The following is a 42,208-nucleotide window of genomic DNA, read 5'->3' on the forward strand; positions in this document are numbered from 1 at the left end:
AGAATAAGGCTGTCAATTGTTTTTTTCTGGATATTGATTGTGCCGGAGCCGCTTATGGAGTCGCGGTCTTTGTTGAGACTGAAGGACTCAAGATTGATCATGCCGGATGACGCCCGGGCCTGAAGATCAAGATTTCCCAGAGCAATCTGTTTATAGGCGAGGTTTTGGCCTTTTGCAGTAAGAGAGCCGGTGAAGTCTGTCAGCAGGCCATTGATCGTCATCCGGCCTTCAGCCGATCCGTAAATGTCGGTTATGGCAAAGGGAGAAAGGAAGGCATGCAGGTCAGAGATCCGCACCGCAAGAGAAGTATTAATCCGGATTGTGGAGGGTTCAATAGGGGTATGCGACAGGTTAATAACCGAATGCTGGACGATTACTGACCCGGTATCTGCAAGGATATTTCCCTCGGAGATATCAACAATACCCTGGTCGACATTACCAGAAAGGGCAATTGAATAAACATCGGAGGTTTTCAACGGGGCGGGAGGGGTGTAATCTACTGATTTCAGTAAAGCGGGGAGATCTTTGACTGAAACACTGAAACTGCCTTTGCTCTGTTGGGTCAGCGCCACCATGTCGGTATTCAGCAGAGCAGGGTAGGGAATCGCCGCATTTTCAACAGACAGGTCATTGTTGCCGACAAACAGGTTCATTCTTCCAAGCTGGATCAGGTCATCTGTTTTTGTCGCGACAAGGGAGAAGCGGTCAACGAAAAGATCTTGGAATCGGCCGTTATGGAGATTCATTGTCAGTTCCGTGCCGAATTCATCAGGTTTTGCAATATCAAGGCTCAAAGAGCCGGAAATATCAAGAACACCTTCAACTTGTTTTAAGGAGGGGCTGATTCCGAGGGCGGCGATATTGTCCAGTTGGAGTTTCTGGCCATCAAACTGGAGATGCAGCAGGTTTTTTTCAATGGAGCCGGTCATCGCCAGTGGGCCGTTTAAAAAATCCGAGGTTAATGTAAAGGAGATGTTGTCTTGGCCAACACCGGTAAGGTCGATTGTTGCTGTCTGAATAATGGATTTTTCTGCAAGAAAAAGATCGGAGACGAGGATGGACTCTCTGGAAAGAGCAAGCTGCCCTCGCAGTGAATCCATACTGAAACCGGTGTCTTTTTTGTTGGAACTGATTTGGTTAATTGACAGGGAAACATTTCTGCTTTTGTCAGTGGGGCCAGATTCAAGGGCCAGATTTATGCCATTGATAGCAATAATTTGCTGGTTGTGAACAAGGGAAACAGTACTGTCATGAACGGCTATTTGCGGGATAAGGGTTGGATACCAGTCATAAGTTGAGGGCTGTCTGGCTTGATTTTCTGCTGCGTTGTCTGCGGTTATGGCATCAAGATTAAGACTGCCCTCTGCCTGCCTGATATCAATGTCCAGCCCACTGATAAATGGTTTCAATCCATGTATAAGGCCTTTGAGGTCGTAACGGAAAGATATCTGCTTGATTCTGATGGCCGATTGCGGGGCGGAATTGTCTGTTTTGATTGCCTCTATTTCTGAAAAGGTGAGATCGGAGAAATAATTACCCGTGGTTTTTTTTATTGTTAATGCGATACCTGCGGAAGAAGCGGTTTGTATAAGGAATTTTTCGAGCTGCGGCGCAATAACTACCCCCCTGAAAAGATAGACCGTGGCGAGGAGAACAAAGGCGCCAGAAGCTGCAGCCAGAAAAATTTTCAGATAACGGTTCATGGGTGTATTGGTTTTCTAATGGGTATCGGTTCAGAAAAAGGAATTGTACTACGCAGACTATTGCGCCAGAATTAATGGAGAAAATTATTTCAAGTTCTTTATAGTCAATTAAAGCTGATATGTACGGTTTATCTGTGTCAGTTTGTAAAGTGTCGACAAAAAACAGTGAAAAGTCAAGGGTCATGGGGGTAAGTCAATCGTTGCGAAACGAGAAAAGGATATTTCCGATAACGGTTTTTGTCTCTCGTGAAAATGAAGTGGCGTTTCAAAAAAATCGCCACCTGTTGATTTTTATCCACAAGCTGAATTTACTGTATCTTCTGATCTCTTAGGGTCAACCATGGAGGAGCCGGGCAGTTGAGGGCATCGGCGATGACGCGGAAGATTTCGGCCTCGCGCACCGTAACCTGATCGTCATAGACAATACATTCCAGGCAGGCGTCCAGGACCTTGCGCTTGATGTCCATGCCGGCGCTTTCCAGTTTCCTGAGTGAGGCATCAAAATATTTAAGCGAACAGAACTTGGTGGGCAGAAAGCTGATGTATTTCATTTCTTTTTCAAAGACCCGCGCAGCCCGCATCAGAGATTTCCTTGCTGTTTCTTCATCGGTACGATCAAGCCGCGCCAGCAGTGAAAGCACACAGGAAATATCATCCCGCAGCCTGGACAGAGAGGTAATGGGGACGATATTTTCCCGGGGTTTGCCGAAATGGGCATCAAGGTGCTTGATCAATACATGCTGCAGGGAATATTCAAACAAGTCGATTTTCTGGTCTGCATCCATCAAATGCTTTATGACCTTGCGAAAGGAGGCATACTGATTTTTCGAAAGATTCTTGAGCGCCGGCATGGAAAGGTCGACAAGGGGCAGCCGGTGTTCGGGCAGCAGGCCGTCGATTTTTGCCAGTAGCCGCTGCAACTCCGCATATACCTTGGGATCTGCATGTTGCTCCAGGGCGACAAACTGCTTCTGCCTGACCGTCGCCTTGTCATCCAGGAGCAGACCATAGATAATCGCCCTGGAGCCAAACCCGTTGCGGACTCCACGGCGTATTGAACCGGGCAGGCTTTCTATCAGTTCCCGGGCCATGCGCATGTGCTCGGCTGAAGGACTGAGCAGGACCTCCCGCATATCCTGGCTGCCAACCATGGAATCGATAAAGATATGTCGGTTTATTGTCGCGGCGTCGGCCTCGGAAGAGGAAACCCCTTTGTGAGCAGGCGCGCCCCTTCCACCCGCAGAAGCATACATCATGGCCTCTTCCTCTGTAGCATCGATATATTTTACTTCCTGTGGAAAATTTCCCCTGAATTCCGGATCAAGACGGCGAATCCGTTCCAGCAGCGGCGGATGGGTGCTGAAGGCGCTGAGCCAGCTCTTCGACAATCCGTTACCGAAATACATGTGGCTGATCTCCGAGGCATGGGGATTCCTGATAAGCGAACCTTCCTGCAGCCCGCCAATTTTTTTGAGCGCCCCGGCAAGGCCTGAAGGATTTCTGGTAAACTGCACGGCAGAAGCATCGGCCAGAAACTCCCGTTGTCGAGATAGAGCACTCTTGATGAGCTTGGCAACAAATACCCCGGTATACCCGCAGCACAGCATGATAAGACCGATTACCGCAAAATAGACGCCGCCGCTGTGACTGGCCTTGGAACGAATGGAAGAATCATCATAAAAAAGAGAGCTCTTGAGCATGAATTCGCCCAGGAGCCCCAGGACAAGAATTCCGTGCAGAATACCCTGAAGGCGGACATTGATCAGCATATCTCCATATAAGATATGCGAAAACTCATGGGCGACAACCCCCTGAAGTTCTTCCCGGGTGAGATATTTGAGCGCACCCCTGGTGACGCCGAGTACCGCATCTTCCTGGGAAAAGCCAGCGGCAAAGGCATTTATCCCATGTTCCCTTTCCATGACATACACCGATGGCACCGTAACCCCGGAGGCTAATGCCATCTCCTCGACAATGTTCAGGATGCGTCTTTCATGAAATTCGTTGGAAGCAGGATAAATGATGCGACCGCCCAGCATTTCGGCAATCATGCTGCCGCCGCCTGATTGCAGGCGCAGATACTTGTAAACCGTGCCGCTGAGGATGAGCAGGGAAACCACCCCGGCGATCTGGGCCATGACCAGCGGATCCCACTGGCTCGGGGTCAGATTGAATGGTGTGGCGGCAGAATTCAGCCGCTGGATACTGAAAGAAAGGAGTACATAGCAGACGATAGTCACCATGGCCACGATAAGACCCACAGCCAGGAGGAAATACACCATGAGCTGCCAGGTTTTCCTCTGCGCTAGACGCTGCCGTTCAAAAAAATCTCTCATAACCGATCAACCGTTAAAATGAGACCTTGGGTGCCTGGCGTTCCTTTTCGTCTTCCAGTTCGAGAAACTGTGCCGGCATAAAACCGAACATCGCGGCGAACATTACTGCCGGGAACAGTTCCCTGGCGGTGTTGTAGACCATTATCGCATCGTTGAAAGCCTGCCTGGCAAAAGAAATGCGATTCTCGGTGTGGCTCATCTCTTCACTGAGCTGCATCATGTTTTCATTGGCCTTCAAGTCGGGATAGGATTCCACCAGGGCAAAGAGACGGCCCAAGGTGCCGGCAAGGGTGCCTTCGGCAGCCATCAGGCCTTGAATGGCAGACGCATCAGCGGGATTGCCCGCCGCCTGCTTAACCGCGCTTGCCGCCTGGTTGCGCGCCGCAATCACCGCTTCCAGTGTTTCACGTTCGTGTTTCATGTAGCCCTTGGCAATCTCCACCATATTAGGTATGAGATCGTAGCGCCGTTTGAGCTGCACATCGATCTGTGCAAAGGCGTTTTTAAAGCGGTTGCGAAGAGTAACCAGCCGGTTGTAGATAACGACAATCAAAAAGATCACCGCAACAATGCTGCCGAGAAGCACAAGACCTGTTACTATTGAAGCGCTCATTCCCCCTCCTTACGTTACGTTTGTGATTATTATGATGCGATAATTTTCGGCATCGTAATAATCATGATGCGGACGCGTATTCCGTCTCTAACATAGCACCCGGCTTTTTGCGAGGCCATTAACAATTGCTATTATACTCATTCCAGCAAGCTGTTCATAGGGTTGATTTATAAACGTTTCCGGATGTTTTGACGAGCGATGCTATTGTCTTTATTCTTGCAGACTATTCCATGAAGTTGGCGATATCCGCCGGGAAGTGATTATTTAATTAGCATGGATTTATATCCCTTTCTCGCATTCATCTTTGGTTGATGAAAAGGACAAGGGAGTTATCAGACCAAAGGCGAAGTTATCGTTTATCTGCCACGGGGAGTGTTAATTATTGACTACTATCGATTTTTTTTGGCTTTGGGTGGTTCTTACTGCTTCAAAAGAAAGGGTGGTAAGGAATTCCAATGATATAAGGATTGAGCGGCAAGAAAAGAAGTGAACTGTGCAGAGAGGTTTTTGGAATTTGGTTTTTTCGTAGGTATTTGTTGGAGCTAACCATGAAACTACACAAAAAAAGGCCGCTCAAGTTGAGCGGCCTTTTTTTATCCACGAAGAATCAAATCTCAGCGACTGTGACTATTCTTTGCCATCATCTTTAGTATGACAGGTGCCGCATTTTTTCAGACCGGGCTTATTCTGAGCGGTACTTTCAGCGGTGTGACAGTCTTTGCAGTTTTTATGTGCGGCTTTTTTGAAATCATTGAGCTTGGCATTGGCCATTTTGTCATTGTGACAGGTAACACATGTTTGTATTGCCATGCCGTCGGTGTATGCGGTTTGTTTTCCATCAGCATCTTGACCATGATGGCAATCAGCACATTTGATTTTGTCCTGATGGGCTTTATGGGGGAAAGTCGCTGGTTTTTTACCTTTGTCGGTGGTCAGTTCCATCTCAGCCGGTCCGGCGTCAACTGCAAAGGAAACACCAAGTCCGAAGCTGAAAAGAAAGGCCAGGGCTGCTACACAAATCAGGGTTTTTTTCGTCATTTTTTTCTCCTTTTAAATTATTTTAGTGACTGAATGACTGTTCATTTTTAGAATCTGCAATGTATACTTGGCATCATAGTGTTGTCAAGAAGGAAAAGCGCATTATATTATTTTTTTCTCGGACCAAAGGGCTGTTAACTGCCGTAGCTATGAAGTCCTGAAAGCAGGTAGTTAACACCGTAATAGGTGAAAACCACTGAAATAAATCCTAATATGGCAAGCCATGCAATGCGTTTTCCGCCCCAGCCTTTAACAAATCGTGCATGGAGCGCCAGGGCATAAATAAACCAGGTAATAAGTGACCAGGTTTCCTTGGGGTCCCAACTCCAGTAAGTCCCCCAGGCGGAATTTGCCCAGATGGCGCCGGTGATGATTCCGGCACTGAGCCAGATAAAGCCGAACACCATGGTTTTATGGGTGATATCGTCAATGATTCTCGGTTCCGGCAGGGTATTAATCAGGCTGTTTTTATTGGACGTGTCACTGCCCTCGCGGATCAGATACATGATCCCAAGTCCGCAGGCCACCGCAAAGGCCGCATAGCCGACAAAGCAGGTGATTACGTGGGCGATGAGCCAGTTGCTTTGTAAGGCTGGAACCAGTGGTCGGATTGCGTCGCTAGTGAGTGAAGCAAGCGCCATGCTCAAAAAAGCGAAAGGCACGGCAAAGGCTCCGATCAGGCGGTTTTTAAACTTCAGTTCAAGCCATAAATAGAAGATGGCAATACACCAGGAAAAGAACACCAGTGATTCATACATATTAGATAAAGGGGCGTGGCCTGCCTCAGGGCCGTATCCCGGCAGGTTGTAGGATTCATACCACCTCAGGCCGATTGCGGTTGTCTGTATAAGAAAAGCGGCGACGGTGACCGATGTTGCGGCCAACCCCAGTTTTTTTGCACGAAAAACAAAGATGGCGATATAGAGCATTGAGGCCAATAAATATGCTAATGTCGTAATTCCAAAGAGCTGGGAACTGTTCATGATTATTCCTTGCTTGAAGTTGTGTTTTCTTTCTTATCCAGGGCTTCGACAATTGTTGTAAAGTCGTTTTCAAAGCCGATCTTGTTCTTATTGCTGAGACCTCCGAGGATCACGAGAGTCTTACTGTCTTCCTTTGTAATATACGCCCAAATTCTGCGATGTGAAAGAAAGAAAGCAACATAGAGTCCGAAGATCATCAGCATGCAGCCGATGTAAACGGGCCAGACTCCAGGATCCCTCGCAACCTGCAATCCTGTTGCATAATGTTCTTTAGTGGTAAAGAGGTAATCTGTGTCCGAACGGGTTATAACCGCATCAGTTTCATTCTCAACCCAGAATATCGAAGGTTCGCCTTTATTGTCGGTAAACCAGATTTTAAAACGATAGGCACCAAGAGCATCAGGACCACTCAGGTTGATAATTCCGAAATTGATATTGGTGCCCGGCCAGCTGACTTGTTGGCCTGGATTGACTATGAAGGACCTGCCTGTATTGGTGGTGTTATTTTTAAGTTTTACCAGGAACCGGCGCTGGCTGTCATAGCTTGATTGATAAAAGGTAAAACCTTTATAATCCAGCGGGTCGTTTACTACAATTGATTTGGAGAGGACTTCTTTGCCGTTATCTATTACTGTCAGATCAGAGCGGTACTCACTGGGAGAGCCGTCCTTGTATCGTGAAAGTCTGAAGTTGTCGCATCGTACTTCAAAGCCCAGAGGGATCGGTCTGTTGGTGCCGAATTCGTATATTTTATTAACAGAGGTAGTTTCCGGTATATAGACACTGCCTTTATAGCCGAAAAAAGAGCCGATAACCGCACCGATGAAGATGATCAGGATGCTGATGTGGACAATATAGGGTCCAAGTCTGGTCCATGCACCTTTCTGGGAAAACAGGATTTTGCCGCCGTCTTCAAGAGTAGCCTGCTCGGTTTTCCAGCCGTGGCCGGACATGGCCTCCTGGACGTTGAGGAGAGCGATCTCTTCTGGGCGGACTGTTTCGATTGTATGTCTCTGGGCCATTTTGGCAATGCGCTGCCGGTCGGTGTTCAGGTTGTCGGTGGTGATCAGGCGGATAACATTGGGGAGTCGATCAATGGTGCAGACAATCAAATTGATGCTGAAAAGAAGCAATAATCCGGTAAACCACCACGAACTGTACATGTCCGTGAAGTCGAGAATTTTAAACATCCGCGTGAGACTGTCGCCGTATTGCCGGATGTAATCGATTTCCGGCTGGTTTTGGGGAATCAGAGTGCCGATGATGCTTGCCAGTGCAAGGCTGATCAGGACAAAAAGAGTGAGTTTAACAGAGGCCAGGGAATCCCAGATTTTTTTAATATTCATTTGGTATGAGAAATTTTATTTGTTGGCTGAAGGATTGATAATAAAATCTTGTTTATATGGAAGAGATAAAGTTCGATCTTTTAATCATGAATGAGTCTATCCGTCAATAAAAAACGGGTTTTAAGGCAGTATCAGCGTCTGCTGGTTTGTGCTGAAACCGGCGTAACTCGGAACCGTTCAGGGTTCATTTCTGAATTGACATGACAGGATGGAATTTGTTCCCCGAAAATCGTAAATGATCAAACGTATCGTCTTGTCGGGTTAAATTGTTAATAAAAACGTATTTTACAGCGGCGATTTGATAAAGAAGCAGGATAAGAAAAATTCCCGTCATGGATTCAGGAAAAAGCTTGCAGTCCTCGGAAAGACGATGTATAAACTTTCTTCTTTATATTCGGTGGTTAGCAAAAATCATAAAAGACAACATCGGACACGATCAATTTACGACGTGGTGTGAAGCATCGCATATATATGTTGCGATGCGGTTAATGATATCAAGGAGTTACGTCATGGCTAAAGTATGTCAAATGTGTGGCAAAGGACCGTCCACAGGAAATAATGTCAGTCACGCACACAATAAAACCCGCAGACGCTGGTTGCCCAATCTGCAACGAGTGCGGATGGCTACGGAAGGTGGAAACAGAAAGCAGATGCGCGTGTGCACAAGGTGCATCCGTTCCGGCGCTGTTGTAAAAGCGGCCTGACCTGGATATTGCATGGATAATCTGAACGAGAGATTATCATGTTTACTATATTGACCTTACGACATGTGCTCGTGAAATAACCAGGACAAGGTTTTTCTCATTTTCTATTGCTGTCTCTTCGCTTTTATCACCCCATCCAATTGTTGAATATGCTGTAATAATTTCGTCAGATGACCCAGGTCCGAGACCTCCAGGACGAAATTAAACGTTGCCAGGTTTGAACTGGAGGTGCGAGCCTCCAGATTCAGGACATTGGCGTTGTCCGCGCTGATTGCCTGGCTGAGATCGGCAAGCAACCCTTTCTTGTCCTGGGCGATAACCATGATTTTTGCCCGGTGCGCGGCATTGGGCGAGGTTGCCCAGTTTACATTGATTTGCCGATCGGGATCCGAGGCCAGGATGTTCGGACAATTGGTTTTGTGTACTGATATACCGCGTCCTGCGGTTATGAACCCCATGATTTCATCACCAGGCACCGGCATGCAGCACTGGCTGATGTTGGTCAATACCCCTTCAGCCCCATCTATTTTTATCGCATCTTTTGGTTCCGGTTTATAAACGCTTTTCTTGCGAAGGGTTTCTTCGAGTTTTTCTTCTTTATTTATTTCTTTGGGTTGGAGTTGGCTGATTATTGTCTGGGTGGATATTTTCCCGGATCCGACTTTGCTTAAGAGATCATCAAGGGAGTTGCACGCCAGGCTTTTGAGTATTTCCCTGAAGTGTCCGGTCTTGATAATCTTTTTGAAGCTGATATCATTTTTTCTGAGTTCGCGATCACAGATTTCCCTGCCGATTTCAAGATGCTTCTGGTGGTTTTCCTGTTTGAGCCAGTGACGTATGTGGTTTTTGGCGCGGCTGGTCTTGACCAGCGAGAGCCAGCCGCGGTTGGGTTTTTGACCTGGGGAGGTGAGGATTTCCACCAGGTCGCCGTTTTGCAGCTGGTATTTCAAGGGGACCATGCGGCTGTTCACCTTGGCGCCGGCACAGTGATTACCGACCTCCGTATGGATGCTGTAAGCAAAATCCAGCGGCGTGCTGCCCTGGGGAAATTCTTTGACTTCGCCGTTCGGGGTCAGGGCATAGACTTCAATCTCATGGAGTTCTCCCTTGACTGCATCAAGGAATTCTTTCGGATCCTGTAATTCCTGCAGGTTATGAATGAGTTGCTTGAGCCATTGGAAGAGCTTGGCGTCTTTGGACGAGATGGCTTTTCCTTCCTTGTATGCCCAATGCGCGGCAATGCCTTCCTTGGCAATTTCGTCCATTTCCTCGGTACGGATCTGGATTTCCATGAATTCACCATGGGGACCGACAACCGATGTATGCAGCGACTGATACATGTTGCTCTTCGGGGTGCTGATGAAATCCTTGAACCGGCCACTGACCGGACGCCATTGTGAGTGCACGACGCCTAAAGCCTCATAGCATTCTTTTACAGTATTAAGGATTATCCTGAAGGCAATCTTGTCATAGATTTTTTCCAGGGGGATTTTCTGGGCGATAATTTTTTTATAGATACTGAAGAGATGCTTGGGCCTGCCGAGGATCCTGCAGTTGCTCAGGCCATATTCCCTGAGTTTTGCATACAGAATTTCTTTTACTTCTTCGACATATATCTGGCGGCCCTTGGTGGATGTTTCCATTCTTCCGGAAAGATCGGCGTATTCTTCCGGATACAGGTAGGCAAAGGCCAGATCTTCAAGTTCCCTCTTCATCCAGTCAATACCCAGACGACTGGCTAAAGGAGCATAGAGATCCATGGTCTCCTGAGGGATGAATTTTTGCCGATCTTCAGTGAAGACCAGGGTCTGCATGTCGTGGAGCCGGTCGGCCAGTTTTACCAGAAGGACTCGAATGTCAGAAGACATCGCAAGCAGCATTTTTCTGACGTTTTCAGCCTGATAAGCAAGTTTGCTGTTGAATTTGACGTCGGTTATGCGGGTGGCGCCACTCACAAGACTTGCAACGTCCTTGCCGAATTTTGCGGCAAGCTCCTTTTCCGTTGCCGGGTTTTTTTCTTCCTTGAGGACGCCGTGCAGGATTCCGGCCAGGACTGTATGGATGTCAAGACGCATGGAGGCAAGAATGTCGGCAACAGCAAGGGGATGCGTAATATACGGTTCACCTGAGTCTCGGAACCGGCCCTCGTGGATCTTTGCTGCAAAATCATATGCCTCGGCAAATTTCGAAAGGTTTTCCTCCGGAAGATAGCCTTGGACTTTCTCTATAACTGTATTGATTGTCAGATCGGACATAATGGCTGTCTTGAATTAATGGAGCTTCCGGTTTATTTGCATGCAGCAAGTTCTTCTTGAATCTTGCTGATGATCATTGCCGCACTGGCTTCATGAGGCACCATCATGGTTTCGCCAGAGGCCCGTTTTCTGATTTCGATGGTGCCATCGGTTGAAAAGTTTTTTCCAACCGTGATTCTAAAGGGGATGCCGGTAAGGTCGGCATCCTTGAATTTAATTCCGGGCCTTTCATCTCGATCATCGATAAGCACTTCGATGCCGCTAGCCGTAAGCGTTGAATAGAGGGACTCCGCCGCTTCGGTGATTTGGAGATCTTTTGGGGAAAGGTTGAGGATTATTGCCTGCATGGGAGCAATGGGCAAGGGGAAGATGATTCCGTCCTTGTCGTGGTTCTGCTCGATTGCCGCGGCAACTGTCCTGCTGACTCCGATGCCGTAACATCCCATGATAAATGTTTGTTCTGTACCGTTGGTGTCGAGGAAAGTTGCCTGCATTGATTTGCTGTAGCTGGTGCCGAGCTTGAATATATGTCCTACTTCAATGCCCTTGGTGAGTTCGATGCCGCCGCCGCAGAGCGGACATTTGTCATCTTCGTTCACCATGCGCAGATCAACAATTTCAGGAAGTGCGAAATCCCGGCCGTGGTTTGCATTGATACAATGATGATTCTTTTCGTTGGCACCGATTGCGAAATTATACATATCAGCAACCGCGGGGTCGGCGACCACCGGAATAGTGAGACCCATGGGGCCAAGGTAGCCGTTGGGGGTGCCGGTTGCATCGAATATGGTCTTGTCATCGGCAAGCTCGACATCGATTGCCTTGAGGTGGTTCTGGAGTTTTACGGTCTGTACTTCATGATCACCGCGCAAGAGCACTGCCACAGGTTTCCCGTCAGCAAGATACACCAGGGTTTTTATGAGATTCCTGGGGGAGATATTCAGGAATTCGGTGACTGCGGCAACCTTTTTCTTGCCCGGTGTTTCAATTTTTTCAAGAGCCAGCAGCTCGGGCTTTTCGGTTTTCGGCTCCGGCATGGCCCGGGCCTTTTCCATATTGGCTGCATAGGAACATGCTTTGCAGATCACCAGGGTATCTTCACCGGTATCGGCAAGTACCATGAATTCATGGGAAAAGCTGCCGCCGATGGTTCCGGTGTCCGCTTCCACGGCCCGGAACGACAGGCCGCAGCGCCGGAAAATATTATGATACGCCTCATGCATTTTTTTGTAGGTCGCTTCTGCGCCATTCTCATCGGCGTCAAAACTGTAGCCGTCCTTCATGATGAATTCCCTGCCGCGCATCAGTCCGAAGCGCGGGCGGATTTCATCCCTGAATTTGGTTTGAATCTGGTAGAGATTCAGGGGCAGGTTCCGGTAAGAGTGGACATTCTTTCTCACCAGGTCGGTGATAACCTCCTCATGCGTCGGCCCAAGGCAGCTTTCCCGGTTATGCCGATCAGTAAAACGCAGCAATTCCGGACCGTATTTCTGCCAGCGGCCGGTTTCCATCCAGAGGTCAGCGGGCTGGACCATGGGAAGCAGAAGTTCCTGGGCGCCGGCGCGATTCATTTCTTCACGGACTATCTGTTCCACCTTCCTGATCGCCTTAAGGCCTAAGGGCAGGTAGGAGTAAATCCCGGAAGTGAGCTTGCGGATAAATCCCGCCCGCATCATCAGTCGGTGGCTGACAACGTCGGCTTCTGCAGGGTTTTCCTTGAGGGTCGGGAGGAGTATCTGGGTATAACGCATTTTTTGTTTCCTTCTTTTTTAGTAAATTGTGACAAGTGAATAGTAAACAGTGAGGGGAAGCTTATTGTTTTTACTCGTCACTATTTACTTGTCACTATTTACGGACTTTTCCATTTTATTCAGCTCAGCAAGAAAAACTTCGAGTAATTGTTTTTCCGGCACTTTTTTGAATAATTTGCCTTTTTTGAAAATAATCCCCACGCCGTCGCCGCCCGCCAGGCCGATATCCGCCTCTTTTGCTTCGCCCGGGCCGTTGACCACGCATCCCATGACCGCAACTTTCAAGGTGGAGGTCATGTTCTGCACGTGTTTTTCGATTTGTTCAGCAAGCCCGAAAAGATTGATCTGGCACCTGCCGCAGGTGGGGCAGGAGATGAGTTCCGGGCCGCGTTCTCGTATGTGCAGAGAGCGCAGAAGTTCATAGGCAACGCGGATTTCTTCCACCGGGTCTCGGGTCAGCGATATCCTGAAGGTGTCGCCGATACCCTCTGAAAGCAGGATTCCCAGAGCCACACTAGATTTTACGGTGCCGGCGATGAGCCCGCCTGCTTCGGTGACTCCGAGATGCAGGGGATAATCACAGCGTTGCGAAAGTTTCCGGTATGCAAGGACGGTGTTCATCGCATCAGAGGACTTAATGGATATTTTGATATCTTCAAAATCGAGTTTTTCAAGGAGGGCGATATTCCGCAAGGCGCTTTCAACTAAGGCCTCGGGAGTTGGGCTGCCGTATTTTTTGAGGATATCTTTTTCAACCGAGCCTGAGTTTACGCCTACCCGGATCGGGATTTTATGGGTTTTTGCTGCAGCGACGACGTTGGCAAGCTTTTTGGCGCCACCGATATTTCCAGGATTGATGCGTATCCCTTGGGCGCCGTTTTCCATGGCGGCGATGGCCAGGCGGCTGTCAAAGTGGATATCGGCAATAAGCGGGATATGGATATTTTCTCTGATCGATTTAATCGCTTTTGCTGCTTCAAGATCAAGTACTGCGACACGAATAATCTCGCATCCTGCCTGTTCGAGCCGATGGGTCTGCTCACAGGTGGATTCAACATCACGGGTGTCGGTGTTGGTCATTGACTGAACCGCAATGGGCGCGTTGCCGCCGATGGGAACGTTCCCGACCCATATCTGTCTGGTTTTTATTCTTTCAATCATTGTTTGTCAGGCTCGCAGATAATCGACAGTATCGAGGCTTCGAGGTAAGTGAGTTCTGCGAGACTCCGAAAGCTCTCGGCGGACGCCTATTCCGCCTTTAATTTATTGAAATTATTGGAGGAGATAAGTTAGTATCGGATTTTTCACGATACTAACTTACTTCGAACCGGGTTCTTTTTATAGAGGCGGAATTATACTCTTTCACCCATGATCTTGCATCCTTCTTTTTCTCCTGTGAAATCATGTTGTCAGTCGTCACGACTATTGTTATGCTGGTGAACATGAAAACACTCGTCTGTCTTTTGGGGCTCGTATTGATAGTTGAAGGCCTGCCTTATGTGGCATTTCCTGAGGCTATGCAGAATTGGCTTCAGCAACTGACCCGGATGAAACCGGGGAGATTACGGATCATGGGGTTGATTGCCATGGCTATCGGGCTATTTCTTTGTTATGTGACGCAGAGGACAGGTTTTTTCAGTTGAGTCGCATTGCTTTAAATCTTCGACCATCCCGGCCCCAGATACCTGCGGATTAAATTAAGAGGTTCCCTCCTGAACATTCGAGAGATTCCCCAATACAATTTTTCTTTTGATATTCATAAATAATTCCTTTTTGACGATAGAAATCAATGAATCCTTTGTTTGACATTGAACAATATAATTATGACCTGCCTGAAGCGCTGATTGCCCAGAAACCTGCCGGTCGCCGGGATGAATCCCGTCTTCTTGTTCTGGATGGAGTCGATGGCGGCATGGAAGACCGCAATTTCAGCGCATTGCCTGATTTGATAGGGTCTGGCGATCTCCTTGTTGTCAATAACACCAAAGTTTTTCCGGCAAGGTTGCTGGGCAGAAAAGAAACCGGCGGCAAGGTGGAACTCCTGATTCTCGACTATCCCCGGTTTGATGCCGAAGCAGGTGACAGCAAGGGGCAAGTACATGTGACCGGGCTTGTAAAAAGCTCTAAAAGACCCAAGAAAGGGAGCCGATTGCTTTTCGGTTCTGGTTTGGAGGGCATAGTCGATACATTGCATGAAGACGGCAAGGTGACGGTGGAGCTTCATTTCCAAGGGGATTTTGAAGAGGCGATTGCCGAATACGGTCAAATGCCGCTTCCTCCCTATATCAATCGTGATCAGGGTGAAGCGCCTTTTGACCGGGAGCGCTATCAGACGGTTTTTGCCAGGCAGACCGGAGCCGTTGCCGCACCAACTGCCGGGCTTCATTTTACCGAGGAGTTGTTAAGTAAGGTAACAAGAAAGGGTGCTGCCGTTGCCAATATCACCTTGCATGTGGGATACGGGACATTTGCCCCGGTCCGGGTGAATGATATCAGGAATCATACAATACACTCGGAATATATTGAGATTTCACCAGAAACTGCGGATCAGGTAAATGAAGTTAAAATGGCTGGCGGCAAGGTCTGGGCGGTTGGCACAACCACGGTTCGCGCCCTTGAGTCTGCTGCAACCGCACAAGGAATGCTGAATGCCTTTCAGGGATTATGTAATCTGTATATATACCCGGGATATCAATTTCGGATTGTGGATAATCTGGTCACCAATTTCCATCTGCCGCGCTCGTCATTGCTGTTCATGGTGAGTGCTCTTGCAGGAAGGAACTTTGTGATGCAGGCTTATAGTCATGCGGTGGGGAAAAAATATCGTTTTTACAGCTACGGCGATGCCATGGCAATTATCATGAAGAAGTGAAATCAGCCTTCCTGGTAATCAGTGCATTTTGTGCAGACCGGCTTTGCGTTGTTTTCCAGCGTATCAACCTGACTCAACAATTCCGTCACCTCGTTATTGTTATTCAGCAGATCGTTTAACTGCTGGAGAGCTTGCTCATCTTTGTGGGTGCATGTGTCAAAAAACCTGCTGCATGTAAGCGGCGAATTCATTGTGCAACCTCTCTGGGTTTTCCTTTTCTGTTTGGTATTATTGGGTGTTTATGTTTGTCGATTGTGTGGCCAGGCATAAAAATTATACACCACTGGAGACCTCGAATGCAAGCAGGCTCTGTGTGGATAATTTAAGGAATCCCTTGCCATGCAAACCTGTTGATACCGGTTTGCTTCAGAAAGATAAAAAAACTATAACCTGCATTTCGTCAGAATATGTATGCATGTCACAATGTGGTATCTGCTTTTTTTTGGGTGATTTTTTGTGGTTGCCTTTCAGTTTTTTTTGTCTTATACAACGTCACTTTTTTTAATTGAAAGCTGAAATAATAGATCCCAGGGATACGACGACATGAAAGAAAATGACATCCAGAATAAAGCTCTGGACGGGTTGATAAATGAACTGCAGGTTTTTGTCGAATTGTCTTTCCAGGGAGATGAAAGTTCCTTAAGAGAATGGATTTCTGAAACCATAAACAAAATAGATGGAAGGTGCTGGGTCAAAAAGGGGTGTTTTGAGGTCAATTGCCCAGCGTATAAAAATGAATGCGGCCGTTGCTGGTTGATCGCCGGCACGATGTGCGGCGGTGCAGTACAAGGTAAATTTGCTGATAAATACGGTTTTTGCACTGAATGTGAGATCTATCAGGATAATATTGACGGAGATCGAATCAAAAGGTTGCGGGAGCTGATTATTGCATTAATTCATAGTTTGCGTTTGCGCCAAATTGAGCTGACTGAGGTTGTCTCCGAACTGAAAGTTTTACGTGGTATTTTACCGATCTGTTCTTTTTGTAAAAAAATCCGTGATGATCAGGGGTATTGGGAGAAAGTTGATAAATATATAAGCGCCCATTCAGATGTTTTGTTCAGCCATGGCGTCTGCCCGGAATGTTTGCAGAAAGAATATCCTGAGTTTTACAGAAATAAAATCGAAAAATAATCATTTTTAGTTACTAATTATTTTCTATGTCGTTTTTTTCTGTGTATGAAAAATTGTGCTTAGGAGAATGCGGCTGAACAAGATTTAAAAGAATCGGCTGAGTAAATAAAAAAGGCGAAAGGATATATATCCTTTCGCCTTTTTTATTACAATTTTTGGAGTGTTTTATTTTAGCAGCCGCAGGTGGAGCCTGCCGCCTTGGGGCATACAGGCTTGGTGTCTTCTTTGCTGCTTGATGAATTTGTTGCACTGCAGGCTTTCTCCGCACAGGGTGTGCGGCCGTTTTTTGGAGCGCTGCTGTAGCCTTCGGAATACCATCCGCCACCTTTCAACTGAAATGAACTCATTGAAATAAGTTTTTTGAGGTCGCCTGAACAGTCGGGGCAGGTTGTTTCCGGTTCATCGGAAATGCTTTGCAAAATTTCAATAACATTTTCACAGGATTGGCATTGATACTCATATAACGGCATTTTTCTTCATCCTCCTTACAGTGCTACAGTTCCATGCAAAAAAGCCCTTTTCGCATGATGGCGGAGTCTCTTAATAAGTGAAATTCGCCAGCTACAAAAGAAAAGGACTTGAGTGGATCAATAGATTAATTATTCTGATAATATAGCAGGTTACGCCTTGAAATAATACTACCGGCAGGCCTGAATGTCAATGTCTCCCCCAAGATTGATTTGATTTTAAATGATGGAACGAAATTGTCGAAATTTGATTAAATCTGCTAATTTATTGAAAAAAAAATGACCTGTGAGTATAGCGATACTATTATTGGTTTTATTGAGGGCGTATTTTTATTTATAATGACCGGACGGTTTGAGTAATTTGTTCATTGACAGGGAGGGCTGATCTTGCAGGAAATAATCACCGCTTTAGCTGCAGAAGGCATGACACTGGCACGTGATGTGTTGACTTCCGATGGGCGTATTCTTTGCGGTAAAGGGACGATATTAAATGAAAATCTCATCGACCGTCTCAAGAAGATGGAGATTGCCCATATTGCTGTTGACGGGCATCCTGTGGAGATCGAAGGCGAGAAGACCCTTGAAGATGAGTTGAAAGATATTGAAAAAAGATTCAGCAAGGTTGAAGATACACCGCCGCTGGTGTTCCTCAAGAAATGTATTATGGAAAAGGTTATAAAGGCCAGAAATTAGGGTGTGTCGGCCCCTGATAAATACGGATTAGACATGGATGAAGAAAAAAGAGATAAATTTAAAAAAACTCTGCGTCAGGTAAGAAATCTGCCAACATTGCCCGGCATTGTTATCAAGCTTTCGCAGATGGCGGAAGACCCTGAGACCACAACCGAGCAGATGGGCAAGGTGATCAGTAAGGATCACATCATGGCGGCAAAACTTCTTAAGCTCGTAAATTCCGCTTTTTACGGCTTTCCCCAAAGAATAAGCTCGTTGAGCAGCGCCATCATCCTTCTGGGTTTCAACGTTATAAAGAGTTTGATAATCAGCGCTTCAATTTTTGAGGTCATGGAAGCTCAGGATGTTGAACTCTGGGAGCATTCTCTGGGTTGCGCTGTGGTAAGCAGTGTACTTGCCAAGCGGTTGGGGGTGAGCGAGCCTGAAGAGATCAGCACCGCAGGACTTATCCACGATATCGGCAAAGTGGCCATAAAGATGGAATTGCCGAATGAATACAAACTTATTAATAAGCTTGTTGAAGAAAATGGCTTAAGCATGATGGAGGCCGAAAGAGAAGTTCTGGGGCTTGAACATTCCGAGGTCGGAGGCTGGCTTGCAAAAAGCTGGAATCTTCCGAATAAGCTGGTGGAGCCGGTTTCATGTCATCATGATCCCAGGCTCGCAAAAGAAGAACAGCTTGCCAGCGCCATTGTCCATTTCAGCGATATCATGATCAGGGGGATGGGGTATGGGCATGGCCATGATATCTGGGTCCCCAGGTTGAGCAAAAGAGCCTGGCGACTTCTTGATTTGTCTCCTGAAGATCTTGCTCAGATTGTTGAAGAGGTGGAAGAAAAATTATGGGATGTAAAGGGATTCAGCCTTGATGTCCAATCTGAGACTGAGGCTGATACGGCCAAGTCATGACACGCGGTAGAGGATTATTCTCCTCGGGCCGAGTTTATTCATCCTTGACGGGAATTTCTCTGCGAAAGCATCAATACATGTTCGGAAAATCTACTTGAACTAATGCCAAGAATTCTGGTCGCGGGACAGGAGACCCTTTTAACGCTGCCTTTCAGGGAACTATTGCAGATTCATGGGTATGAAATTGTAGTATGTTCAAGGCTTACTGACGCTGTGGCGATAATCCTTGACGATCCCCCTGATTTTCTGATAATCGAAAAGGGCTTTGATCTTAACGGTGATGTTGGATTGATCAAAGCCTCAAAGGCATGCCTGCAGAAGGCGAATATGCCCATTCTTCTGATTCTTGACGAAGATCTCGTCTCGACCCTTGATTGGAATCTTTATCTCATCGATGATATTATCATCCGTCCTTATTCTCCCGAACTGCTTCTCGCCCGCGTCCATCTTGCCGAATCACGCATGAATCGGGTTTTTGATAATAATCCCCTGACTCGTCTTCCTGGTAACACTTCAATTCTCAAAGCTATACAGAAAGTACTGGGGCGGGATTCCTGTTTTGCCGTCTGCTATGTGGATATTGATAATTTTAAACCGTATAATGATCGTTATGGATTTTCCCGGGGTGATGAGGTGATTATCATGACGGGTAGAATAATTGTCAATGTCATAGAAGAAATGTCCCGGGACGGCAGTTTTGTTGGTCATATCGGAGGGGATGATTTTGTCTTTATTCTCAGGGAAGAGCATGTCATCTCAGTTTGTGAGAAGATTCTTGTAAATTTTGAACTCGTGAAAAATATGTTTCTGAGTGCCGTTGATATCAAGGCTGGGAGTTTTGTGGGCAAGGATCGAAAAGGGAATGAAAACAATTTTGACCTCCTGAGTCTTTCGATTGGAGTAATAATAACCGAGCCGGGAAAATATTCGCATTACGGCGAAGTAACCGAGGCTGCCTCGCAAATGAAAAGTTATGTGAAAAAGAGGTCCGGGAGTAATTTTTTTATCGACCGGCGGGAGATACTGTGACTTGGAATGTGCAGTTAAATATAATAATATTGATAATTGCGGAAAAAGTCTGTGGTTAATTTTTTTGAAGGAGGGTATTGATGCAACATGGTTCCATTTATATGTTGTAGTAATTTTAATTGTACAAGTGCTGTGTCCTGCAGTTGATGATGATATATTTACTTTAACTGGTTTGCTTCCGTCCTGTTCTGCTATGCCATCCTTATCAGTATAATCCTGTCGTTTCACTGCCGTAAGAATGGGCCACCGATAATTGGTCGTTATTTATTGTTACTGCATAGGTATCATATATGAGTAAAATCTATTGTCTGGAGGATAAATCAATGAATGACTTTAATGGATTGGTGGAAAGCAGGGCTATAAAATCAAAAGATTTTATAGCAGAAAAAACAAATAATTTTAACTTTTGATAATTTTATTAATTCTGCTTTAATATACAATATGTATGTACTTGAAATTTCCCGGCCTACAATATTTGCTATTTTCATGAAAAATTCTTGTGAGTCTCCTGCAATTTTTTGCTAATATACTGGAAGTAGTTATATTTTTTACTTGAAAAAAGATCTTGATATGTGAAAAGATTTAGGATAACACGAAAGAATCTAGAGATATCCAGTCTTTTATTAACAAGGAGGCAAAGTATGAACAAATCACTGGTGGAGATGGCCGCCGAACTTGTCCAGTCTCAATGTGCATCAAAAGGGATGACTACTGAAGAAATCACCTTTGCATTACAAAACACCTTTAAAGCCCTTCAAGGTCTGCAGGCAAACGAAGTCGGGCAACAGGGCACAGAGGGCACAATTTCCATGGAGTCCGGTATTGGAACGACTCTGAGTCCTGAAAAATCAATTCAGAAGAATAAGATAGTCTGTCTTGAATGCGGGCAGGAATTCAGGATGCTTTCACCAAAGCACCTCAAATCACATGGACTGAGCGGCAAAGAATATCGTGTGAAATGGGGTTTTTCTCTCAGGCAGCCATTATGCGCCAAAGCGCTCTCCGAACGCCGGAAAAAAGCCGGGAAGGCAAGAGGGCTTCCGGAGAATCTCAGAAAGGCAATTGCCAAGAGAACCAAAGGGAAAAAGACTTCTGCAAAGAAGTGATAATGATTGAAGCTGAGTTTACATAATTGGGGAACTGTAATTATCACATCGTGCAACAAAAAATGCATTGTTGAAATGTTTAATCTCTTTGTCCGAACATGAAATTGTTACCCTTTATGCATGTTCTTTTCGAGTTGTGGGAGTTTTCAATTCCTTTCCACACCGTATAAGTGTATCCACCAGTTGCTGCGGCTCTGACATATCTCATGCATGATTACGACTGTGCTCTTGCGAATATCGCCTGACTTTGATACAAAGGTATCCTGTACTGTTTCAGGGTGCCTTTTTTATTTTATTGTGAAAAAACTGGTCCTCTCCGAGTCTTGTTTCTCTCTACTTGGCCAAGTCATAGTCAGTTGGCTTTACCTTAAAGTAATGTAATGTGTAAGGCCATGGGTACAAACTAACTGAGTAACCCTAGGATAATTTTAAAATCGTTATAGGGTTTGAAGATTTTGTGAGGTTGTGGTTGTTCTTAAAAACTTCGATGTCGTCGCTTAACTGTGCCTTTGATACGAGTTGTGTGTTTACAAACCCCTGCAATGGGGAAATCAAAGCCGTATCCTCTGAGCCCGGCTCTTTACTAAAAATTTAAATCGAATATTTGTTTATCCGCTATGATTGGTGTGTTTGATTCGGGAGTCGGGGGCATGACAGTCTCCCGGGCCATTGAGAAAATTTTGCCGGCTTATCGGCAGATATATTTCGGTGATCTTGCCAGGTCACCTTATGGCTCTAAAAGTCCTGCAACGATTACCCGGTATGCTTTCGAAAATACCGAATTTCTCTTATCCAAGGGGGCAACACTCATTGTCGTTGCCTGCAATTCCGCCGCAAGCGCCGCAGCTGAGAGTTTGAGCAAGGCATTTGATGTGCCGATTTTTGAAGTAATTACTCCGGCGGTTGAAAGTTCTGTAGAATCCTCCGCTAGGGGCCGCATAGGAGTAATCGGCACCCGGGCGACAATTATGAGCGGGATCTACGAGAAAAAAATCAGGGAAATCGATCCGTCATTTCAGGTGTTTTCAACGGAATGCCCTCTACTCGTTCCTCTGGTCGAAGAAGGTTGGAGCAACAAAAAGGAAACAAAAACGATTCTCAAGAGTTATCTCAATCCTCTCAAGTATAAAGCCATAGATACTCTGGTTCTGGGCTGCACGCATTATCCGCTGCTAAAGGATTTGATTCAGCCGCGGATAGGAAAGGGGGTCAGGATCATCGATTCATCAGAAACAGTGGCGGCGGGCCTTAAGACTTATCTTGAAAATAATCCGGAAATTGCCGCTTCGTTATGTAAATCCGGTGTAAATCAATATTATGTTTCAGATATTACCGAGGCCGCCAAGATAACAGCAAGACGAATTTTCGGGCGTGAAATCCTCCTGGAGCCTGTTTCCAGTTATAAAACAGGCTAAATCCAAGCGTGAATACAAATGAACCACTCATATAAAACAATATTTGTTTTAACATTTGCTGCAATTTTTTTCGGTTTTACTTTTACCATGGCTCAGATTCCAGGACCATTGGAAATCGCCGGTTCTTTGCAGAAAGCATATGAAAAAACCAGGAGCATCTCTGCGGATTTTGACCAGAAGACAACGGTTACCATGACCGGCAGGGACAGGCATGGTGCTGGGAAACTGGTAATTCTCAAGCCCGGACAAATGCGTTGGGATTATCTTACGCCTGATAAACAGGTGATCATCTGTGACGGTGAGACGATTACCATGTATTTTGAAAAGAACCGGCAATTGATCGCAGGCTCTGCCCGTGAGTATATCAGTTCAGATGTGACCTACTCATTTTTTACAGGGACCGGGGACATAATCAGGGATTTCGAGGTTAGTGCACCGGATGAGGATATACTGACCTTGGAGAGTTCCCACGGTATTGATCAGAAAATACTCCCTGCCGATGATACCTATGTCATCAAACTCATCCCCAGAAAGCCGCATCCTCAGGTAGACTATATTCATGCATGGGTGCAGAAAGATTCTTTTTTAATCAGCAGGTTACAGATTGTCGATCTTTTTGGCAGCATCACCGACCTCACCTTTACTCATATCAAAACCAATATCCCAGTTGATGCCGGATATTTCAATTTCGCCCCGCCCCCGGATACGGAGATTATAGTAAATTAAATGACCCGACCCAGGAGGGACCAGTTCAGGATAGCGCTGATTGCCATGCCCTGGCACCTTTTTAACCGGCCATCTTTGCAGCTCGGAACCCTTAAAGCGTATATCGAGAAGGAATGCCCCTGGGTGGAAGTTACGGTTTTTCATCCATACCTTGAAGTTGCGGCAGCAATCGGCACCTCCTTGTACCAAAAAATCTCACTGGATGTCTGGGCGTCTGAAGCCCTCTACGGATCGATCCTCTTCCCGGACCAATTTGATACAAACAAAAAGCTGTTTGATCAGACATTCAATACGGATAAAAAGTCAAAGTCTATTGATTTTAGAGGACTCCGCAGGATTCTGGAAAGACAGCTTGAGGATTTTATTCAGAATAATGACTGGAGCGGTTTTCATCTTGCCGGGTTTTCAGTATGTTTCAGTCAGCTCCTCTCGTCATTGTCCGCAACAGAAAAATTAAAGGAGGTTTGCCCGGATTTGCCCATTGTTTTCGGGGGATCAACCTGTGTCCCGCATGTGTCGGAATCTTTATTGCGGGTATTTCCCCAGGTGGATTATGTTATCAGCGGTGAGGGGGAAAAGCCCCTTGTGAATCTCTGCGGGCACCTTTCGGGCCGTGACCGGGAATTGATTCCTCAGGTTCTTTGCCGTGATAAAGTTTCAAAAGTTTCCCTTGATATTATTGTTGGATCGGGCCAGCTCAAGGATCTTTCATCATTACCGGTTCCTGATTACACCGGCTATTTCAAGGAGATGGCAGTCTGCTTTGCTCATGAACCCTTTATCCCTGAATTACCCGTTGAGTTCTCCAGGGGATGCTGGTGGGGTAAATGTTCGTTTTGCAACCTGAATCTGGAATGGCGAGGGTATAGATCAAAGAAGCCGGAACAGATGCTGCAGGAAGTTGAAATCCTTGCCGACAGATTCAATTGTCTTGATTTTTGCTTTGCTGATAACGCCCTTCCGGTGCTGGATGCCGTTGTTTTTTTTAAAGAAACCGGTAAATCTCAACAGGATTTTCGTTTTTTTGCTGAAGTAAGGGTCAACCAGTGCGGGGAAAACCTTGCCTTTATGAAAAATGGCGGGCTTGCGGTTGTTCAGGTTGGGATTGAGGCATTAAGCGACGGGTTGCTCAAGAAACTTACCAAGGGTGCCACGGTTATCGAAAATATCGCGGTGATGCGGGATGCTCTTTCTCTGGGGATAGAGCTTGAGGGCAATTTGATTGTCGAGTTTCCAGGAAGCACCGAAGATGAAGTGGATGAAACCCTCAAAAATCTCGATTATGTCCTGCCGTTTCGGCCGTTGTCCACAGCCGCTTTTTTTCTTGGGCATGGCAGCCCGGTAGCATGTGACCCGGAGAAATACGGTATCCGGGCAATTGTTCATCATTGGAAGAACAGGGCGATTTTTCCTGCTCATGTATTGAGTAATCTCAAGCTGCTTATCGATGATTATCACGGCGACCGTGTGAAGCAGAGAGCACGCTGGAGTCCGGTAGTCAAAAAGGTGTTGGCGTGGCGTAAATTTCATCAGGAACGCCAGAGTTCAATGTTGGAAAAGCCCATGCTCTCCTATCGTGACGGAGGAAGTTTCCTGATTATCAGGCAGGAAATTCCGGGACAGTCCGTTCTTCATCATCGGCTGAAGGGAGTATCACGGAAGATATATCTGTTTTGCATGGAAATCTCTGATATTGACGCGATGGAAGCCCATTTCGGCATAGACAGGATGAAACTTTCGGCTTTTCTCGGCGATCTTGTCGACAAAAAACTTATGTTTACTGACGGCAAGCGATTTCTGGCCCTGGCTGTCAGGAAGGGAAAATAGCCCGCATTTCTTTACCAAATATTTGGTGAAAAATGGATAATTCATTGAAACATGTGTTTTCTGGATTGATGCATATTTTGTTCGATAGAACACAGTATTATAAGATAATAATTTCTTAAGCATGCCACTTATTGGCCAAGGGCGAGACGAACCAGCCACATCTCCTGTGTCGCAGGGAGTTCAGCATACCAGAAGTAGATCTAAACTCCCTGTTTCTTGTATCTGTAGCTGTCTCGACTCGTGAGAAATACGGGATAAAACTGATGGTTGAAGAAAAGAAGCAATTGTTTGTTCTGGGCGGTTGCAGGAGCGGCAAGAGTCGTTTTGCCGAACAATGGGTGCGGGAGCATTTTGAACGAAGGATTTTTCTTGCCACTCTTGAAGTGCGCGATGAAGCTGAAATGGCGCATCGGGTCGCCCTGCACCGTCAGAGTAGACAGGGGGGCTGGACAACCCTGGAAGAGCCGGTGAACATTGTGGATTCTATTATAAATAATGATACAAAAACCGATGTGTTTCTTGTAGATTGCCTCACGCTCTGGATTACAAATCTGATGCTTGGCGGGCTTACTGATAATGAAATTGAGGGTAAAGTTTCATCATTGGTTGCGGCAATGGGTTTGATAACCAGTTCAATTGTCCTGGTAGCCAATGAAGTCGGCCTGGGAATCGTGCCGGAGTCTCCCATGGGAAGGCGATTCCGTGATCTTGCCGGTTGGACGAATCAGCAGGTTGCGCAAGTCTGCTCACAGGTGATTTTCATGGCAGCAGGTCTCCCCCTGACTCTTAAGGGACCGGATACAGGATTCAGACTCAAGTAGTCAGAAGCTGATAAATTTTCATAAAACGTATATCATTTTTTAAAACCTTAAACTCGACACATATAAACATCTGAAATGAATTCAGCGACTAAAACAATCACCTCCCATGGCGGGGACATAATTGCAACTGCACGGCAACTGGGTTGCAGAATTGATGAATTAATTGATATGAGCAGTAACCTCACACCGTTCGGAATGGCGCCTGGACTCAGAGAGGCGCTTATCGACAGGCTTGATGAAATCGCCTTTCTTCCGGAGATCGGCAGCGAAACGCTGTGCAGGTTTTTTGACGAAAAATATGGACTTAATGGCTGCAGAGTCTTTGCCGGAAGCGGCACCACCGAGTTCATTTTTGCGATTCCCGCGGCATTTCAAAGCAAAAAAGCAGTGATTGTAAATCCTACCTATTCGGATTATCTGCTGGCCTGTAAATGGGCCGGAGTGCAAACAATCCGCTTTGATCTGAAACCGGAAGAGAATTTTGTCCTCGATCTTGGGCGTTTACGTAAAAGTCTTACCGGGGGAGAATTGGTATTTCTCTGCAACCCCAATAATCCCACCGGCGTACTCACCGCCTCGGCACAACTTCATGAATGTATCAGCAGCCATCCCGACACAATGTTTGTGGTGGACGAGTCATATCTGCCCTTCACCAGTGAGCCGTCATTGTTGAAATTTTCAGTGCCGGATAATCTGTTACTGCTTCGTTCATTTTCTAAAATTTATGGAATGCCCGGACTGCGTCTGGGATTTCTCATAACTTCCGAGACCAATGCCCCGGCGATGATGAACCGCCGAAAGCCTTGGGAAGTGAACAGGATGGCGCAGATTGCCGGGGAATTTCTTTTGCAGAAAGCCGATGAGTATATCCAGGATGTGCAGCGATTCATAGCCTCGGAGGTCAAGATTTTTGTTGAAGGGTTATCTGTCCTGCCGGATATTGAGGTGGTTCCCGGGGCGGCAAATTTTATTCTGAGCCGTTTGAACGGCCCGATTTCCGCATCTGTCCTGCGGGAAAGAATGCTGGATAAAAAGATAATGATCAGAAACTGCGATAATTTCACCGGACTTGACCACAGGTATTTTCGCGTCTCGTTAAAAGATCAGGAGAACAATAAGGTCTGCAGGAACGCCCTGCAGGAAATACTGGGAAACAGATAACAGCTGTAACTCGTGAAGTTTGTCGAAAAATAATTAAGGAATTATTAATGAAGATTGCAATACTATCAGACACCCATGATCATATATTGAACCTGCGGGCTGCGGTAACTTTTTGTAATTCATATGGGGTGCGGATGATCATTCACTGCGGAGATCTGATTTCGCCGTTCATGCTCGATGAGCTTGCCCGATTCGGTGGCGCGGTTCATTTGATATACGGTAATAATGCAGGGGATCAGCATCTGATTTCATCCTGGTGTGGAGTACGCTTCCCTTCAGTTACCCATCACGGCGTGCTTGGCGCCGTGGAAGCGGGCGGCAGAAAGATTGCATTTACTCATTATCCGGAAATGGCCAGGGGGCTTGCTTCACAGGGTATGTTTGATGCGGTCTGCTGCGGACATAATCATCGATATCATGTTGAAAAAATCGGCAAGACGCTATTGATCAACCCTGGCGAGCTGCTGGGCAAGGATGGGCAGCCGGGATTCGGAATTCTTGCCTGTTCCTCAATGGAAGTTGAGCGGGTTGATATCGGCTTGCAGATTGAAGGATGTTAAGCGGATTGAATATTTTTTCCAGTTTGAGAAATCATTTTTTACGGGTATATCATGCAGAAAGAAATTGCTTTGGCTTAAAAGATATCTGACAGGGAGTTATTCGATGGGTGCTGAGTCTGTTGATATGACAAATTATCTGCAATTCCATCGGTGGTTGACTAAAGTTTATTGAATGATCAGAGGATTAAATTGATGCAGGACAAAAAATTTGAAAATGGCGAAACATCTCCCACAGATTCCGATTCCGGCATGGAAAGCTTTGCGGATCTGCTCGAAAAAAACCTGGGCGAGGAAAAACCCCTTGAGCCGGGGCAGAAGGTAGAAGCGGAAATTGTCAGGATTGCCAAGGACTGGGTATTTATCGATGTCGGTGGCAAGAGCGAAGGCAGTCTGGCCGTGAGTGAACTTCTTGACAAAGATGGGAATATTTCGATCAAAGAAGGAGATGTAATTGAGGCATATTTTTTATCATCCAGGAAGAATGAAATGCTTTTTACCTCCAAAATGGGCGGGCTTGCAGCCCAGGCCCATCTTGAGGATATATTTCACAATAGAATTCCGGTTGAAGGCTATGTTGAAAAGGAAATCAAAGGTGGTTTTCAGGTGACCATCGCCGGCAGCACCAGAGCTTTTTGTCCATTTTCGCAAATGGATACAAGACGTGTTGAAAAAAGCGATGACTATATCGGCGAAAAGTTTCTGTTCCGGATAAGTGAGTATAAAGAAAAGGGCAGAAATATCATTGTTTCCCGCCGGGTGCTTCTCGAAGAAGAGCGTCGATTGAAAAAAGAAGAGTTGCGGAAGGTTATCAAGCCCGGTGATGTGGTCTCCGGAACTATTACCTCGGTGCGGGATTTCGGTGCTTTTGTGGATATCGGCGGCATAGAGGGGCTTATTCCGGTATCGGAAATCGGCTGGGGCAGGGTTGAGGATATTCATGGCGCGGTGCATGCGGGCCAGGAGGTAAAGGTCACGGTGATGAATCTGGACTGGGAAAACGACAAGTTTTCGTTCAGCCTTAAGGAATCCTTGCCGGACCCCTTTGATGCGGCCTCAGGGAAATATCCTGAAGGGACAACCCATGCCGGTACTGTTGCACGGCTCACAAATTTCGGTGCCTTCGTGACCTTGGAGCCAGGGGTTGACGGGCTGGTGCATATTTCAAAGCTCGGTGGCGGCAGAAAAATCAATCATCCCCGTGAAGTGCTTGAAACCGGGCAGGTGATCGATGTCCGCGTCGAAAGTATTGACCTTGAAAACAGAAGAATTTCCCTGGCGCTTGAAGGTGTGGCCCGGGAAGAAACTGACGAGAAAAAAGCAGAGAAGGAATACGGTAACTATATTAAGCAGTCCACCACAGAACCTCCCAAATCAATGGGAACCCTCGGGGACCTGTTGAAGGCCAAGCTCGACAGCAATAAATAAAGCGCCAGTATAGCTTGCCATAGGCGAACATTTCAGCCGTTTTTCCAGGTGAAACATTGTAATGCTGAAATGTTCGTGAGAAATGCGGGCTTAATCAAAAATCTTCGAATATATCGTCGCTTTCTGCCAGAGGCATGGCTTTTTTGTTGGGAAGCCTGGCCTGAGGCGTATAGGTTTTTAATGAATAATTGTCGGGGTCCGTTGCGGTGATATACACATCGCATTTCCGGCAATTGTCCATTTTTTCTCGGTAGGAACCCTGTTTTTGTCCTCCACAGAAAGTCCCGGTAACCGTCCAGCAACTGTCGCCGTGACTGGGATGTGCCGGGCACTTGTTTCTTCTGTCATCCGGACAATTTTTCATTTCCCAGCAGATGACGCTATTGTCTTTAGTTGCCTGTTGCACCGATGCGTTTCCATAAACGGCTTTGCGAAGCTCAGCAACCATCAGATTCATGTCTTCGGTCTGGGCGGTTAATTCCGCCGCAGTGGCCGCCGATTCCTGGGCGGTTGAGGCGACCATCTGGGTTGCCTGGTCTGTTTCAACCGCGGCTGTTGAAATCTGCTCGATACCCTTGGTAATTTCCAGGCTTGCCTGGGTGATGGCTGCGGTTTTTTCTCCCATCTGGGTTGCCGATTCGACGATTCCATCGAAATCGCTGTTGATGCCCTTGAGGGATTCTGCGCTTTTCTTGACGCGACTGACTGTGCCGTCCAGGAGGTTCTGGGTATCTTTTGCCGCAGCTGAGGTGCGCTTGGCAAGATTTTTCACTTCGTCGGCAACCACGGCAAATCCTGCCCCGGCTTCCCCGGCCCGGGCCGCCTCAACTGCAGCGTTCAGAGCAAGCAGGTTTGTCTGGAAGGCAATGGCGTCGATGGTCTGGATAATTTTCTTTATCTGGTCGCTGTCCTTTTCGATCTGTGACATGGTTCTGGTTAATTCAACGAGTGCCAGCAGGGATTGTGCGGTTTTTTCGATGTTTTCATTCATGAGTTTTTCAGAGCCGAAGGTGAGATCGGAAGTCTGCTTGCTCATGGAAGTCATTTCCTCTAAAGAGGTTGATGTTTCTTCCATGTTAGCTGCCTGTTCCGAAGCCTTATCCGAAAGGGTGTTACTGGCAACGGAGATTTCTCTTGCCGCGAGCGCCACATGGGTTGCGCAATCTTCCAGGCCGTTGGTGATCATCCCGAGCAACTTGGTTATCCCACGAATGATGATAAAAGACAGGAACGCCCCGACTATTACGGCAATTCCACCCATTATGGTGATGTTGATCTTTGTCTTCCTGGCTGAACTTAAGAGTTTCTCATCGGTCATGATCTTACTTCGTGCTTCCGCGCGGATACCCTTGAGTTGCCCCTGAATTTCAGCAAGGGCGGGAATGGTCCGGGTGGAGTAAACGAGATTTGCTTCCTGCATCCCTTTGACTCGTTCCGCCTGCCAGTCAAGGGTCTGGTCGATGACGCTTAATACCCTTGCGGCAAAATTTCTGGTGTTTTTTGCAAAGTATTCCTGGGAACCGTTGCGGTCGTCCATCATGAGGAAATCTGAAATGACTACGGCGCTTTCATGGAGTTTTTGGTGTGGCTCTTCGATTTTACTAATTATATTGGAAAATTCAGGTTCGTGAGATTTCAGTTCGGCCACCTGGGGGGAATAGAGCCATTTGCCCAATCCGCACTTGGTATGGTCAGTTTGTACGGCAGAAAGCTTATCCATGAGTTCCAGCATGTCTGAAGACTGGTCAATGAGAACATCCTTGACACGATTGATCCATTCCAGGTGGTCAATTTTTTTCTCACGGAGAAAATCTCCCAGGGTAAGGTCGACCTGGCGAAATTTTTCGCCGACAGCAATTGCAGATTCATGAAGTTCGCGATGGGGTGTTTCTATTTGCTTGAGGGATCCGGCAAGGGACGGGACCAGGGTTTCTGCATCTTTGCGGCCTTGTCCGTAAAGCCATTTGCCAAAACCGCATTTATGATCATCTACTTCAACTTCAAGGGTGGTGACAGAATCATCGGTGAGCAGGGCATTTACTTTGTTTGCCCAATTGAGATGGTCGACCTCTTTCTGGGCCAGAACGCCATCAAGTTGGTTGCCGTCAATAACCTTGCGGGCATTAGTAATGAGAGAATCAACACCTTGAATGCTCACCAACCCGATCAGCGCCAGAAGAACGAGCACCGCAGTAAAGCCGCCGGCAATTTTTTTACCGATTGTAACCTGATGCAGTTTGCTTAAGAGTTGCATGACTTTCCCCCTGAGAATGTTACCAATTAAAGTCTTTCCCCGTATTTTAACGAAATGCCCAGATACTGAAATCTCAGGCAGTTCAAACCCTCTGGATCGTCAGAATGGAATTCAATTTCAGTTCCTGGAACAGGCTATAAACCGTATCTTGTGTATTCACTATAGTGATGGAGCCGCCGTTAACTGCAATGTTCTTATAAAACAGCAGGAGTTTGCCGATGCCTGAACTGCCGATATAATGCACATTACTGAAGTCGATTATTACGTCCTTGATGGTTGTCAGATTCAGTCTGCCGAATTGCGCTTTGAGCATTTCGGCACCGTTTTCGTCAATGTCGCCGTTTACTTTAATCGTTATTGTTTTACCTTCCTGGTTAACAGTTATATCCATAATTATATCTCCGGTTTTTTGTGGATCTTTAAGCGGGGGGAGCATGATACGTTGAATACGCCCGAAGCTTTTTTGTTTTCTATGAGGCGATAAACAATTACCGCCGTTTTTGTATATAAGTTGCCTTCAGTTTTATAGAAAAGACCCTGTTTGTTTATTTAAGTAATCCATCCCCTGTTTTTATTAAAATGTCCAGAGGTTCATGAGTTTGTTGATAATTTCTCTTTGCTTCCGTTCTTCAGGGGAGACATGTTTTTTAAAGGACAAGAAAACATGCCTGCCATTATCTTTCCAACAGGCAAATGTGCTGTGATTGCGGATCATGTAAACCCCCCGTCCTGATTCTCTGGTGATATTTTTGTAGGATGTGGGGTCCGGAATGGCATGATGGTCAAAACCTTGTCCCTCGTCAATAATTTCAATGACAAAGTGGTTGGCAAATCTCCAACGAACAGTAACGAGCTTGTCTGGATTTTTTTTATTGCCGTGTTTCCAGGCATTCATTACAGCCTCGGTTAAAGAAATGCGGATATTTGCCAGTTGCTGTGAATCAAATCCCTGTTCGTTAAGGTTTTGTCGAATATTATCGAGCAATGTACTGATATGTAGATCTATTTCCGATAAGTCCTTCGGGCGCCAAACTGCCACATTGTAGCATTTTTGATTTTCTACCTCAAGTCCAAGGATGGTAATATCGTCGTCCGAAGTGTTTTTTTTGTATGGAATCAGCTCCTCGTTGCTTTGCTCGGCGATTTTTGTAAGGGTTCGATCAATGATATCAGACACCCTATGCTGTTCATCCGGTGAAAGGTCTTCCGCGATAATCTGTGCAAGATCAGCAGGTTTCAAGGTTTTACGAGATTTTCTGTACGGCATGTCAAGAAGGCCGTCAGTATAGAAAATGAGCTTGTCTTCTTCCTCAAGCTGCAATTCACCCGCAGTGAACAACATACCGCTTTGCACTGCCACCGGCAGGTTTGTTCCTGATTCGCCGGAGGAGGCAATCAGCAGAACTTGATTCCGGCGGATCAGGATAAAAGGCGGATGCCCCGTGGAAACAAAGCGCAGCAGGAGTTTTTCATGATCGATTTCTCCGGTGATGGACGTAAAAAAATCATCTTCGTTGAAACAATTGGAATTGCAGATTGAATCATTCAGCTCGGATACTATTTCCTCAAGGGGGCGTCCCTGGTTTTGTTGAATGAGAGCATTGTGAGTCAAATCGGAGATAATGCTTCGCAGAATACAGTTTACCGCATGTCCGGATTGATCTTTGACCGACAGCATTGTCCTTCCCGCTTGATGATTTGTGGTCGGCGGCAGGTTTCGGACGAAATAATGATCGCCGCCCTCGGAATTGCAGGAAACGGATGTTGCTTCAACATAAAGCGCCAGATCATCATTGATTTCAATAAGGCTGGGAGGCAGGCCATTCACCAGCCCAAGGATTTTTCTGGCAAGGATGATGTTGATTTCCTGCTGTTTGAGCAGACGCTTGATATCCGTTATGTTCAGCAGGCTCTGGACAAGGTATTGGTTTCCCTTGATATCGACGGACGCGACGGAGCGTCTGACATGAATCGGCTTGCCTTTTTTGGGCCGCAGCATGCAGTCGTCCTGTGAAGTCTGATGGATTTTATCGATGCCGTCAAAGGGATTGTTTATGTCGAGATAAGAGTCGAAGCTGCTGCCGATGAGTTCTTCCAGAGGGTTGTCGATCATCTCCGAGGCGCAGGGGTTTGCATCGGTTATCACCCCGGTATTCGAGTCTGTCACCAGAACACCGGTCTGGATGGTAGCCATAATCGCTCGCAGGTATTCTTCATTTTCTTTAAGGGCGTCATCGGCTTTTTTTCTTTCGGTAATATCCTTGAAATTTTCAATTATGCCGATGAACTCGCCATCAGGAGAAAGGAACGGTTTTGCAACCATGATGCAGGGGATGGTGCTGCCGTCAAGACGTTCCTTTACCACCTCGGCCTCAATGAACTTTTCACCATTTTTAATCCGCGTTACCGGGCATTCCGGCGTGCCGCACGCAGAACCCGGGAAGACCTCGTGGCATTTTTTTCCGATAAGATCCTCATCCGAAAGGCCGGTCACCGTCAGAAAGGTGTTATTCCAGCGCATCATTTCGAAATCTCTGCTGATGATGCGCATACCGTCGGCCGCGGTATTGAATATCTGGTCAAGTTCTGCATGGGAGGTCTGGATGGCTTTTTCCGCAAGTTCGCGCTCGAGAATTTCTTTTTCGAGTTTCAGTGAGGCCAACACCAGTTCATCCGTCCTTTCTTCAACCCTAAGCTCGAGATTATGTCGTATCTCGCCCAGGGCATTCTCCGCCTTTTTCCGTTCGGCGATTTCAAGGGTGAGCTCTTCGTTTAACGCCGCGTAATCTTGTAATCTTTCTTCAAGGGAAGTGTAGTAATTCCGGAGCGTTGCGGAAAGAATATTAAAGCTTCCTGCCAGCTGGGTTATTTCATCGTTGCCACGGATTTCAATTGGCATGATCTGGGAATAATCCGCCTGGCTTGCCATTCTGTCAATATGTCCGATTATTTTTGTCAGGCGGCCTGTAACCAGAAATTTGAAAACAAAGAAAATTGAAAGAAACAGCCCGGCTATCCCTGCACTGATGAGAGCGAAATTAATGTTCAAGTCCTTCCAGAGGCGGTTGTGGATCTTACTTGTTGGCAGCGCTATGGTGTCAAGGCCCATGACCTGCCCCACCGGCAAATGGAAGGAAGCGTCAGGGCCGTAACGTTTTACCAATGAGTTCGGGGCGTCTGCCGGATCTCCATGGCATTGGAGACAGGAATCTTCCATTATCCGGGGGATGTAATGAGCAAGGTACTTCTGGTCGTTAAAGGTGATTCCGCCGGCCCAATGTTTCAAATCAGGATTTTTATTGAAATGATTTATCATCTGCTGTTCTTCAGGCCCGGCAATGTTAACGGGGTTGCGCGGATTATTGGATGAGAATTTCAGGATGATTTCAGGGAAGTCCTTTCGGACATTATTGAATATCGAACGGGCGATATAAGAAGTTGACATGGTTTCCGGTTCAAAATCCTCGGAATCGAGCAGTTCTGTCATTCTGGGTCGGATGATATCTTCAACATATTCTCGGATGGCCACATCAAAAGTCAAAGCAAGATGGATTTCCTCGTTGATCAGATCCTCAACGTATTTATGGGAAAGAAACCAGGTGCGGTAGGCGAGAAAGGAGGAGAAAACAAAGATAACCGTTGCAATGAGGAGGAAAAATTTAGTGCCGAGCTTCATATGCGCCCCGTTTCAGTCGATAGTTTGTCGGGATAATTTGATAATACTGTTTATATAGTAACGACAAGTGTTACTTATTGAAATAGCGTTTTTTTTCGGGCGGGCTGTGTAGATGATCAGTAAGTGTATTCAAGGGGTTAGGAGTCGAAGTTTATACCCCTTGTCGGTGCTTTCCTGCGATGCATGGCATCAATGTGGTTTTATTGCTATCTATTAAGGGTAAGGAGAATTTTGTTTGAAAGATTGCAAAAAAAAGGATGACCATCAGCTTTCAGCCGGAGCAGGTTATAGCGGGAAGGGCTATTTTTTTGAGGAGACTCGTGAAAGGTTTGAAATGCGAGGAGAACAGGCTCGTTTCCCTGGGATGCAACGAATCCGGATTACACAAAGTTTATGCAATATGGGCGGATTTCTGCCGGATGATCTCAAAAAGAATTATTGCGGTGGCAACCGAGGCGTTTAATGATTCCACCGGGCCGGCCATGGGGATTGTAATCAGAAAATCACACTGCTCTTTGACCAGCGGCCGGAGGCCTTTCTCCTCGCCGCCCATCACCAGACAGACCGGGCCGGAGAAATCGGTCTGATAAATCGACTGCTGGTCGGACTTGTCAGCGCCGAAAATCCAGAAGCCCTGTTTTTTGAGAATCTGCAGGGTGCTGGGAAGATTGGTGACCTGGCAGATCTTGGAGTGAACTATCGCCCCGGCGGAAACCTTTACAGTGGCGCCGGAAAGCGGTGCGGACCTGTCTTTTGGAATGATGATGCCGTCCACCCCGGCGGCAGTGGCCGAGCGGATGATGGCCCCGAGATTATGGGGGTCCTGGATGGAATCCAGGGCCAGCAGTATTTTTGACGCATGGGGCTTTGTGGTTTCGTGAATTATCGAATCAAGGGAAAGGGTTTCCATGGGCCAGATCCGGGCAATCACCCCCTGATGGTTCATTCGCTTGTTTTCGGTGAACAGCTCGGATTGCTCTTTGATGAGAACAGGAATTTTCTGCTGGCCCGCAAGGCTGACTATTTGCTGGATTTTTTCCGAAGATGGCGGCGCATTAAGAATTATTTCCTTGACCGCCGAAGATTTCAGGCTGATGAGTTCCATCACCGGATGGATTCCCCAGACCAAAGGATCATCGGCAGAGGTTTTTTTTGGGCCGGCAGCATTTCTGGATTGGTGTTTTCCTGGAACCGGTCGGTTGTTGGGTCTAGCCATTATTTTTGAGCTTCATGAGATCAAGGGGTTTTCCGTCTGCAGATCGTCTGTCTCTGCTCCGTTCGGCAATGATTATAAAACGGAGCATGTCAGCGGCAGTGTCCAGGGAATCATTAACGATTACATGATCGAATTTATCCAGTTCGAGGATCTCACGTCGGGCATTGGCAAGCCTCAACGCAATGGTCTCGGGAGTATCGCTTGCCCGGTTTGTCAGCCGTTTTTCCAGCTCCTCCCAGGAAGGGGGAACGATAAAGATGCTAATGGTGTTTTTTTCAGAAGCGGTGATCTGGCTCGCGCCCTGGACATCAATATCCAGGACAATATCAATCCCGCGGGCCAGTTGCTCATGTACCTTCTGTCTGCTGGTACCGTAGAAATTGCCATGTACCTCAGCCCATTCGAGAAATTCATTTTGCTCGCGCATGGCCAGAAAGGTTTCATGATCAATAAAAAAATAGTCTGTGCCGTTTTTTTCGCCTTTGCGCGCCAGCCTGGTTGTGTGAGACACCGAAAAGGCAATTTCCGGCAAAGAGGCAAAGGTTTTTTTAAGCAGGGTGGTCTTGCCGGTGCCGGAGGGTGCAGTTATGATGATCAGGTTGCCCTGGTTAGGCGTTTTCATCGCTGCTTGAGTCGTGCAAGGGCATGAACCGCATGGTAATGGTTTCGGGTTGTACAGAGGAAAGAATCACATGATCGCTGTCCATGATCAAAATGGACCTGGTTCTTCTGCCTTCGGTAACATCAATGAGTTTTTTTTCCTGCTTTGCGCGGTCCCGCAACTTTTTCATGGGAGAGGATTTCGGGTTGACAACCGCGAGAACTCTGCTTGCTACCACCGCGTTTCCAAAGCCAATGTTGATGAGTCGGGTATTCATATCTTTTCCTTGAATGAGAACTGATTATCTTAACAATAATTGCAGTATTATTGTTATTACGGGCACCAAAAGCAAGGGTTATTCGATGTTCTGGACCTGTTCGCGTAATTTTTCAACATTATTTTTAAGATCAACCGTCTTGTGCGCCATTGGGGCATCGCTGATTTTCGAGGCGATGGTGTTGACCTCGCGGAGGAATTCCTGCAGCAGAAAATCAAGCCTTCTGCCCACCGGCTCATCCAGATCCATGAACAGGGTGAACTGTTGAATGTGGCTCCGGAGACGGGTTATCTCTTCAGTGACATCGGTCTTGTCAATGAGAATGGCAATTTCCTGGGCCAGTCGCGCCGGATCAATGTTGATGCCGTTGAGCAAATTATCCAGCCGTTCCTTGAACAATATTCCTTTCTTTTCGATCAGGGCGGGAACGGAAAGATTGATTTCTTCGACGGTTTCGGAGATGCTCCCAAGCAGGCCGAGAAGTTCGGCTTTCAGGGATTTTCCTTCTGCCTGACGCATTTTCATGCCTTCGTTCAAGGCATCGGTAAGCGCTTTACTGATGTTTTGCCAGACCTCGTCAAGGTTCTCCTCGACATCCCTTGGGGAGATAATGTCCTTGTATCCGAAAAGCATGTTCAGGTCCGGTTCTCCCGTCAGTTTCAGGGCATTCTTGATTGTTTTAAGGCAGTTGTAATATTCTCTGGCCAGCTGAATGTTCGGCTCAAGATGTACCGTGTCGGTCTGGACACCTGAAAAATTGACAGATACCTCGATCCTGCCCCTGGAGTAAAATTGCGAAATAAGTTTTTTGATACGCTCTTCAAGGCCTGAATATTTACGGGCAATTTTTATGATGATATCGCTGTAGCGATGATTCACCGAGCGGATCTCAATCGTCCATGTTCTGTCGTTTTCCGTGCATTCACCGCGGCCAAAGGAAGTCATGCTGAGGGGTTGGGTCATTTTATGGTCTCCAGGAGTTCATCGGTGCTTGCGGTTGCCGTGCCGACCTTGCCGACCACTATTCCCGCGGCATAATTTGCCAGGGTTGCAGCATCGGCACAGGTCATGCCGGACGCCAGGCCCAACGCCAGGGTGGCGATTACCGTATCCCCTGCACCGGTGACATCATAGACTTCTTTGGCAACCGTGGGGATTGAAAACAGTTCTTTGCCTTTTTCCATGAGCGCCATTCCCGCTTCACCGCGGGTGATGAGCACGGCCTGGCAATTAAAGGTGTTGAGGAGATTATCGGCGGCGCGCATGAGGCTTTCATTGTCCTCAATGGCGACACCGGACATGAGTTCCGCTTCATGGTTGTTCGGGGTGATAATTGTTACATCCTTGAAAAGCTCGGGCCTTCCGGGTTTTGGATCGACAATCAGCGGAATGGGCTTTCGGCATTTTTTTAACCGGGCCTGGAGTTGAGTCATGATTTCGTCGTTGATCATCCCCTTGTTGTAATCGGAGATAATTACCGCATCAAATTCCTCAAGATGGTCTTCAATGAATGCGCATAATTTCTGCGTGTCAGCGGCATTGGGCTTGCCGGTCTTTTCACGGTCGAAGCGGACCACCTGCTGGCTCTGGGCGATGATCCGCGTTTTCTTTGTCGTGGGGCGATCATCGGTTCTGATGATGCCGTTTATCGGCGAAGAAAGATCATCAAGAAGGCCTAATAGGTTATCGCCCATTATATCGGTGCCGATAATCCCGCAAAGGCTGCCTCTGCCGCCAAGTGCATAGAGATTATTTAGAACATTGGCCGAGCCGCCCAGCAGAAGATTTTCGCGGGTCACATTGACAACCGGCACCGGCGCCTCGGGAGATATTCTCGAAACCGATCCCCAGATGAAATGATCAATGATAATGTCACCTATGACAAGTATCCGCTGATTCTTGAAGGAAGAAATCCCCTCAAGAAGTTTTGTTCGTGTTTTTGAAGTCAACGACATGCTCCTGTGATTTTTATATGAAAAGTCTCCATTGTTCGAACTGTCTTCAGGGTATGGGGATGAGTCGACTCTTTATGACCGTTTTACAGAAATCATGCAATGGAATGAATTTTTTTTTAACCCTTTGCTTCGAGCCGGTATTTGTTAATCGTTTCATGAAAAGTTATTGCTGTTTTTACTGCCAGAGCAGAGATTTGTTCCGGTGTCAGGGTTTCAGGCTTTAACACCGGGATGACGGTGGTTGCGGCATGCTCGCCCTCAGGATGCCAGCGGGCCATGAAACGTTCATTGGGTATGCCCGCAAAAGTGGTAACCGCCGGAATGCCGAGTGCTGCTGCAAGGTGCTGGCAGCAGGAATCATATCCGAAAAAACCGTCGGAGCCGCTGATCAGGGCGCCGATTGCGCCGACTGAGCCGCGAAAGCCGATTATTCCGTGGGTGAAAGGGATAATTTTTTCTGCAAGTTCCGATTCAGTCATGAAAATCTGTGGGATTGATTGTTTCGCCGCCCTGGCGAGAAAGTTCGAGACCCGTTCCTTGCTCAGAGGACTGCTGCCGGAATCAAGTATTATGATCGTGTTATTTCTTTGCAGAAGGGAGAAGATCAGTTGTTCTTCAAAGCTGTCCGATATTCTTTTTCCTTCATTCCGGCCTACTCCGAAATTGATTGTAATTTTAAGAAGTTCCGGAGAGAATTGCTTGAAAAAAGTGGTGGTGTGGGTGATATGCTTTTCCTGAAAAGAGACACTGGGAAAGCAATGCGCTTGGTCGCCGATCACCTTGTCCAGCCATAGGTTGGTCAAGGCTGCCAGTGAAGGATTTTCACCCTCACGGGGGGTGGCCCGTGAAGGGAAAAGGAAGGTATTTTCCTCTTTGACCAGCGGCAGCAGACCTAATTGTGATAAGCGGGAATCCGGGTCGAAAAGCAACGTGTCTCCGGTGTCGGCAAGAGGATGCAGGTCATTGATTTTCTTGTATACCTCAAACCAGGCAAAGGTTCTTTCCGCAAGAGAGCCGTAGCGTTTATATTCAGGCTCGGCAAAGCTTACGTTGGGAAATCCTGAAAAAATTTCTCTGAGATGATCCGGCCCGACTAAAATTTTTTCCGCCTGCGGAAAAGTCTGGATAAGTCTTTTGAGAATAATGCTGGTTATGGCAATATCGGCGCCGATGGTGACTCTGGAAAGGATGAATATTCTTTTGGGTGATTTTGCCGAGGCACCAAGGATGGACTCGTTACGACGGATTCGATTGTACCGGGCAATTATTTTTTCTCTGGAGTTCAGGTCAAGTTTTTCAAGAAGGGCATTGAGCTGGGAATACGCTTTTAACGAGGCGACAAAGAAAAGTATTCTTGCCAGGACTTCATTGCAGATCTTGATTCCCCGATCACTGAAGTCATCGCAAAGGCCTTCGATAATCCTGCCGTAGATGGCGGTGTTGGCGGCTTCGGCAACATCCTGGTTTTCTGCAGTTGCCATTTCACAGAGAAGGTCGATAAAACGCAGATCGAATTTTTCTGCTGAAGAAATATCCGCGATAAATGTATCGGCAATATCCCTGCACAGCAGCCTGGGGGCGAGCGTTGCCGGAATGTTTTGTTTCTGCATGAGCGCCAGCCGGTTTTGTTGAGCGGTAATGAAATCCATCGTATCCAGAAAAATAATCAGCGAGAGGGTTTGCAGTTCTACGATCTACTATGGGAGGAGTCGTTGTTGATGGCGTTTTCGGGTTGTATTTCCATAAAGAAATCTGACAATTGGTGAGAATTTTTAAGAGTATACCTTTTTGATTCAAGCCCGGCAAGGGAATGGATGCCTACTCCACAAAAAAAATTACTGAATAATTTCTCGTTCCTGTAGTATGATTTGTGTGGTGTGAAGTTTTTCTGAAAGGGTGAAGAATCTGCCGTTTAATCAGCGTTTACAGACCGGCTGCAATGTTGCTACCGATGAATTTTTCATTCCATGAAAGGTTGATGTATTCAACAGGATCAGGTTTGAAGGGGCTTTATGAATAAAAAAGTTCTGTTCGTCGATGATGATCCCTCGATTCTAAAAGCAATCGATCGCCTGTTCCTTGATGCAGATATTGAAATCCTCAAGGCGGAAGACGCCAAAAAAGCTCTGAAGATTATTCAGGATCAAATTGTCGCAGTAATCTTTTCAGACAATATCATGCCGGGCATGCATGGTATTCATCTTTTATCCATGGTCAGAGATATTTCGCCTGATACGGTGCGGATACTGATGACCGGTTATGTGGATCTGCAGACCGCCATATCAGCGGTTAATGACGGAGAGATTTTCAAGTTCATTGTCAAGCCGTGGAATAACGATTCCTTTGTCCAGACCGCGGTAGAAGCTCTTGAACGGTATAAGCTTACCCAATCCTTGAAACGCGCCGATGTCCCGGCGCTTCGCTCCCTTGCCCAGACTATCGAGCTCAAAGACAATTATACCAGCGGTCATTGCGACCGGGTGGCAGCCTTTGCGCAGCTCATCTCCGAGGCCTTGGGTTTATCCGAGGAGCTTCAGGAATATATCAAACATGGCGCCTGGTTGCATGATTGTGGTAAAATCGGGGTCCAGGAGGCGATACTGAACAGCAATTCCAAGCTGGAAGACCGCGAATGGGAGGTGGTCCGCAAGCATCCCATCTGGGGCGCCGACGTTGTAACTCTTGCCGAGCTTAATCCGGTGATTGTCAATATTGTTCATTATCATCATGAGCGGTATGACGGCAAAGGGTACCCGGCCGGACTCAAGGGCAAAGATATTCCTCTGGAGGCAAGGATTGTTGCGGTGGCGGATGTGTTTGACGCGATAACCACCAACAGGTCTTACCGGAATCAGCGACCGGTGGAGAAAGCCGTGGACATTCTGCTGGCTGAAAAGGGCACGCAGTTTGATGCAGAACTTGTTGATATCTTTATTAAAAATCTTGACAAGGTGCGTAATCTCATAGGGAAAGAAGCGGTTTCACTGAAATAAAATGAAGAAGACCCCTCAAGCGAATCTTGAAACAATTGTAAACAGCATCCAGGATCCGGTGATTGTCATCAGGCCTGATCTTTCTATTTCTTATATGAATGATGTGACCGCGACCATCAATGTGAAAAAACTTCGGGAAGAGCGAGAACAACTAGTCGCGGCCCGGAAGGAACTTGCCGGCAAGCATGAGGAGTTGACCCGGATTTTCAAGCACGTTGAGAGAGCCACAAAGGAAGCGGGCAAGGGCACCGGCCTGGGTTTGAGCATTGTTTACGATATCGTCAAAAAGAATCATAACGGCGAGATTATCGTCCAGAGTGAGCTTGGCAAGGGAACTGTTTTTACCATATCAATACCGGTTG

At 46.8% G+C, this 42,208-nt stretch carries 37 protein-coding genes; 17 read left to right on the forward strand and 20 right to left on the reverse strand.

The features are described 5' to 3' along the window. From KKE17_10215 to KKE17_10240, 6 genes are all read right to left on the reverse strand, one after another. The coding region (locus KKE17_10215; protein ID MBU1710365.1) for a hypothetical protein at window positions 1-1,703 on the reverse strand (1,703 nt) is incomplete at its 3' end. 308 nt (window positions 1,704-2,011) lie between these two features. After that, complete coding sequence (locus KKE17_10220; protein MBU1710366.1) at window positions 2,012-4,039, reverse strand: M48 family metallopeptidase; 2,028 nt, start codon at window positions 4,037-4,039, stop codon at window positions 2,012-2,014. A 13-nt stretch (window positions 4,040-4,052) separates the two neighbouring features. After that, window positions 4,053-4,652, reverse strand: coding sequence for a LemA family protein (locus tag KKE17_10225; protein ID MBU1710367.1), 600 nt, complete (start codon window positions 4,650-4,652; stop codon window positions 4,053-4,055). A gap of 627 nt (window positions 4,653-5,279) precedes the next feature. After that, a complete protein-coding gene (locus KKE17_10230) occupies window positions 5,280-5,690 on the reverse strand; it encodes a cytochrome c family protein (protein ID MBU1710368.1) in 411 nt (136 codons plus the stop codon). Between the two features lie 134 nt (window positions 5,691-5,824). Beyond that, the gene (gene ccsB, locus KKE17_10235; protein MBU1710369.1) at window positions 5,825-6,673 is read right to left on the reverse strand and encodes a c-type cytochrome biogenesis protein CcsB; all 849 of its coding nucleotides are present in this window, start codon (window positions 6,671-6,673) and stop codon (window positions 5,825-5,827) included. A 2-nt stretch (window positions 6,674-6,675) separates the two neighbouring features. After that, window positions 6,676-8,019, reverse strand: a complete 1,344-nt coding sequence (locus tag KKE17_10240) for a cytochrome c biogenesis protein ResB (protein MBU1710370.1) — start codon at window positions 8,017-8,019, stop codon at window positions 6,676-6,678. A 509-nt stretch (window positions 8,020-8,528) separates the two neighbouring features. On the opposite strand from KKE17_10240, the gene rpmB reads away from it, so the two are divergent. Beyond that, window positions 8,529-8,723, forward strand: a complete 195-nt coding sequence (gene rpmB / locus KKE17_10245; protein ID MBU1710371.1) for a 50S ribosomal protein L28 — start codon at window positions 8,529-8,531, stop codon at window positions 8,721-8,723. Window positions 8,724-8,827: 104 nt separating this feature from the next. Here rpmB and KKE17_10250 read toward each other — a convergent pair whose 3' ends face one another. The 3 genes from KKE17_10250 to ispG form a co-directional block, all read right to left on the reverse strand. Beyond that, window positions 8,828-10,978 carry a bifunctional (p)ppGpp synthetase/guanosine-3',5'-bis(diphosphate) 3'-pyrophosphohydrolase gene (locus KKE17_10250; protein ID MBU1710372.1) on the reverse strand — a complete coding sequence of 717 codons (2,151 nt, stop codon included), beginning with the start codon at window positions 10,976-10,978 and terminating at the stop codon, window positions 8,828-8,830. A gap of 32 nt (window positions 10,979-11,010) precedes the next feature. Beyond that, complete coding sequence (locus KKE17_10255; GenBank protein ID MBU1710373.1) at window positions 11,011-12,729, reverse strand: proline--tRNA ligase; 1,719 nt, start codon at window positions 12,727-12,729, stop codon at window positions 11,011-11,013. Between the two features lie 84 nt (window positions 12,730-12,813). Next, window positions 12,814-13,890 carry a flavodoxin-dependent (E)-4-hydroxy-3-methylbut-2-enyl-diphosphate synthase gene (ispG, locus tag KKE17_10260; GenBank protein MBU1710374.1) on the reverse strand — a complete coding sequence of 359 codons (1,077 nt, stop codon included), beginning with the start codon at window positions 13,888-13,890 and terminating at the stop codon, window positions 12,814-12,816. A gap of 281 nt (window positions 13,891-14,171) precedes the next feature. Here ispG and KKE17_10265 point away from each other — a divergent pair, with 281 nt between their 5' ends. Together KKE17_10265 and queA are read left to right on the forward strand one after the other, a co-directional pair. After that, the gene (locus KKE17_10265; protein ID MBU1710375.1) at window positions 14,172-14,372 is read left to right on the forward strand and encodes a DUF2065 domain-containing protein; all 201 of its coding nucleotides are present in this window, start codon (window positions 14,172-14,174) and stop codon (window positions 14,370-14,372) included. Between the two features lie 146 nt (window positions 14,373-14,518). Further along, entirely contained in the window at window positions 14,519-15,601 is a 1,083-nt protein-coding gene (gene queA / locus KKE17_10270) for a tRNA preQ1(34) S-adenosylmethionine ribosyltransferase-isomerase QueA (protein MBU1710376.1), read from the forward strand. 2 nt (window positions 15,602-15,603) lie between these two features. Here the strand turns inward: queA and KKE17_10275 are convergent, their stop codons facing one another. Beyond that, window positions 15,604-15,792 carry a hypothetical protein gene (locus KKE17_10275; protein ID MBU1710377.1) on the reverse strand — a complete coding sequence of 63 codons (189 nt, stop codon included), beginning with the start codon at window positions 15,790-15,792 and terminating at the stop codon, window positions 15,604-15,606. A 352-nt stretch (window positions 15,793-16,144) separates the two neighbouring features. Here KKE17_10275 and KKE17_10280 point away from each other — a divergent pair, with 352 nt between their 5' ends. Beyond that, the gene (locus KKE17_10280; GenBank protein ID MBU1710378.1) at window positions 16,145-16,735 is read left to right on the forward strand and encodes a hypothetical protein; all 591 of its coding nucleotides are present in this window, start codon (window positions 16,145-16,147) and stop codon (window positions 16,733-16,735) included. Between the two features lie 170 nt (window positions 16,736-16,905). On the opposite strand, the gene KKE17_10285 is transcribed toward KKE17_10280, so the two are convergent. Continuing rightward, entirely contained in the window at window positions 16,906-17,205 is a 300-nt protein-coding gene (locus KKE17_10285) for a zinc ribbon domain-containing protein (GenBank protein ID MBU1710379.1), read from the reverse strand. A 384-nt stretch (window positions 17,206-17,589) separates the two neighbouring features. Here KKE17_10285 and KKE17_10290 point away from each other — a divergent pair, with 384 nt between their 5' ends. From KKE17_10290 to rpsA, 11 genes are all read left to right on the forward strand, one after another. Next, window positions 17,590-17,895 (forward strand): hypothetical protein, encoded by a 306-nt coding sequence (locus tag KKE17_10290; protein ID MBU1710380.1) that lies wholly within the window; start codon window positions 17,590-17,592, stop codon window positions 17,893-17,895. A gap of 33 nt (window positions 17,896-17,928) precedes the next feature. Next, a complete protein-coding gene (locus KKE17_10295) occupies window positions 17,929-18,804 on the forward strand; it encodes an HDOD domain-containing protein (protein MBU1710381.1) in 876 nt (291 codons plus the stop codon). 102 nt (window positions 18,805-18,906) lie between these two features. Continuing rightward, window positions 18,907-19,833 (forward strand): diguanylate cyclase, encoded by a 927-nt coding sequence (locus KKE17_10300; protein ID MBU1710382.1) that lies wholly within the window; start codon window positions 18,907-18,909, stop codon window positions 19,831-19,833. A gap of 641 nt (window positions 19,834-20,474) precedes the next feature. Next, window positions 20,475-20,939, forward strand: coding sequence for a MucR family transcriptional regulator (locus KKE17_10305; GenBank protein MBU1710383.1), 465 nt, complete (start codon window positions 20,475-20,477; stop codon window positions 20,937-20,939). A 617-nt stretch (window positions 20,940-21,556) separates the two neighbouring features. Then, window positions 21,557-22,354 (forward strand): glutamate racemase, encoded by a 798-nt coding sequence (murI, locus tag KKE17_10310; protein ID MBU1710384.1) that lies wholly within the window; start codon window positions 21,557-21,559, stop codon window positions 22,352-22,354. Window positions 22,355-22,441: 87 nt separating this feature from the next. After that, entirely contained in the window at window positions 22,442-23,080 is a 639-nt protein-coding gene (locus tag KKE17_10315; protein ID MBU1710385.1) for an outer membrane lipoprotein carrier protein LolA, read from the forward strand. Continuing rightward, the gene (locus tag KKE17_10320) at window positions 23,081-24,907 is read left to right on the forward strand and encodes a RiPP maturation radical SAM C-methyltransferase (GenBank protein ID MBU1710386.1); all 1,827 of its coding nucleotides are present in this window, start codon (window positions 23,081-23,083) and stop codon (window positions 24,905-24,907) included. A gap of 263 nt (window positions 24,908-25,170) precedes the next feature. Beyond that, on the forward strand, window positions 25,171-25,728 hold the full coding sequence (gene cobU / locus KKE17_10325) for a bifunctional adenosylcobinamide kinase/adenosylcobinamide-phosphate guanylyltransferase (GenBank protein MBU1710387.1): 558 nt from the start codon (window positions 25,171-25,173) through the stop codon (window positions 25,726-25,728). 75 nt (window positions 25,729-25,803) lie between these two features. Then, window positions 25,804-26,889, forward strand: a complete 1,086-nt coding sequence (locus tag KKE17_10330; GenBank protein ID MBU1710388.1) for an aminotransferase class I/II-fold pyridoxal phosphate-dependent enzyme — start codon at window positions 25,804-25,806, stop codon at window positions 26,887-26,889. Window positions 26,890-26,936: 47 nt separating this feature from the next. Beyond that, entirely contained in the window at window positions 26,937-27,449 is a 513-nt protein-coding gene (locus KKE17_10335) for a YfcE family phosphodiesterase (GenBank protein ID MBU1710389.1), read from the forward strand. Window positions 27,450-27,698: 249 nt separating this feature from the next. Further along, window positions 27,699-28,874: a 30S ribosomal protein S1 gene (rpsA, locus tag KKE17_10340; GenBank protein MBU1710390.1), complete on the forward strand. Its 1,176-nt coding sequence runs from the start codon at window positions 27,699-27,701 to the stop codon at window positions 28,872-28,874. 94 nt (window positions 28,875-28,968) lie between these two features. Here rpsA and KKE17_10345 read toward each other — a convergent pair whose 3' ends face one another. From KKE17_10345 to KKE17_10385, 9 genes are all read right to left on the reverse strand, one after another. Further along, window positions 28,969-31,128: a CZB domain-containing protein gene (locus KKE17_10345; GenBank protein ID MBU1710391.1), complete on the reverse strand. Its 2,160-nt coding sequence runs from the start codon at window positions 31,126-31,128 to the stop codon at window positions 28,969-28,971. Between the two features lie 82 nt (window positions 31,129-31,210). Further along, the gene (locus KKE17_10350; protein ID MBU1710392.1) at window positions 31,211-31,564 is read right to left on the reverse strand and encodes an STAS domain-containing protein; all 354 of its coding nucleotides are present in this window, start codon (window positions 31,562-31,564) and stop codon (window positions 31,211-31,213) included. Window positions 31,565-31,702: 138 nt separating this feature from the next. Continuing rightward, on the reverse strand, window positions 31,703-34,804 hold the full coding sequence (locus KKE17_10355; protein MBU1710393.1) for a DUF3365 domain-containing protein: 3,102 nt from the start codon (window positions 34,802-34,804) through the stop codon (window positions 31,703-31,705). 391 nt (window positions 34,805-35,195) lie between these two features. Beyond that, entirely contained in the window at window positions 35,196-36,020 is an 825-nt protein-coding gene (rlmB, locus tag KKE17_10360; GenBank protein MBU1710394.1) for a 23S rRNA (guanosine(2251)-2'-O)-methyltransferase RlmB, read from the reverse strand. Beyond that, entirely contained in the window at window positions 36,013-36,642 is a 630-nt protein-coding gene (gene gmk, locus KKE17_10365; protein MBU1710395.1) for a guanylate kinase, read from the reverse strand. Before gmk ends, rlmB begins: the two co-directional genes overlap by 8 nt. Beyond that, complete coding sequence (locus KKE17_10370) at window positions 36,629-36,898, reverse strand: DUF370 domain-containing protein (GenBank protein ID MBU1710396.1); 270 nt, start codon at window positions 36,896-36,898, stop codon at window positions 36,629-36,631. The genes gmk and KKE17_10370 overlap by 14 nt, the downstream gene beginning before the upstream one ends. A 78-nt stretch (window positions 36,899-36,976) precedes the next feature. Then, window positions 36,977-37,861: a YicC family protein gene (locus KKE17_10375; GenBank protein ID MBU1710397.1), complete on the reverse strand. Its 885-nt coding sequence runs from the start codon at window positions 37,859-37,861 to the stop codon at window positions 36,977-36,979. Beyond that, window positions 37,858-38,853, reverse strand: a complete 996-nt coding sequence (gene rfaE1 / locus KKE17_10380) for a D-glycero-beta-D-manno-heptose-7-phosphate kinase (protein ID MBU1710398.1) — start codon at window positions 38,851-38,853, stop codon at window positions 37,858-37,860. The genes KKE17_10375 and rfaE1 overlap by 4 nt, the downstream gene beginning before the upstream one ends. 116 nt (window positions 38,854-38,969) lie before the next feature. After that, window positions 38,970-40,463: a hypothetical protein gene (locus KKE17_10385; GenBank protein ID MBU1710399.1), complete on the reverse strand. Its 1,494-nt coding sequence runs from the start codon at window positions 40,461-40,463 to the stop codon at window positions 38,970-38,972. Window positions 40,464-40,865: 402 nt separating this feature from the next. Between KKE17_10385 and KKE17_10390 the strand changes: the two genes are divergently transcribed. Together KKE17_10390 and KKE17_10395 are read left to right on the forward strand one after the other, a co-directional pair. Beyond that, window positions 40,866-41,846: a response regulator gene (locus KKE17_10390; protein ID MBU1710400.1), complete on the forward strand. Its 981-nt coding sequence runs from the start codon at window positions 40,866-40,868 to the stop codon at window positions 41,844-41,846. A 1-nt stretch (window position 41,847) separates the two neighbouring features. Continuing rightward, window positions 41,848-42,208: hypothetical protein (locus KKE17_10395; GenBank protein ID MBU1710401.1), on the forward strand; the 361-nt coding region annotated here is incomplete at its 3' end.

It is taken from the genome of Pseudomonadota bacterium, assembly GCA_018823135.1.
Lineage (GTDB): Bacteria > Desulfobacterota > Desulfobulbia > Desulfobulbales > CALZHT01 > JAHJJF01.

What these genes read in the sequence shown, in the direction of transcription:
- KKE17_10220 (MBU1710366.1), bottom strand. Translation starts at nt 4,039, where the DNA reads ATGAGAGATTTTTTTGAACGGCAGCGTCTAGCGCAGAGGAAAACCTGG.
- KKE17_10225 (MBU1710367.1), bottom strand. Translation starts at nt 4,652, where the DNA reads ATGAGCGCTTCAATAGTAACAGGTCTTGTGCTTCTCGGCAGCATTGTT.
- KKE17_10230 (MBU1710368.1), bottom strand. Translation starts at nt 5,690, where the DNA reads ATGACGAAAAAAACCCTGATTTGTGTAGCAGCCCTGGCCTTTCTTTTC.
- ccsB (MBU1710369.1), bottom strand. Translation starts at nt 6,673, where the DNA reads ATGAACAGTTCCCAGCTCTTTGGAATTACGACATTAGCATATTTATTG.
- KKE17_10240 (MBU1710370.1), bottom strand. Translation starts at nt 8,019, where the DNA reads ATGAATATTAAAAAAATCTGGGATTCCCTGGCCTCTGTTAAACTCACT.
- rpmB (MBU1710371.1), top strand. Translation starts at nt 8,529, where the DNA reads ATGGCTAAAGTATGTCAAATGTGTGGCAAAGGACCGTCCACAGGAAAT.
- KKE17_10250 (MBU1710372.1), bottom strand. Translation starts at nt 10,978, where the DNA reads ATGTCCGATCTGACAATCAATACAGTTATAGAGAAAGTCCAAGGCTAT.
- KKE17_10255 (MBU1710373.1), bottom strand. Translation starts at nt 12,729, where the DNA reads ATGCGTTATACCCAGATACTCCTCCCGACCCTCAAGGAAAACCCTGCA.
- ispG (MBU1710374.1), bottom strand. Translation starts at nt 13,890, where the DNA reads ATGATTGAAAGAATAAAAACCAGACAGATATGGGTCGGGAACGTTCCC.
- KKE17_10265 (MBU1710375.1), top strand. Translation starts at nt 14,172, where the DNA reads ATGAAAACACTCGTCTGTCTTTTGGGGCTCGTATTGATAGTTGAAGGC.
- queA (MBU1710376.1), top strand. Translation starts at nt 14,519, where the DNA reads ATGAATCCTTTGTTTGACATTGAACAATATAATTATGACCTGCCTGAA.
- KKE17_10275 (MBU1710377.1), bottom strand. Translation starts at nt 15,792, where the DNA reads ATGAATTCGCCGCTTACATGCAGCAGGTTTTTTGACACATGCACCCAC.
- KKE17_10280 (MBU1710378.1), top strand. Translation starts at nt 16,145, where the DNA reads ATGAAAGAAAATGACATCCAGAATAAAGCTCTGGACGGGTTGATAAAT.
- KKE17_10285 (MBU1710379.1), bottom strand. Translation starts at nt 17,205, where the DNA reads ATGCCGTTATATGAGTATCAATGCCAATCCTGTGAAAATGTTATTGAA.
- KKE17_10295 (MBU1710381.1), top strand. Translation starts at nt 17,929, where the DNA reads ATGGATGAAGAAAAAAGAGATAAATTTAAAAAAACTCTGCGTCAGGTA.
- KKE17_10300 (MBU1710382.1), top strand. Translation starts at nt 18,907, where the DNA reads ATGCCAAGAATTCTGGTCGCGGGACAGGAGACCCTTTTAACGCTGCCT.
- KKE17_10305 (MBU1710383.1), top strand. Translation starts at nt 20,475, where the DNA reads ATGAACAAATCACTGGTGGAGATGGCCGCCGAACTTGTCCAGTCTCAA.
- murI (MBU1710384.1), top strand. Translation starts at nt 21,557, where the DNA reads ATGATTGGTGTGTTTGATTCGGGAGTCGGGGGCATGACAGTCTCCCGG.
- KKE17_10315 (MBU1710385.1), top strand. Translation starts at nt 22,442, where the DNA reads ATGGCTCAGATTCCAGGACCATTGGAAATCGCCGGTTCTTTGCAGAAA.
- KKE17_10320 (MBU1710386.1), top strand. Translation starts at nt 23,081, where the DNA reads ATGACCCGACCCAGGAGGGACCAGTTCAGGATAGCGCTGATTGCCATG.
- cobU (MBU1710387.1), top strand. Translation starts at nt 25,171, where the DNA reads ATGGTTGAAGAAAAGAAGCAATTGTTTGTTCTGGGCGGTTGCAGGAGC.
- KKE17_10330 (MBU1710388.1), top strand. Translation starts at nt 25,804, where the DNA reads ATGAATTCAGCGACTAAAACAATCACCTCCCATGGCGGGGACATAATT.
- KKE17_10335 (MBU1710389.1), top strand. Translation starts at nt 26,937, where the DNA reads ATGAAGATTGCAATACTATCAGACACCCATGATCATATATTGAACCTG.
- rpsA (MBU1710390.1), top strand. Translation starts at nt 27,699, where the DNA reads ATGGAAAGCTTTGCGGATCTGCTCGAAAAAAACCTGGGCGAGGAAAAA.
- KKE17_10345 (MBU1710391.1), bottom strand. Translation starts at nt 31,128, where the DNA reads ATGCAACTCTTAAGCAAACTGCATCAGGTTACAATCGGTAAAAAAATT.
- KKE17_10350 (MBU1710392.1), bottom strand. Translation starts at nt 31,564, where the DNA reads ATGCTCCCCCCGCTTAAAGATCCACAAAAAACCGGAGATATAATTATG.
- KKE17_10355 (MBU1710393.1), bottom strand. Translation starts at nt 34,804, where the DNA reads ATGAAGCTCGGCACTAAATTTTTCCTCCTCATTGCAACGGTTATCTTT.
- rlmB (MBU1710394.1), bottom strand. Translation starts at nt 36,020, where the DNA reads ATGGCTAGACCCAACAACCGACCGGTTCCAGGAAAACACCAATCCAGA.
- gmk (MBU1710395.1), bottom strand. Translation starts at nt 36,642, where the DNA reads ATGAAAACGCCTAACCAGGGCAACCTGATCATCATAACTGCACCCTCC.
- KKE17_10370 (MBU1710396.1), bottom strand. Translation starts at nt 36,898, where the DNA reads ATGAATACCCGACTCATCAACATTGGCTTTGGAAACGCGGTGGTAGCA.
- KKE17_10375 (MBU1710397.1), bottom strand. Translation starts at nt 37,861, where the DNA reads ATGACCCAACCCCTCAGCATGACTTCCTTTGGCCGCGGTGAATGCACG.
- rfaE1 (MBU1710398.1), bottom strand. Translation starts at nt 38,853, where the DNA reads ATGTCGTTGACTTCAAAAACACGAACAAAACTTCTTGAGGGGATTTCT.
- KKE17_10385 (MBU1710399.1), bottom strand. Translation starts at nt 40,463, where the DNA reads ATGCAGAAACAAAACATTCCGGCAACGCTCGCCCCCAGGCTGCTGTGC.
- KKE17_10390 (MBU1710400.1), top strand. Translation starts at nt 40,866, where the DNA reads ATGAATAAAAAAGTTCTGTTCGTCGATGATGATCCCTCGATTCTAAAA.